A 57671-nucleotide genomic window follows, 5' to 3' on the forward strand; every position below is an offset into this window, starting at 1 on the left:
TGCCGCCGTACTCGCTTACGGGCGCGTGGCGCAGCGTGACGGTTATGTCGTGGCGTGCCTGCGTATCCTGCGGCGCACATGGGTGCTGTACGTCGCGCACATCTTCTTGCTGACGCTGCTGATGGGCATCGTTTTCGTCGCCAACAATCACGTCGAAACCCGGGACATGGTGCGCGAGATGGGCCTGGAGTATTTCGTCGGCAACCCGCAGCAGGCGCTGGCCGATGAGCTGTTGCTGCGCTTTAAACCCAACCTCACCGACCCGCTGCCGCTGTACATCCTGCTGATGGGCACGTTGCCGTTGATCCTGCCTGTCATGCTGCGCAACGCAGCGCTGGCGATCGGCCTGTCGATTGCGCTGTACATGATGGTGCCGCTGCTGGGCTGGAACCTGCGCGCCTACGAAGGCGGCGGTTACTGGTATTTCAATCCCGTCGCCTGGCAGTTGATCTTCGTGCTCGGCGGGGCCTTTGCCCTGCATACCCAACGGGCGCCAATCGTAATCGCCCCTGCTCGGCCGCTTTGGCAACAGCCGCTGTTTCTCATAGCCGCGGCTTACCTGCTGCTGGCCGGCGTCATCACCGTGCTGTGGAAATTTCCTGACGTGCATGACGCGCTACTACCTACCGCGCTCACCGAATTGATCTACCCAATCAGCAAAACCGACCTGTCGCCGGTGCGCCTGCTGCATTTCCTTGCGCTGGTGTCTGTCGTCGCGAAGACGCTGCCGACGTCGATGACCTGGCTCGACAACTGGCCTGTCCAGCAGACCTGCCGGATGGGCCGCTATTCGCTGGAGATCTTCTGCCTGGGCGTCCTCCTCGCCCCGCTGGCCGACATGGCGAACGCGCTGGCTGACGATGCCTGGCAAATGCGCGTGATCACCGCGTTGTTGGGGCTGGGATTGATGCTGCTGTTGTCGAACTGGCTGGAGTTGAACAAGCGATTGGGCAGTCCGAAAGCGGTGCAGGTGGTGAAGGTTTGAGAACCATGTCTCACTTGGATGGAGCTTCGGAAATTTCCTACTGGTTTATCAGGCAAAGCTTTTTCGCAGGATGCCGTTAGCTGAGGAGAGTCGATAAACAGTGGGAGGTAACGACGATGGAAATTTCAACGACAACGCGAGCATTTGCATTTCCAAAAGCACGTGAACCAGCAGACCCGCAGCAGACTAAGGCAGAAAACCCGAAAGCCCTCGAATCAGAAGAGCGCGACCGTAAGGATGCGGCACGCAGGCCATGGCGCAATGAGCCTGGCTTCGAAAAAGTCGGAAACTGGGAACAGTATCTATCGATTAAAGAAAGCTTCGCGATTTTGGAATTGGCTGCTCTTCGGCGCACCTATTACGAGTTCAAGAGCGATCTGGCAACTTTACATCCCGAGCTTGCAGGCAAGGACTTCAGCTTCGCGCTGGATGAAGAAGGCATTAAAATTCTTGACCCAAAAGGCGCGCTATCGCACGGGGAAAAAAATCGTCTGGCCCAGAGCTTGAGCCAGTACCGAGGCTTCGGTGAACAGCTTGCTTCTTTCACCAGAACTCTGGAATTACTGGCAACGCATGATCGCGACGGGCGTCAAGTTGCTCAAACTCAAGTCGCCAACCCTATTGGACAGTTTCCAGACCTCGGCAAGATATTAGACGCAGACACTGCACAGCTAGTTTGGCATCGAGACATAGATCCTCTCATCCAGCGCGCACGCATGTCTATTTCGGAAACGGTATAGGTCATTAATAAGCCTGACGGGCCACAGACCCGCCAGGCATTCACGTAATTGACTTAACTCAGCTTTTTATTTTCCGGTGATGACATACGTGCCCAAAAACCTTATCACCTTCGGAAGCTGCTGCGGTACCAGCCAGCTCAGACACTACATTAGTAAAGCGGTAGCTGCCGACATAATAGTAGCTTCTCCACGTACCCGGACCATATATATAATTAATATCACCTGATTCCCGCCCTCCATAGCATCGCTCGAAACTCACCACTTCCGTGACCCTTCCATTCTCGTCACTGACCACATCCCTGGAGATAGGCTTTATACGGGACTCTGCCAAGCTCATGTCCAGCCTCCCCATCGCGCCTTTTAGAGGTGTATCAAGAGAGTCTACAAAATAGGCTTCAATGTTAGCCTCAGTGTATCCCTGCACCAAGAGAAACGCTGGCTGAGTGTGTCCGCTCGGTATCCGTTTGATCCCATACTGATCCCGCAATTTAAATTCCTTGAGAACGGGATATGAGCCGAAGACGATTCCATATGGCTGCGGAACGAATGCAGCGCCCCTTTTATAGCTAACTCTAATCTGAATTTGACTTCCGGGCTCAAGTCCGGAAAACACCATCGTTTTTTCTGGTAAAAGCTGCCATTTGCCGTCATCGAGTACCTCAATATCCCAGAACACGTCGTCCGAAAAGTCATGAGAGCGTGCCACTACCACTTTCTGTCCTCGGACCGAGGTGAAGCTGTAATAATGAACATCGTCCGGACTGACAAGAACTTCTTTCTTCACATGCAGGGCGTCAGTTAGGGCCACCACTCCCGACATTTTACTTGGCGACTCTATGGGCGCGACCGCCCCCGGACTGCTTCCGGAGGTATCGCTGGGTGTGGTGCCGATCTGGAACGGTAACGCTGACGCCGAGCACATCACTAAGACTGCGCAACTCGCAAACGACCCAGTACAAAAATGTTTAATCTTCAAAGTTTATTCTCCATAGCCTGATGGCCTGTTGTTATTGTCAATCGACAAAATCAACTAATCAGCGATATGAAAAGCAATCAACCTCCTACCTCCATATTCGGAACCTTCCTACAAATTCACAGGTACATCTGGCACAGGAGATAAAACCAGCCTGGTCCCGAGCTATTTCCGACAGAACACAGTCACGCACCCCACAAACTCTTCACCCGCGCCCACCAGCGTCTACGCTTGTAACAAGTGCGATGTGCAGGTTTGACCGGGCTTACGATATGGGCGCTTTTTGGCATTCCGATACGAAGAAGGCTGCGGTCAAGGCTGACAGTCAGGGAAACGGATCAGTGCCAGCCCATGCTCGCCCACGGCGTTACGTCTGGCGGTTTTTGCTGGTGGCGGTGCTGATGGCAGCAGTGATCCTGGGATTTGTGGTCTCGACCGAGGTGCGCAGCTCCCGTTTGCAGGCCCAGGAGTTCAGTCATCTGGCCCAAGGCCTGAGCTACACCGTCGAAGCCGGTCCCAGCGACGCGATTGTGTATCCCGGTGACGGGCCTTTCGACAAGCGTCTGGGCTATTCCGCCCTTGGCGAATTCCTGCCGCGCTTGCTCAAGCGTGACTACCTGATCAGCGCCCAGGCGCGGTTCTCCCCTGATCTTATGTCCTACGCCAGGCGCGGTTTCTTCGTCCCGTATCAGGAGAAGATTCAATCCGGCCTGACCATTTCTGACTGTCGCGCCGCGCCGCTGTATCAGTACACCTACCCGCAGCAGCTGTACCCGACCTTTGCCGCGATCCCACCGGTGCTGGTCAACAGTCTGTTGTTCATCGAGAACCGCGACTTGCTGGATGATCAGCGCCCGCTGGCCAACCCGGCGGTGGATTGGCCAAGGTTCTTCAAGGCGGCGCTCTCTCAGGCGGCGAAAATGGTGGGGTTGCCGGGGCAATCGGCCGGTGGCAGCACGTTGGCGACACAGTTGGAGAAGTACCGGCACTCGCCGGACGGCCTGACGCTGTCGGGCAGCGAGAAGATTCGTCAGATGGTGTCCGCCAGCGTTCGCGCTTATCAGCCGGGGCAGCAGACCCTTGAGGCGCGGCAGCGGGTGGTGCGGGACTATCTCAACAGCGTGCCGCTGTCGGCGGTCCCGGGTCATGGTGAAGTCCACGGCATGGCCGAAGGGTTGCGGGTCTGGTACGGCGCGGACTTCGACCGCACCAACCAGTTGCTGGCGTCGACGGCAAAAGACGATAAAACCCTGACGGCGCAGGGCTTGGCGCTGCGCGAAGTCCTGTCGCTGGTGATCGCGCAGCGCAGGCCCTCGCACTTTCTGGCGAAGGGGCGCAAGGAGCTCGCGGATCTGGCTGACAGCCATCTGCGCGTGCTCGCGCAGAACCATGTCATCGATCAACCGCTGGCCGACGCCGCTCTGGCAGCCAGCGTGACCTATCGCGACTGGGTGCAGCAGCCGACCGTGCAACCGATTGAGAGCAACAAAGGCATCACCGTCGCCCGCACGCGGCTGTCGAACATGCTCAACCGTTCGCTCTACGACCTTGACCGCCTGGACCTTTCGGCCACCAGCACGCTGCAAAACGACCTGCAGGTCAGCGTCGGCCAGTACCTGCGCGACCTCGCCAAGCCCGAATTTGCCGGTCAGATGGGGCTGATCGGTGAGCATCTGCTGACGCCGGCCAGCACCCAGGCGGTGCGTTACAGCTTTACCCTGTTCGAGCGCGACCCCGATGGCTCGCGGGTGCGGGTGCAGACGGACAGCACGGATCAGCCGTTCGACATCAACGAGGGCAGCAAGCTGGAGCTGGGGTCGACGGCCAAGATGCGCGTGCTGACGACGTACTTGCAGATCATCGCTGAGCTGCACGACAAGTACGTCGATCTGCCCGCCAGCGCCCTGAGAACAATCCCGGTCGAAGAGTCCGACCGCCTCAGCCGCTGGGCGGTGGACTACCTGATTCAGAACAACGATCGGGACCTCGCGAAGATGCTCGCTGCGGCCCTCGATCGTCAGTATTCGGCCAGCCCCGGCGAAAGTTTTTTCACCGGCGGCGGCCTGCATCATTTCAATAATTTTCGCCGGGAGGACAACGCGCGCAACCCCACCCTTCGCGAGGCGTTGCGCGAGTCGATCAACTTGCCGTTCATTCGCCTGATGCGCGATCTGGTGCGTTACACCACCTATCAGTGGCACAACAACAGCGCGGTGTTGCTCAAGGACGACAGCGATCCGAGGCGCCAGGAATACCTGGCCGATTTCGCCGATCGCGAGGGCAAGTCGTTCCTGCTGCGCTTCTGGAAACGCTATAAAAACAAATCCACCCAAGACCGGCTCGACACCTTCCTCGACGGGGTACATCCCGCGGCGAGCCGACTTGCCGCCGTGCACCGTTACCTGCTGCCTGACGCTTCGCAAAGCGCGTTCAATGCGTTCGTGCGGGCGCACATGGCCGGGGAAAAGGGTAAAACGGCGCTCACCGAGAAGCGCCTGGACGACCTCTATTTCGCCTACGGCCCTGGAAAGTTTGATCTGCCGGATCAAGGCTACGTTGCCCGCGTTCATCCGCTGGATCTGTGGCTGGTGGGGTATCTGCTGCAGAACCCGGACGCCACGTTCAAGGATGCCGTCGCGGCCAGCCGTTTCGAGCGTCAGGAGGTCTACAGCTGGCTGTTCAAGAGCCAGCACAAGAGCGCGCGCGACAGCCGCATTCGTACGATGCTGGAGATCGAAGCGTTTCTCGACATCCACCAGCGCTGGCAGCGGCTGGGGTATCCGTTCGATCATCTGGTGCCGTCGCTGGCCACCGCCATTGGCAGTTCCGGTGATCGACCCGCCGCGCTTGCCGAACTCATCGGCATCATCCAGAACGATGGCATCCGCCTGCCGGTGTTGCGCATCGACAGCCTGCACTTTGCCGCGCAGACGCCTTATGAAACCCAGCTGGTCAACAACCCCGAGCTGGGCAAACGGGTGCTGCCCTCGGAAGTCGCCGCAGCCATGCGCGAGGCGCTTTCCCAAGTGGTCGATGCCGGCACGGCAAGGCGCGTGTCCGGCAGTTTCAAAACCCGTGACGGCAGCGTGCTGGCCATGGGCGGCAAAACCGGCACGGGCGACAACCGTATCGAAAGCATTGGCGCAGGGGGTCGAGTCCTGGCGTCCAAGGCCATCAACCGCACCGCGACGTTCGTGTTTTTCATCGGCGACAACCACTACGGCACGCTGACGGCCTACGTCCCGGGACGCGCCGCCGAGAGCTTCAAATTCACCTCCGCCCTTCCGGTGCAAGTCCTGAAAGGCATGGCGCCGATTCTCAATCCCTACTTGGAGCCGGGCACTTTCACCCAGTGCAAAGCGCCCGTCCCTACGCAGGTGGCCACGCTTCTGTAACTGGTATCCATCGATCCCATGCCTCTGAAACGGGACGACAACCGTTCGTCTTAACCCATCTTGTGGAAACAATAAGATATATCTTAAGGTATATCTAACTTGTACCAAGAGATGAAAAAAATGAAAGACCACTCACACGATCACCCCCACCACCACCGCCCACACTTCGGCGAACACGGCGACGGCCGCGATGGTTTCGAGAAACGTCCCGGCCGTGAACGCGGTGGCCGTGGGCCTCGGGTATTTGCCCCAGGCGACCTGAAATTGATGCTGCTGGCGCTGATCGCCGATCAGCCGTGCCATGGCTATGACTTGATTCGCCAGATCGAAGCGCTGTTCGACGGCGCCTACAGCCCGAGCCCCGGCGTGATATATCCGACGTTGACCTTTCTGGAAGAAAGCGAGTTGATCCAGGGCGATGCCGAGGGCGGCAAAAAACGCTATCGCATCACCGAGGCCGGCCAGCAGTTCCTGACCGAACAGGCCGTCGCGCTGGATGGCGTGAAAATGCGCATCGAAGTCAGCAAGCGCTCGTTGCGTGGGCATGATCGTCCGCCGGAAATCCACGAGGCCGTGCACAACCTGCGTCATGCGTTGCAGATGCACCACGGCCGCTGGAACCCTGAGGAGATCCTGCGGGTTCGCGACCTGCTGAACGACACCGCGAAAGCCATCGTCGACGGCCAACAACCCGCTGCGGAGAAATCTGAATGAATGCACCCCAGGGAATTCACCGCGTCAGCCACGAGATCAAACGTCGCACGCTGCAGGTGCTGAGGGTGACCGACATCACCCCGCGCATGCGCCGCATCACCTTGCACGGGCCGGAGCTTGAAGGGTTCATCAGTCTGGGCACGGACGACCACGTCAAACTGTTGTTCGCCACTACGCCCGAAGAGCAGGCGGCGCTGGACAGTGATGCACCGCTGCAAAACGCTGAAGGCCCGCGCCCGGCGATGCGCGATTACACCCCGCGTCGCTACGACCCGCAGTCCGGCGAGCTGGACATTGATTTCGTGCTGCATGGGGACGGTCCGGCAGCGACTTGGGCGGCCCAGGCCGAAGCCGGGCAAACGCTGAATATCGCCGGGCCCCGGGGCTCCATGATCGTGCCGGACATGTTCGACAGCTACCTGCTGATCGGCGACGAGACCGCCCTCCCCGCCATCGGTCGTCGGCTGGAAGCGTTGCCGGCGGGTCGGCGTGCGCTGGTGGTGGTTGAAATCGATAACCTGGCGGAGCGACAGGCGCTGACCAGCGATGCACAGACCGAGGTGATCTGGGTGGTGCGTGGCGAGCAGGATCTGCTTGAAGTCACGCGCCAACTGACCCTGCCGAATGGCGATTTATACGTTTGGGTGGCGACCGAATCGTCCTTGTCGCGCAAAGTGCGGCGCGTGCTGCTGGATGAGTTCAAGCTGGACGAGGCGTCGGTCAAAGCCGCGGGCTACTGGCGCGCGGACGGTTCGGACGAGGAGTGAGGCGTACGAGGTCGTCGGAGATGATTGAATATTGCCCGCGCCCGAGATTCAGGGCGCGTCAGCATTGTTGAATGCTTACAACTGCCCTCTGCCGCCCAACACCCGATCAATCAGGAAAACAAATGACCCGATTCCCACGAAACCCGCCAGCACGCCCAGCGCATTGGTCAGCGCCTTGGCCACCCCAAGGGTGCCGATGTCCAGGAATGGATAGAGGTAGTCGCCGAAGGCATTCCCACGCAGCAGCAAATAGCCGAAATACATGACGGGATACAGCGTCCAGATCAACACGTGTCGAGGTTTCAACAGGCCTTTGGGCACGAAGAACAACCAGTAGCCGAGGAACAGCAGCGGCATGACGTCGTGCAGCAATTCATCGGCGATCCACTGCCAGCCCTCGGGCGTCCACAGATGGCGCAGCAGCAGGTTGTAAGCGAGGCTCACCAGAATAATGCTGGTGGTGATGCCGGCGCAGACAGCGGGAGAACGGAAGAATCGGTACCCCGCCGAATGCCGGTCAATGACCGCGCAGCTGAGCGCCACCGCCACCAGCGTGTTGGTCACCACGGTGAAGAAACTGCAGAAGCGCACCAGGCCGCCGAGCAGGCTGGCGTGGTCGATCCATCGCCCCCAGAGAATCAGATAGAGCTGCACCGCAAGCCCGAACCAGCCAAGCATGGCGGCCGTGCTGATGAAGCGGCGCCGGCCTGGCGACAGGTGCAGCAGGGGGTTTTGCATTGCGTTCACATCCTTGGCAGTCAGCGAATCAGCTCGGGCGCTTGGTGCGCGCCAGCTTGATGTACAACCCTTCGACCTTCTCCCGCGCCCAGGGCGTCTTGCGCAAAAACGTCAGGCTGGACTTGATGCTCGGATCGCTCTTGAAGCAGCGAATGTCAATGCGCTCGGCCAGACCCGACCATTCGTAATGCTCGACCAGCGCAATGAGGATCTGCTCCAGCGTCACGCCGTGCAGCGGGTTGTTGTTGGGTGTGGTCATGACGGGCCTATGGACGCTGGTGGGACAAGACAGTTTCGCGAGCTGCGCACCTTAGCGGACGCAGTGATCAGTGTGAAGGCTGCAAGCACCCGAAGCAGCAACCGATATCAAAATGATTGCTTTTTTAGTGTTATGTTATAACACTTACAAATCGTACATTTTGAATCGTTCTGCAAGGAAACGCTGCATGTCCCGTCCCTCAAAACTCCGCCCGTGGCGCCTGACGCCACTCGCTGCCGCTTTGCTGATTGCCTCACCTGCGTACGCCATCGAAGTAGAGCCGCAAATCATCACCGCCAACCCGCTCGGCAGCGATCAACTCGCCTCGCCCAGCACGGTACTGACCGGCGATGAGCTGACCCTGCAACAGAAAGGCAGCCTCGGTGAGACGCTGAATAAACAGCCCGGCGTGTCCTCTTCTTATTTCGGACCGGGCGCGAGCCGGCCGATCATTCGGGGGCTGGACGGCGACCGCATCCGGATCCTGCGCAACGGGGTCGGTGCGCTCGACGCCTCGTCGTTATCCTACGATCACGCGGTGCCGCTGGACCCGGTCAACGTCGACCGCATTGAAATCGTGCGCGGCCCTGCGGCACTGCTTTACGGTGGCAGCGCCATCGGTGGCGTGGTCAACACGTTCGACAACCGCATCCCCACCGAATCCATCGAGGGCATTCAGGGCGCGGGCGAACTGCGTTACGGCGGTGCCGACACGACCCGCAGCAGCGCCGGGAAACTGGAAGCAGGCAATGGCACCTTTGCGTTGCACCTGGACGCCAATGCTCGTGAGTTCAACGACCTGAAAATCCCGGGCTATGCCCGCACCGCCGATCAACGCGCGCGGGATCCGCAAGACAGCGACAAGAAACATCGCCTGGGCAACAGCGATGGTCGGCAGGACGGAGGCGCCATAGGAGGCTCCTACACTTGGGACGACGGTTACGCCGGGGTTTCCTACAGCAACTACGATTCCAATTACGGTTCGCCTGCCGAGCAGGGCGTGCGCATCCGCATGAAGCAGGACCATTACGCGTTTGCCTCCGAGATCCGCAATCTCTCCGGCCCGTTCAGCTCGGTAAAACTCGACGCCGGTTACACCGATTACAAGCACATGGAGATCGAAGACGGCGAAGTCGGCACCACCTTCAAGAACAAGGGTTATGAAGCCCGCGTCGAGGCCCGGCACCAGCCCATCGGCCCGGTCGAGGGCGTCGTCGGCGCGCAAGTGACGCGCAGTGAGTTTTCAGCCCTGGGCGAAGAGGCCTTCGTGCCGCAGACCGATACGGACGCCGGTGCCTTGTTCATTCTGGAAGAACTGCAGGCCACCGACCGCCTCAAGCTCAGCCTGGGCGGGCGCATTGAACACACGACTGTGGACCCGGACAGCGGAGGCAACGCGCGATTCGCAAACGCCAGCCGCTCAAGCAGCTTTACCGCAGGGAGCGTTTCATCCGGGGCCGTTTACACCCTGACGCCGATCTGGTCGCTGGCGGCGACCCTTGGCTACACCGAGCGGGCGCCGACGTTCTATGAGCTCTACGCCGATGGTGCTCACGTCGCCACCGGCACGTACGAGCTCGGTGATGCGGACCTGTCGAAGGAGAAAGCCGTTTCCAGCGATCTGGCGCTGCGCTTCGACAACGGTACCCACAAAGGAAGTGTCGGCGTGTTCTATAGCCACTTCTCCAACTACATCGGACTGCTGGGCAGCGGCCGCACATTGAACGATGAAGGCGCTGACGACCCCGACGGCATTCCCGAATACACCTATTCAGGCGTGCGCGCACGGTTTGCCGGGTTCGAGGCCAAGGATCACTGGAAGCTCGGCGAAACCCGCTATGGCAATTTCGCCTTGGAGCTGTCCGGCGATTACACCCGCGCCAAGAATCTTGATACGGGAGAAGCCCTGCCGCGGATCGCGCCTTTGCGGCTCCAAAGCGGGTTGTTGTGGGAACTGGACAAGTGGCAAGCGAGGATCGACCTCGAACACGCCGCTTCCCAACGGCGCGTACCGGACAACGAAACCGGCACCGACGGCTACACGACGTTGGGGGCGAGCGCCGGCTACACGTTCAAGGTGGGCGGCAGTCAGTGGCTGGCGTTCGTCAGCGGCGAGAACCTGACCAATCAAACCGTGCGTTACGCCAGCTCCATTCTGCGCGACATCGCACCGGCAGAAGGGCGCAGCGTGGAGGTCGGGCTACGGACGACGTTTTAACGCCGTCACCTGAACGGTCACGCCGCAAACCTGAGGGTGACCCCAGGGCCTCTTCCCGGCTAAAGCCGGTCCCACAATTTGGATCGCGTGCATTCAGCGCATTCCTGCTGGCACGACGCAGGATCTTAGTGGGACCGGCTTCAGCCGGGAAGGCGTCAGTCGTCATGCCGCAACGTTCAGGGTGCACACACTGGCCTCTTCCCGGCTAAAGCCGGTCCTACAATTTGAGCGCATCCATTCAGCCGGGAGCGTCAGCCATCACACCGCAGAATCCTACAACCTGAACTCCCCTCTAAACGCACATCCATGCGCCCTCTGTAAGGGTTGGCGGGGCTTCACCCTGCTCTCTTACAAAGCAGACACCCGGGCCAGACCATGGACAGCGCTACCCTGGCCACACGCCACTGTTACGCCAACCGCAACGATCCATGTCGCAATTTCGACTTTTTTAAAAAACGTTAGCGTCCTATCATCGCCGCCCTAAACGCTGAAACGGCTAACTCGTCATTGATTAAGACCTTGCAATGCGCCTCCCAAGCATTGCGAGCGGCGTCGCCCTTTGCTCTCGAATAACTCAAAAAGACCTCACGCCCTATGCCCCGTCATCTGAAACGCCCGACCTGCAAATCGTCCCGAGCCCTTCGTCATGCCAGCGCCCTGAGCCTTGCCGCATTGGAGTTTGCAAGCTGTGCCCATGCTGCACCGGCGTTCGACAGCGCGTCGCCGTGGATGCTGGGTGACTGGGGCGGCAAGCGCAGTGAGCTTTCCGAACAGGGCTACGACTTCAAGCTCGACTCAGTCATCGAAGTGGGCTCCAACCTGCACGGCGGTTACAACCACGACAAGGCGACGCGTTACAGCGACCAGTTCGCCCTCGGTGCGCACATGGATCTGCAGAAGATCCTCGGCTGGCACGACGCTGAATTTCAACTGACCCTCACCAACCGTAACGGCGACAACATCAGCAACGACCGCGTGGGCGATCCGCGCACCGGCACCATTTCGTCGTCCCAGGAAGTCTGGGGCCGCGGCAACGTCACACGCCTGACCGACCTCTGGTACCAGCAGAAATTTCTCGACCAGACGCTCAGCGTCAAGGTCGGCCGGTTCAACGAAGGCGAAGATTTCAACACCTTCCCGTGCGACTTCCAGAACCTGGCACTGTGCGGCTCCCAGGTCGGCAACTGGGACGGCGGGATCTGGTACAACTGGCCGGTCAGCCAGTGGGCAATGCGCGTCAAATATCAGCTGACCCCTGAACTGTTCGTGCAGGTTGGTGCGTTCGAACAGAACCCCTCCAACCTGGAAAACGATAACGCCTTCAAACTCAGCGGCAGCGGTACCCAGGGCGCCGTGTTGCCGGTCGAGGTGGTCTGGTCGCCGAAGGTCAACGGCCTGCCGGGCGAATACCGCGCCGGTTACTACTACAGCACCGCCGACAGCAGCGACGTTTCCAAGGACAGCAACGGTCGATACGCCGCCCGGAGTGGCGATAACTACGCCTCGTCGTCCAGCAAACACGGCATGTGGCTGACCCTGCGCCAGCAAGTGACCAGCGAGTCCAGCGACAACGACCGCGGCTTGAGCCTGTTCGCCAACGGCACGCTGCACGACAAGAAAACCAACATGATCGACAACTTTGTTGCCCTCGGTGCGACGTACAAAGGCCCGTTCGATGCGCGCCCCGAGGATGACATCGGCGTCGGCATCAGCCGCATCCACGTCAACCCGGCGTACCGCAAGAACAGCAACCTGCGCAATCAGGCCGAAGGCGTTGCGGACTACAACGACCCGGCGTTTCTGCCCGTGCAGGACACCGAATACAACGCCGAAATCTACTACGGCGTGCACGTCGCCAACTGGCTGACCGTGCGCCCGAACCTGCAATTCATCCGCCATCCGGGCGGTGTGAATCAGGTTGATGACGCGCTGGTCGCGGGGTTGAAAATCCAGTCCTCGTTCTGATCAGCCCAGCTCGCCCGTCTGCACCCAGGCATCGGCATTGAAGGCATGGCTTATCCGCCGCGCCTTCACGCCAACACGCGTTAACCACCACATCGTTACGGAGTACAACACTTATGAGCACTGAGGGTGCTTTCGGTAAGGGTCGCCTGCTTCCGAGCTTGCTCGGGCTGGTCATTCTGATAATGGGCCTGGCCTTGCTGGTCGGCGGCATCAAACTGCTGACGCTGGGCGGGTCGCTTTACTACCTGCTGGCCGGCATCGGCTTCGCCATCACCGGCGTCCTGCTGATGATGGGTCGCGGCGCGGCATTCAGCCTGTACGCACTGGTGCTGTTCGCCAGTACCGTGTGGGCGCTATGGGAAGTGGGTCTGGATTGGTGGCAGCTGGTGCCGCGTCTGGCACTCTGGTTTGCCCTGGGCATCGTGATGCTGCTGCCATGGTTCCGTCGTCCAGTCCTGCGTGGCCAGGTCGGCGATACGGGTACCCGCGCATTGGGCGCCGCTGTGATCGTGGCGGGCATCGCCGCGCTGGCCAGCCAATTTACTAACCCCGGTGAAATCAAAGGCCAACTGGACCGCGAAACCGCCGGCACCACCAGCGCCGCGCCGGCCATGCCTGACGGCGACTGGCAGTCCTACGGCCGCACGGCCTTCGGCGATCGCTACTCGCCGCTGTCGCAGATCACCCCGGACAACGTCAGCAAGCTGGTCCCGGCGTGGACCTATCGCACGGGCGACATTCCGGGTCCGAACGACCCGGGTGAGACCACGGCCGAAAACACTCCGCTGAAAGTCAACGGCATGCTCTACGTCTGCACGCCGCACAGCCAGGTCATCGCACTGGACCCGGACACCGGCAAGGAAATCTGGCGCTTCGATCCGAAGATCAGCAGCGGCAAGGCGGCCAACTTCAAGGGTTGGGCGCACATGACCTGCCGTGGCGTGTCGTATCACGATGACGCCGCCTACGCTGCCACCGCGCCGACCGACGCTGCCGCACCTGCGCAAAGCCCGGCCGCTCCGGCGGTTGCCGGCGCAGCCAATGCCTGCCCGCGTCGCATCTTCCTGCCGACCGCCGACACCCGTTTGATCGCCCTGAACGCCGACACCGGCAAGATGTGTGAAGACTTCGGCACCAACGGTTCGATCGACCTGAGCGCCAACATCGGCACTTACGCACCGGGCGGTTACTATTCGACGTCGCCACCGGCAGTGACCAAAGACCTCGTGGTCATTGGCGGTCACGTCACCGATAACGTTTCCACCGACGAGCCGTCGGGCGTGATCCGTGCGTTCGACGTGCACACCGGCCGGCTGGTCTGGAACTGGGACAGCGGCAATCCGGACGACACCACGCCGCTTGCCGAGGGCAAGACCTACACCCGCAACTCGCCCAACATGTGGTCGATGTTCAGCGTCGACGAAAAGCTGGGCATGCTCTACCTGCCGATGGGCAACCAGATGCCTGATCAGTGGGGCGGCGACCGCACCGAGGCCTCGGAGAAATTCAGCGCCGGTCTGGTCGCGCTGGACATCGCCACCGGTCACGTGAAATGGAGCTTCCAATTCACTCACCACGACCTGTGGGACATGGACGTCGGCGGTCAGCCAACGCTCATGGACATGAAAACCGCTGACGGCGTGAAGCCTGCTGTTCTGGCCTCGACCAAGCAAGGCAGCATCTATGTGCTGGACCGCAGCAACGGTCAGCCCATCGTACCGATCAACGAAATCCCTGTACCCCAGGGCGCTGTTGCCGGCGATCACACGTCGCCTACCCAGCCGAAGTCCGATCTGAACTTCATGCCGCCGCCGCTGAAAGAGCGCGACATGTGGGGCGTGACGCCGTTTGATCAGATGCTCTGCCGCATCGACTTCAAATCCCTGCGTTATGAAGGTCCGTTCACTCCGCCATCGCTGCAAGGCACGTTGGTGTACCCGGGTAACTTCGGTGTGTTCGACTGGGGCGGCATTTCGGTCGATCCGGTGCGTCAGATTGCTTTCGTGAACCCGAGCTACATGGCGTTCCGTTCCAAACTGGTGCCGGCGGCTGAAGTCGCAGGCGGCCCGGGTCGCAAGAGCGAAACCGAAGGCGTGCAGCCGAACAAGGGCGCGCCTTATGGTGTGATCCTCGAAGCAATGCTGTCGCCAATGGGCCTGCCGTGCCAGGCGCCAGCGTGGGGTTATGTGGCGGCGGTCGATCTGACCAACCACCAGACCATCTGGAAGCACAAGAACGGCACCGTGCGTGACAGCGCGCCGGTTCCGATCCCGCTGACCATGGGCGTTCCAAGCCTGGGCGGCACGTTCATCACTGCCAGTGGTGTGTCGTTCCTCAGTGCCACGCTGGACCAGTACCTGCGCGCCTACGACGTTCGTAACGGCAAGCAGTTGTGGGAAGGCCGCCTGCCAGCAGGCGCCCAAACCACGCCGATGACTTACACCGGCAAGGACGGCAAGCAATACGTGCTGGTCGTTGCAGGCGGTCACGGTTCGCTGGGCACCAAACAGGGCGATTACGTCATCGCCTACAAACTGCCGGATTGATCCGCTTCACTGATTAGCGTCGTGCAGTAACAGAAAAGGCGGTCCCGAACGGTGACCGCCTTTTTTATGCGCGCCGAAACGCGCAAAAGGGGACAGATTTATTTACAACGCTTCACCGTAAATAAATCTGTCCCCTTTTGCGGTCCCCTTTAGCGCCCCTACTTCTCGATCACCTCACCACGCTGGGGCGCCAGCCTGGCGATAAAACGGTTCTGCGTCGTCACCGCAATGTGCTGCTCGTTCATCGCATCGATAAGGTTCTCGACCAACGCATTGAAATCGCTGCGGCTGAGTTTCATGCCCTTGTGCACTTCTTCCAGGGAGTCACCGGTGTACGTGCACGGCCCGCCGGCTTCGACGCAAAACCTTTCCACCAGCTTGTCGCGTACCCGAACGATGTCGACCTTGGCGAAGTATTTATAAATGCGGTCATCCTGAGCAATGTGCAGCAGCATGCCTTCGACGATTTTCTGGATGCCGGCGCGCTGGCCCAAGTCCTGATAGAGGCTGTCGTCCTTGGGCGGCTGTTGGGCGCACCCCGCCAGCAACGACAGACTGAGCCCGAGAATCAGCCACTGAGACCGCCCCATCAGAAACTCCCCTGCACGGAAAGGTAGGTGCCGTTCTGGTTGTCCAGCGTGGCGATTTCACCGAGCCGGGCGTAGGCCAGCACCACGGAAACATGCTTGTTGGGAAACCAGCCGACAAAGAAGTCCGCCCAGTCGCTTTCGCCGGCGAACGACAGATTGTCGGGCTTCTCGCGGTAGTCCATGCCCACTGCCCAATGCGGGTTGAGCAGGATGGCTGCGCCGCCCTCTTTCAGTACGCTGCGGGTATCGCGCCGGTCGCCGCCAAAGCCCATCAACCCGGTTTCGTTGGCACGGCTGTAACGCAGGCCGGCGTTGACCACCACGTTGTAGCCAAAGGCCGCGCCCATGAACAGACGGCTCGCGGTGACATAACCCTCGACGTCCGAATCGCGCTTGGCGCCCACCAGGCTGGGGATGAGGAAATCGTTCTGGTGTTTGTATTCCAGCCCCGCCGACACCTGCGGCAACTGATCGTAGATCAGGTCGCCAAACAGGCGAACCTTCACGCCGAAGATGTCCTGGGTGAGGTTGTCATCCGGGAGGTTGAGCTTGCTGACCAGTGAGCCCAGGTCGAAGCGTTGATGGGCGTAGGAAACCTCAATCCGATTGCCGTAGGACGCTGCAGCGCCGACCACATCGAGGGTGTAGTCCGGCAAGTCGACGTGGGTGGCGAACGCGTTGCCGCCCCACTCGCCCTGCTCGTCATACCCGGCCAGCATGGCCCAGGGGATGATCCCGCCGCCTGCGCCGCCTTCAATGCTGCTGGCGCCGCCGGTGGCGATCAGGCGCCCCTGCTCGGCTTCGGCCGCCGGCGCGAACCATGTCGCGCAGCCTCCGACCACGCTGGCAAGCAGCACGGGATTCAAGTACGTCGAAAGGCGTCGTGCCATAAATCCGTGTTCCATCAATACACCGTCATGCGGGGTGGGAGCTGGGAGCGGGCAATCCAGGCTTCGAAAGCGATCGCATCGAGCGGACGGCTGATCAGGTAACCCTGCGCGGTGTCGCAGTGCCAGCGCTCCAGTAAACGCAGGCTGTGTTCGTACTCGACGCCTTCGGCGACCACCTTCAGGCCCAGGTTGTGGCTCATCTCGATGGTCGACCGCACGATGACGGCGTCTTCGCTGGTTTCATCCAGATCGCGCACGAAGGACTGATCGATCTTCAATTCCTGCACCGGCAGCCGCTTGAGGTGCGCCAGCGAGGAGTAACCGGTGCCGAAATCATCCACCGACAGGCTGATGCCGAATTCGCGCAGGCGATTGAGCACCTTCAGCGACTGCTCGGGCTCGCGCATGATGGCGCTTTCGGTGATCTCGAAAATCAACTGTTCGGCCGGCACGCGGTACAGCTTGAGCAGCGCAGCAACGCGGTCAGCCAGATTGCCGTCCAACAGGTCGTCCGCCGAGATGTTCACCGACACCTGCAGAACCAGACCGCGATATGCCCATTCGGCCAACTGGCGCAGGGCTTCTTCGATCACCCAGTTGGTGAGGATCTGAATACTGCCGGTGCGCTCTGCCAGCACGATGAACTCGGCCGGGGACACCGAGCCGAATTGCGGGTGCTGCCAGCGCAGCAAGGCTTCGGCCTGAGTCACGCGGCCGTTGCGGATGTCCAGTTTGGGCTGGTAATGCAGGGACAGTTCGCCATTGCGTGCGGCCTGACGCAGGTCGCGGATCAGGCTGATCTGGCGCAAGTGGGCGACATCGCGACCGTCCACATAGACCTGCAGACGCCCCGGCAGCTGCGCCGCGTCTTGCCGCGCAATGGAGGCACGTCTGAGCAACTCGGACGCCGAATCGCCATTGGCCGGATAGGCCGCGATGCCGATGCAGGCATCCATCGCGATGTCCTGCTCGCCAATGCGCTGAGGCTTGACCAATAGACGCTGCAGCCGGTCAGCCACCGCGACGGCACTGTCGGTTTCAGCGTTGTGCACCAGCAGCAGAAATTCGTTGTCGGAGAGCCGCGCCACCGTATCACCGGGACGCAGCGGCTCCTGCAGTTGCTCGCTGATGATGCGCAGCAGTTGCTCGACTCCCTCGAGACCGACATTGGTGCTGATCGCGCGGAAGTTATCGATGCCCAGATAAAGCAGGGCCACTGGCCGTTGAGCAATGACCGCGCTGCCGAGGCGTTCCATGACCAGCGCGCGATTGGGCAGCCCGGTGAGTGGATCATGCAGGGCGTTGTGGGCCAGTTGCAGCTCACGCTCGGCGATCCCGCTCTGCATCGAATTGATAGCGCTGGCGAGCAGCCCCAGTTCATCCCGGCGATCCAGCACCACGGGGGTGGCGTAATCACCTTCGCCAATGCGCCGGGCCGCCTGGGCCAGGGCACTCACCGGCCGCGACAGGTTGCGCGCCAGTAACAACGCGCCGACCAGCGAGCACGCCAGCGCCACGACAGTGATCCAGAACAGCGTCTTGTCCAGCGGCGCGAATGCCTGCATGGCCTGATCCAGCGGGCTCTGCAGGAGGGCCACGACCTCGCTGTCGCTGTTGCTCCCCAGGCGCAGGGTTTTGCTCAGAAAACTCTGGTTTTGATGCTCGGTCATCTGCATCTCGTCGCTGGGCGGGTTCATCATCACCCCGCGCAGGCTGTCAAACAGCGGCGCCGGTTGAGTGCTGATCATCTGACCCGGCTGCTTTTGCACGATCGACAGAAACGACACCTGCAAACCGCTCAACGAGCGCAGTTCCTGCGCCAGATCACCGTCCATGCTGAAGCCCATCACCACGCGCGCAATCGGCAGCGGTGCGAGGACCGTGCTCTCCACCAGCAAGTGCGGCTGGCCCTGCAACGGCACGATGAGCATCGACTGATTCTTACCCTTGAGCTCACGCAACGCCTGGGTGTAGGGAAACGGCGAGCCTTCGGGGATCTGCGCGACGGTGCTGGCCATGACCGTGCCGTCCATGCCCAGCAGGAACATGTCATTGGCGTTGATTCTGGCGCCGTGATTGAGCAGCACCGAGCGGATGGTCGCCGAGTCCGCCGATGCCACGGCGTCACGGAAGCCGAAATCGGTGGACAGCAATTGCACGGCGTCGCGCAGCCGCTTGCCGCGCATTTCCAGCAAACCTTCGAACACTCGGGTGCCGACTTCGAGCTGTGCCTGGGCCTGCTTGCGAACCGCGTCCTGGGTCGCCGCTCTCACCGCAATAAACACGGCGAAGACCACGATCAGCAGCAGCATGATCAACACGCCGGCAATCCGCGCCTGAAAGCTGATGCGCACCTTCATTCGTGGGCTGCTTTATGAAAGGCATCGCCGAACGCGCTGGGCGTCGGCGCGGCCGGGGTGTTATCAGCGTTGGGCTGCACAGCGATGGTAAACCGTTGCTTGAGGCCGCCGGCCGGGATGTCGATGTCGCCACCGGACACGGGCAGCATGTCGGCCCCCTGGGGGTGCCAGAGAGTGACGGCGTAGTGACCGGCGGGCACTTGATCCAGGGTCAGCGCGCCCTTGTCGTTGCTGACGCCGAACCAGCCATCGTCGGTGACGTACACATACCCGATCATGTTGTCGTGGACGTTGCAGCCGAGCACGACCACGCCCGGCTTGTCGAACAGCACGGGGGCCGACGGGGTACCACCATACAACCGCAATTCAAAACGCTTGGGCGTCGAGAACGAATACACCTGATGGCGGATTTGATCGCTGTTGGGGAAACTGATTTCCGTCCCACTGCGGACGGCCAGCACGTGGGGGGCAAATTGCACATCGCGCTGGTCCATGTCGGCTTTCATCGGCCCGGCAGGCGGCGCCGTTGCGCCGCGCAGGGTAAGCACCGCGTCGGGAAGCGGCTTGCCCTGGGCATCAACGAATTCGGCGGTCAGGCTGGCCGCACTGGCAAGGGTGCCCTGCAGCGCGGTTACAACCAGCAACAATGAAATAAAAACGTGGCGCATGACAGATGTTCCAGACAGCGAGGCCGGCAGAGCCTCCGTGGCGATGATTTCCAGCGTAGCCCACATCGGCGGTCAGCGATATCAGACGGACTTCCAGCAAAGCACATGGCCTTCATTAGTGGAATGCCAAGGCCTGGCGCAACGCCTTACAGGCTTTAAAACGATCCCCCGTCATTGCTATCGACCGACGCTATTGAAACCTGAGCCAATCTGCCCCATCTAAGGCTCATCTCCATTTATGCAGGTGCCCCATGAGCGACCAGCAATCCGACGCCAACCAGCCGCACCCGGACGACGATCACGAGCACGAAATCCTCGGCTCCGACAGCAAGCGCCTCGCCCTGCCCGGCCAGAACCTGCCGGATCAGGTGTACATCATTCCGATCCACAACCGTCCTTTCTTCCCCGCCCAAGTGCTGCCGGTCATCGTCAACGAAGAGCCCTGGGCCGAAACGCTGGAGCTGGTCAGCAAGTCTGATCACCACTCCCTGGCGCTGTTCTTCATGGACACCCCGCCCGACGATCCCCGTCATTTCGACACCAAGGCGTTGCCGGAGTACGGCACGCTGGTCAAGGTGCACCACGCCAGCCGTGAAAACGGCAAGCTGCAGTTCGTCGCCCAGGGCCTGAGCCGCGTGCGCATCAAGACTTGGCTCAAGCACCACCGCCCGCCGTTTCTGGTGGAGGTCGAATACCCCCATCAGCCCAACGAGCCGACCGACGAGGTCAAGGCCTACGGCATGGCGCTGATCAACGCGATCAAGGAGCTGCTGCCGCTCAACCCGCTGTACAGCGAAGAATTGAAGAACTACCTCAATCGCTTCAGCCCCAACGACCCGTCGCCGCTGACCGACTTCGCCGCCGCCTTGACCTCCGCCACGGGCGTCGAGCTGCAGCAGGTGCTCGATTGCGTGCCCGTGCTCAAGCGCATGGAAAAAGTCCTGCCGATGCTGCGCAAGGAAGTCGAAGTCGCGCGCCTGCAGAAAGAAATCTCCGCCGAAGTGAACCGCAAGATCGGCGAGCACCAGCGTGAGTTCTTCCTCAAGGAACAGCTCAAAGTCATTCAGCAGGAACTGGGGCTGACCAAGGACGACCGCAGCGCAGATATCGAACAGTTCGAAGAGCGCCTGGTGGGCAAGACCCTGCCACCGCAGGCGCGCAAGCGCATCGACGAAGAGATCAACAAGCTGTCGGTGCTGGAAACCGGTTCGCCGGAATACGCCGTCACCCGTAATTACCTGGACTGGGCAAGCTCGGTGCCGTGGGGCGTGTTCGGTGACGACAAGCTCGACCTGAAGCATGCGCGCAAGGTGCTCGATCAACACCACGCTGGCCTTGATGACATCAAGAGCCGCATCCTCGAGTTCTTGGCCGTCGGCGCCTACAAGGGTGAAATCTCCGGCTCCATCGTGCTGCTGGTCGGCCCGCCGGGCGTGGGTAAAACCAGCGTCGGCAAATCCATCGCAGAATCCCTGGGCCGTCCGTTCTACCGTTTCAGCGTTGGCGGCATGCGCGACGAGGCCGAGATCAAGGGCCACCGTCGCACGTACATCGGCGCCCAGCCGGGCAAGCTGGTGCAGGCGCTGAAAGACGTGGAGGTCATGAACCCGGTCATCATGCTCGACGAGATCGACAAGATGGGCCAGAGCTTCCAGGGCGACCCGGCCTCGGCGCTGCTCGAGACCCTGGACCCGGAGCAGAACGTCGAATTCCTCGACCACTATCTGGACCTGCGTCTGGACCTCTCGAAGGTCCTGTTCATCTGCACCGCGAACACCCTGGACTCGATCCCCGGCCCGCTGCTGGACCGGATGGAAGTGATTCGGCTGTCCGGCTATATCACCGAAGAAAAGCTCGCCATTGCCAAGCGCCACCTGTGGCCCAAGCAACTGGCCAAGGCCGGCGTTTCGAAAAACAGCCTGATGATCAGCGACAGTGCATTGCGCGCGGTGATTGACGGGTACGCGCGGGAAGCCGGAGTGCGGCAGCTGGAAAAACAGCTGGGCAAACTGGTGCGCAAAGCGGTGGTCAAGCTGCTGGACAACCCGGACACCGTGGTCAAGATCGGCCCGAAAGAGCTGGAAGCCTCCTTGGGCATGGCCGTGTTCCGCAACGAGCAAGTGCTGTCGGGCACCGGCGTGATCACCGGCCTGGCCTGGACCAGCATGGGCGGCGCGACGCTGCCGATCGAAGCGACACGGATCCATACGCTCAACCGCGGCTTCAAGCTCACCGGACAGCTGGGCGACGTGATGAAGGAATCTGCCGAAATCGCTTACAGCTACGTCAGCTCCAATCTGGCGAAGTTTGGCGGCGATAAGAGCTTCTTCGACGAAGCCTTCGTCCACTTGCACGTGCCGGAAGGTGCGACGCCGAAAGACGGGCCAAGTGCGGGCGTCACCATGGCCAGCGCGCTGCTGTCGCTGGCGCGTAACCAGGCGCCGAAAAAAGGCGTGGCGATGACCGGCGAACTGACCCTGACCGGCCACGTACTGCCGATTGGCGGCGTGCGGGAGAAGGTCATTGCGGCGCGGCGGCAGAAGATCTACGAGCTGATCCTCCCGGAAGCCAACCGAGGCAACTTCGAAGAACTGCCGGATTACCTGAAAGAAGGCATCACCGCACACTTCGCCAAACGCTTTGCGGATGTGGCGAAGATATTGTTCTAAGACGGACCAGCATCACTTCCACAGGGGCGAATCGTGACCTGTGGAAGTGGGCTTCAGACAAGGAGTTCAACATGCTCGACTTCAACAACAAAGGCTTTTTCAAACTCAAGCAGAACAACGAATACGCTGAGCGTGTGGCCGCGCTGCTGCTTGAGGATGAAACCGTCATCGACGCCTACAAGTCGATGCGCGACGGCGTCGTCTTCACGACCAAGCGGATCATTTCCGTCAACGTGCAAGGCATTACCGGCAGCAAGAAGGACTTCACTTCATTGCCGTATAAAAACATCGTGGCTTACTCGGTGGAAACGTCCGGCACCTTCGACCTCGACTCGGAACTCGAGATCTACTTCTCAGCCCTGGGCAAAGTGAAGTTCGAATTCACCGGGAAGACCTCCATCGTCGAAATTTCCAGGTACATTTCCCAATTCGTTCTCTGAACCAACGCATTTGGCCCAGTCACATGCGAACGTGGTTGCGCATCACAGGGGACTGATTTATTTACACGCTTCTCCGTAAATTAATCTGTCCCCGTCCAGGCACGCTTAAAACTACCCGATCTTCCGCATCAAAGGGGACTCGCATCAAAGGGGACTGATTTATTTACACGCTTCTCCGTAAATTAATCTGTCCCCGTCCAGGCACGCTTAAAACCACCCGATCTTCGGTTATCCTCACCCCAAACGTTGCCCACGACCGGAGCCTTCATGACCCCTGCCCGCCTGCTCGTCCCGCTCAGCCTCTCCCTCCTTGCCGCTTGCGCGGCGACACCGAAGCAGATCGTTTCCCTGGACGATCAGCAAGACTGCCCGCTCACCCTCAAAACCGGCCAGACCCTCATGCTGATGCTGCCCAGCAACCCCACCACCGGGCACCGCTGGCTGATGCAAAACCCCGCGCCGTCGATACTCGCCAGCCTCGGGCCGGAGGTGTTCAATGCCTCTAAAGATGTAGGCCTGGTGGGTGAAGGCGGTCAGTCGGTCTGGCGCTACCGAGCCGCCAATGCGGGCACGGGCCATCTGATGATGGTCTACCAGCAGCCGTGGGCGCCGGAAGTGGCGCCAGAACGCACCTTCGATTGCGTGATCACCGTGAACTGATCGAAAGGGGACTGATTTATTTACACGCTTCTCCGTAAATAAATCTGTCCCCGTCCATGTATTTACACGCGTCTCCGTAAATCAATCTGTCCCCGTCCATGCAAGTCGCCAAGCACTGGCGTAAGCCCCGTCATTCGGTCAGTAACTGCGCCGCATCGAAGCCCATGCGCAAGTTGCCCCAATGACGGCCGTCGAAGAAAAACGGCACGTCGATCTCGGTCATGATTTCCCCCGTGTCGCGCAGGTAGGTTTGCAACAGGAAGCGCTGTTGGTTACCCGCTGCACGCAGGCCGATGGGGTCAGCGAACATGCGCTTGTTCCGGCAGACCGGCAGGTCGACAGCCCGGTCACCCGTAGGTTTTTTCGACACCCAGCTGTTATTCACCGGGCAGTAGCCCTTGGCGTCAACGATGAAGGTGACCTTGCCCCCCAGCGTGCCTTTGGTCAGCGCGTCGCACTCCTCCTGACAGATCTGGGCGAAGCGCTCGCTGTAGCTGGTCGTGTATTGCTTGGGGTCAGTCCCGGGGATCAGTTTGTAGTTCTGATCGAACAGGTTGACCCCTTCACGTTGCAGCGCGGCCAGACGCACCTGGAGTCGGTCGCGGCAATGACTGGCGCGGGTAATGCCGGCGTCCAGCGCGCCGTGCCCGAGGACAAAGCGTCCCAGCAGCGCCTGGACCTTTTCCGCCACGCCCGACAGATCGCGGGTGGCGGTAGCGGAATGCTGCATGCGCTGGTCGATGGACTGGCTGTCCGCATGAATCTGGGTGACGCGGTTATTGATGCCGGTGTTGCTGTCGGCGAACTGCAAGATGTGCGAGGCGATGTCTTCCAACTTGATGTGAGTGGATTCGAAATCGCCGATCATGCTCTCGAAATGCCCTGACGCGCGCTCGACCACTTTCTGGGTCTCCCGGGCGCTATGGCTGATCTGGGTGGTCTGCTCGTGGGTCGAGCTCACTTCCAGCAGCATGGCGTCGATGTTCTGGGAAATGTCTTCGGTGGCACGACTGACGTTCTGGGCCAGGGTCCGGACTTCGTCGGCAACCACCGCGAAACCACGGCCGCTCTCCCCCGCACGCGCCGCCTCGATCGCCGCGTTGAGCGCCAGAAGGTTGGTCTGGGAGGAAATCTGTTGAATCAATCCGACGATGGATTTGATGCTCGACGAGCGTTGGTTCAGCGCCGACACCAGCGTACCGAACTCATTCAGGCTGGTGGAAATCTCACTGATGTTGCCGGTCACTTCCAGCAGCTCGGTGTAGGAGTCGCGGGCCATGCTGAGGTTCTGCGCGGTGGTCCCGGAAATGCCCTGGGTCTGCCGGGATACCTCGGCAATCCGCCCGACTGCGTCGTTGCTCTGCTCCATGACTTCCCTGGCGAAGCGCGCCTGATGGGTCGCGCTGTCGCTGGAATCGCTGATGTTTTTCAGCGAGCGCGCGGACTCCACGGCAATGTGCACGGTCAGCGCCTGAACGCTGCTGATGATCTCCCGCTGCTTGGCGAGAAACCGGTTGCAGGTGCTCGCCAGCACGCGAATTTCATCATGGGTCAACAGCGGCAAGTCCTTGGACAGGTCGCCCTCGCCATTGGCAATGCCTTCCAGCGCCAGCGTCATCTGGGTCACCGGCCGCACGATCAGGTGGCGGAAATACCAGACCATGAAACTGACCAGGCACAGGGTGAACAGCGTACTGCCCAGAATGGCGTTGCTCAGCACATCGAGTTTGCCTTCGATCATGCCTAGCGTCCCCGCCGGCAACTGCGCGGCGCGCAACTGAAGCAGAATGTCCGCGCGGATGCTCACGGCCACCCAATACACCACGGCGCTCACCATCACCATCAGGAAAAGGCTCGACAGCTTCTTGGTCAAAGAATCGAAAAACTGCCGCTCGACGGACTCGTACAACGCCTTGAACGCATGCATGCCACGGTTCCCTGTGTCTGGTAATGAAATGGGTTGCAACTACGGTTCTTCGACTGAGGATGGGAAAGCTTTAATGCGGTGGGGTGAACATCGATAAATGACATTGATTCTCAATTATAACTTCCCGATACTTGAGAACCATCATCATTCGTTACATTCGCCGGAGCTTCGCCCGCCATGCGCCACTCGATCCCCTTTTGCCCAAAGGCCCTTTCGTTAATCGCACTGAGCGTGCTTAACACAGCGAATGCCGAAGACACAGCGCTCAGCCTGCCCGCCACCGACGTGACGTCAACGGCCACCTACGGTGACACCGGCGACCCGCTCGGTTATCAAGGCAAACCCGGCAGTACCACTACCCGGCTGGACCTGACCAAACAGCAAACGCCTCAAGGTATTACCAACATCAAGCGCGAGCAAATGGATGACTTCAAGCTCAACAGCATTCGCGACGTATTAACCAGTACCCCCGGCGTCAACGTGCAAAAAGTCGAAACTGACCGCACCTATTTCACCGCGCGCGGTTTCGACATCAACAACTTCCAGTACGACGGCACGGCCATGCCGATGACCAATGGGTTGCTGGTGGGCGACATTGACCTGGCGCCCTATGAACAGGTCGATATCGTTCACGGCGCCAACGGTTTGATGTCCGGATCCGGCAACCCTTCGGCCACGGTCAACTTCATCCGCAAACGCCCGACCTACGATCCCCAGGCGAAGATCGACGTGACTGCCGGTTCCTGGGACAAACGCCGGGTGGACATCGACGTTTCCGGGCCACTGACCGACTCAGGCAACGTGCGCGGACGCGTCATCTACGCCAACGAAAACGGCAACTCATACCTTGATCGTTACTCCCGCGAGAAGAACATCTTCAGCGGTCTGCTGGCATTCGACCTGAGCGACAGCGACACGCTGACCCTTGGTTACGAGGACCAGAAAACCAACGCCAATGGCTCAAGCTGGGGCGCACTGCCGTTGGTCGATGGCAATGGCAACGCCATCCATTACAGCAGCACCCATTCCAATATTTCCCAGCCGTGGGTGCATTGGGACGTTCACACGCAACGTGCGTTTGCCGAGTGGGAGCACACCTTCGCCAATGACTGGAAGTCGAAGCTGACCGTCGCCGGCGCCGAGCACCGCGAAGACACCGAGATGTTCTACATGTACGGCGACAGCACCTCACCCACCGGTTACACCGGGTTGGGCTCCAAGTACAAAGACAAGAACCTCGAACTCAGTGGTGATTACTCCCTGAGCGGGCCCTTCATGCTGGGCGGTCGCGAACATCAACTCACGCTAGGGGCGAACGCTGCACGCCAGCGCAACCGCGAATCGTCGCAGTATGGCGACATACTCAACTACTCGCCTGTCACCCTTGAAGATGCGCTGCATGGCTACCTGCCGCGGCCGAATTACGTCGCTGCGTTACCCGCTGCGACCTCGAACTACACCGATCGCCAGAAGAGCGTTTACGCCGGCGCGCGTTTCAGCCTGACCGACGACCTGCATGTGATCACCGGTGCCCGCATGCTCAGCGCCGACAGCAATGGCGACAACTACGGCTCCGCGCGCAAGGTGCGCATTCACGGCAAAGTCACGCCGTACGCCGGCATCGTCTACGACCTGACCCCCGAATACGCGCTGTACGCCAGTTACACCGAAGTCTTCAATCCGCAGTATTACCTCGACGGCCAAGGCCGGGTGCTCGATCCGCTTGAAGGCAAAAGCTACGAAGCGGGCATCAAGGGACAGTTGATGGACAAGAAGCTCAACGTCAGCGCAGCGGTGTTCCATGCCAAGCAGGACAACGTGCCGGGCAGTTCGGTGTATGACGCCAGCCTTGGCGGCTACGTGTACGAGGCGATGTCCTACGACAGCAGCGGCCTGGAGCTGGAAGCGTCCGGCGAAGTGGCACCCGGCCTGCAAATCAACGGCGGGTACACCTACGTCTATATCACCGACGACAACGACAGCCGTGCGCGCAAATTCATCCCGCGCCACGCCCTGACGTCGTCCATGACCTACCAGTTGCCAATGGCACCGAAGGTCAAGGTCGGCGGCAGCCTGAGCTGGCAGAGCAAGACCCAGAACGACGACGCACCGGCCGCCCGGCAGGACGCCTACGCGCTCATCGGCCTGATGACCCGCTATGACATCGATCAGCACTGGAGCACCCAGTTCAACCTCAACAACCTCACCAACGAGAAATACCAACAGAGCCTGCGCTACAACCAAAGCAACTTCGGTGATCCACGCAACTTAACCGCGTCGGTAAGCTGGACATACTGATAACACGGCTTGCGTCTCAGCCGCCCAAGTGCAACCGGGGCGGCTTTTGCCGTTGAGGGGCAAACGTCTGCACACGAACGATGAGATGAGGTTCCAGCCGAGGGACGGAATTGGCTAAAATGCCGCACTTTTCGCCTTGTCCCCCGGAATCGCCGTGAGCCCAGAACCCGACCGCCTATTCGCCCAGCCGCTGCCCCAGGTGCCCGACTTCGCTTTCAACGAAGACGTCGTGCGGGTGTTCCCGGACATGATCAAGCGCTCGGTACCGGGCTACCCGACCATCGTCGAAAACCTCGGCGTGCTCGCGGCGCAGTTCGCCCAGTCCCACAGCGTGCTCTACGACCTGGGCAGCTCACTGGGCGCCGTCACTCAGGCGTTGCGCCGGCATGTGCGGACCGAGGATTGCCGGGTGATCGCCATCGACAACTCGTCGGCCATGGTCGAGCGCTGCCGCGAATACCTCAACGCCCAGGACTCGATGTACCAGGAGTTGCTGCCGGTGGAGGTCATCGACGGCGATATCCTGGGTCTGGAGTTTCAGCCGGCCTCTGTCGTTGCCCTGAACTTCACCCTGCAGTTCATCGCCCCCGAGCAACGCCTCGCCCTGTTGACTCGCATCCGCCAGTCGCTGCTGCCCGGCGGCGCGCTGATCCTGTCGGAGAAGCTGCGCTTTGATGACACCGAAGAGCACGCGCTGCTCAGCGATCTGCACGTCGCCTTCAAACGCGCCAACGGTTACAGCGAGCTGGAGATCGCGCAGAAACGCAGCGCGATCGAAAATGTGATGAAACCCGACAGTCTTGAACAGCACCGCGAACGCTTGCTGGCCGCCGGTTTCAGTAAAGTCGTGCCCTGGTTCCAGTGCCTTAATTTCGCCTCGTTGATTGCCCTGCCATGATTGATCTCGCTCCCCTGGTCCGCCGTCTGGCGGGCACGCCACTGTATGCCTGGGCCCAAGGCCTGCAGGCGCAACTCGACGCGAAGATGGAAAAGGGTCACGGCGACCTCGAACGCTGGCAAGGCGCCCTGAATGCCTTGCCTGATCTGACGCCAAGCCGCATCGAGCTCAAGGACGATTTTATCCTCGACGCCGACTGCGACGATGCCACCCGCGAGCAGACCCGTGCTGCGCTGATGGGCCTGTCGCCGTGGCGCAAAGGCCCTTTTGATGTGTTCGGCGTGCACGTCGACACCGAATGGCGCTCGGACTGGAAATGGTCGCGGGTGTCGCCGCACCTTGATCTGAGAGGCAAGCGCGTTCTGGATGTGGGCTGCGGCAACGGCTATTATCAGTGGCGCATGCTGGGGGCCGGGGCCGACAGCGTGATCGGCGTTGACCCGAACTGGCTGTTCTTCTGCCAGTTCCAGGCCATGCAGCGCTACCTGCCGAACCTGCCGGCATGGCACCTGCCGTTCACCCTGGAAGATCTACCCGCGCGGCTGGAAGGCTTCGACACGGTGTTCTCCATGGGCGTGCTCTATCACCGCAAATCCCCCATCGATCACCTGCTGGCACTCAAGGATTGCCTGGTCAAAGGCGGCGAGCTGGTGCTGGAAACCATGGTGGTCGAAGGCGACGCGAATCAGGTGCTGGTGCCGGAAGACCGCTACTCGCAGATGCGCAACGTCTGGTTCCTGCCCTCAGTCCCGGCGCTGGAACTGTGGCTGCGCCGCGCGGGTTTTGTGGATGTGCGCTGCGTCGACGTCAGCACCACCACGGTAGAGGAACAGCGCGGCACCGACTGGATGCGCTTTCAATCGTTGAGCGACTTTCTCGATCCCGCTGATCACAGCAAGACCGTGGAAGGACTGCCTGCACCGCGGCGTGCGGTGATCGTTGGGCGCAAGCCGTAAACCCACAACGGCGCCATCGCGCGCGCTCGTGGAGCATGACAACACCGCAGCTGTCATTGCGGACAAATCACCCGTGGGAGCGAGCTTGCTCGCGAAGGCGATGGTGGTCGTCCCTTCAGATCACTGGCGGTGAGAAGAACTCGCCGCTGCCAGAATCAACGCCTTCATCTCCGATACCGCGGACTTGAAGCCGACAAACAGGGCATGGGCCACCAGCGCATGGCCGATGTTCAGTTCGTTGATGCCCTTGATCGCCGCGATCGCTTCAACGTTGTGATAGTGCAAACCATGACCGGCATTGACGATCAGGCCCTGGGCCAGACCAAAAGCAACGCCATCGGCAACGCGCTTGAGCTCTTCGGCGACGGCCGCCGGGGTTTCGGCATCGGCATAACGGCCCGTGTGCAGCTCGATGGCCGGCGCGCCAACCCGGGCCGACGCGGCAATCTGGCGCTCATCGGCGTCGATGAACAGCGACACTTCGCTGCCGATGGCAGACAACCGCTCCACCGCCGCCTTGATGCGCGCTTCCTGACCGGCGACATCCAGCCCGCCCTCCGTGGTCAGTTCCTGACGGGTTTCCGGCACCAGGCAGATGTGCGCCGGCCGAATGCGCTCGGCGAACGCCATCATCGCTTCGGTGACGCCCATCTCGAAATTCATGCGCGTTTGCAGCACGTCTTTGAGCAGCAATACATCGCGTTCCTGAATGTGCCGACGGTCCTCACGCAAATGCACGGTGATGCCGTCGGCACCCGCTTCCTCGGCATCCAGCGCGGCCTTGACCGGATCGGGATAGCGCGTCCCGCGGGCCTGGCGCAGGGTAGCAACGTGGTCGATGTTCACGCCGAGCAGAATGCGAGTGCTGTGGGTCACGGGGTTCTCCTGATTACTGTGGCGGTGCCAGCCAGTAGTGGCTGATTGCGCAAGCGAGGAAGGATTTTCTAGGTTTGCGCCGCTGGACGCTAGAGTTTGCGAAACAATTCACGGCTGACCAGCGGCCGCCCACCCAGATGCACGGCCAGGGCCTGGCGCATCAGACGCTTGGCCGCCGACAGCGCGCCCGGCGAAGTCCAGTCCGCTTCAGACATCGCCTGCAATTCGGCGCCCTGAAACAATCCCGGCTGAAACAGATACACCCGCTCAAGGCCTGCGTCCACCTGAAGCCGGTACAGGCCGTCGCTGGCCAGGGGATCACCGTTGACGTCTGCATCCAGCGCAAAGCCGTAACCGAGATCGTCCAACAGCCGCCATTCGAACGAGCGCAGCAACGGTTCCAGCGCGCGCCCTTCGGCCAGGGCCACAAGGGTCGCAGCGTAATGCTCGAACACGCCCGGGTGCGGGTCTTCGGCGGGCAACAGACGAATCAGCAATTCATTGAGATAGAGACCGCTGAACAGCGCCTCGCCTTCCAGCCACGTAGCGACGCCGACGCCTTCCATGCGCCCCACGTTCTTCAGCTCGCCCCGGCCGCGAAACTCCACTTCGAGCGGCACGAACGGACGCGCCATCGTCCCCGCCTTTCCCCGAGCGCTGCGCAACACCGCACGCAAGCGACCCTTCGGGGTAATGAAATCGACCAGTGCGCTGTTTTCGCGGTACGCACGGCTGTGCAACACATAAGCGAGCTGACCGACGGGAGGGGTTTGTGACATGGCTATCTCGATGAAAGAACGCGGCCGGACGGGCAATCTGAAACGACTGTGGGAGTGAGGTTGCCTGCGAACAGGCGATCCCAGTCAACATCAAATGCTGAATGTCACATCCTCTTCGCGAGCAAGCTCGCTCCCACACGTGTTCGGCACAACCAGACTCTTAGATTACAAGTCGCCGTAACCCAGCGAACGCAACGCGCGCTCGTCATCGGACCAGCCGCCTTTGACCTTGACCCACAGATTGAGCATGACCTTGGAATCGAACAATACTTCCATGTCACGACGCGCATCCGAGCCAATGCGCTTGATGCGCTCGCCCTTGTCGCCAATGATGATTTTCTTCTGCCCGTCGCGCTCGACCAGAATGAGCGCGTGAATATGCAGCGTCTTGCCCTGCTGCTTGAATTGCTCGATCTCGACGGTGATCTGGTACGGCAGCTCGGCGCCAAGCTGACGCATGATCTTCTCGCGCACCAGTTCCGCTGCGAGAAAACGGCTGCTGCGGTCGGTGATCTGATCTTCCGGGAAGAAGTGCTCATTCTCCGGCAACTGATCGGCAATGACCTTCTCCAGCGCTTCCAGGTTATGCCCCTGCTGCGCCGAGATCGGGATGATCTGGGCGTTCGGCAGTTGCTCCTGCAGCCAGGACAAATGCGGCATCAGCGCGCTCTTGTCTTCGATGCGATCGGTCTTGTTCAGCGCCACGATCAACGGGCCGGTCACGTACTGCACGCGCTCGAGAACCATCTGGTCCTCTTCGGTCCACTTGGTGCGGTCGACCACGAAAATCACCACATCGACGTCTTTCAACGCTGCCGAGGCGGTCTTGTTCATGTAGCGGTTAAGCGCTTTGTCGCTGTTTTTGTGCATGCCGGGGGTATCGACATAGACCGCCTGCACGGCGCCTTCAGTCTTGATGCCAAGCATGTTGTGCCGGGTCGTCTGCGGCTTGCGCGACGTGATTGCCAGTTTCTGGCCGAGGATGTGGTTCAGCAGCGTCGACTTGCCCACGTTTGGCCGGCCAACAATGGCAACATAGCCACAGCGTGTTGCAGGTGAATCAGTCATTGCCATTCTCCACACCCAGGGCGATAAGGGCTGCGGCCGCTGCTACCTGTTCGGCAATGCGACGGCTTACGCCTTGTCCCCGGCTTTTTTCATTCAATAAAGAGATCTCGCATTCGACGAAGAAGATTCGGCAATGCGGCTCGCCCTGGATATCCACCACTTCATAGCGTGGCAGATCGCAGGCGCGTGACTGAAGGAATTCCTGCAGCCGTGTTTTCGGGTCTTTGTTGGTGTCGACCAGGGTCAGGGTTTCGAACTCGCTGGCCAGCCAGGCGAGCACGCGCTCCCTTGCCATGTCCATCCCGGCGTCGAGGTAGATCGCACCGATCAGGGCTTCCAGTGCGTCAGCCAGAATCGACTCACGGCGAAAGCCGCCGCTCTTCAACTCACCCGAGCCCAGGCGCAGGTATTCGCCCAGATCGAAACCGCGGGCCAGAAGCGCAAGGGTCTCGCCTTTCACCAGACGGGCGCGCAGACGGGACAACTGACCTTCACGCGCCTGGGGGAAACGCTCGAACAGCGCTTCGCCGGCGACGAAGTTGAGAATGGCATCACCGAGGAATTCCAGACGCTCGTTGTTGCGTCCGGCAAAGCTGCGGTGGGTCAGCGCCAGGATCATCAGCTCCTGATCCTTGAAGGTATAGCCGAGCTGACGCTCCAGGCGACTCAATGAAACGCTCACGGTTTACCCACGCTGAATTCGTGGTCGAACTTGACCACCAGATCGATGTTCTGGATCAGTGACTCACGTTTTTCGTAGTTCAAATGAGCGAGGAACCTGTTGTTCTCCGTCGTCACAGTTAACGCCTTGTTCAAATCCAAATCCCGAATGTTATTAACCTGCATACCTTTGGCCACATAGGCGTAAAGGTCACCGGCGTTGGTGATGTCTGCCGTGCGGTCAGTGCCGGCACTTTCGATGATTTTCTTCATAGACAGGTAGTCCATGTAATGCGGCACGATCTTGGCGGCAGCGCTTCCAAGGAACGCCAGAATCGCCAGCAACACCAGCCAGCCGATGAACGAGAGGCCTTTTTGCGGACCGGCAGACGTCATGATTGTTTTCAAGAGTAGCCCTTCCCTGTCACCTGCGAGATCGGCCACGCAACATGGCCCTGAATGACATACGGCGCTGCCAATGGCAGCGCCGCATCGGTTACTTGATCAGACCGACTCGCGAGAAGTTCGGAAAGTGGCTGAGCTTGGGTTCAGGCCAGCTCATCCAGACCGCGAAGGCCTTGCCGACGATGTTCTTGTCGGGGACCATGCCCAGCTCGTCCTTGGGAATGTTGGGATCATCCCAGTAACGGCTGTCATTCGAATTGTCGCGGTTGTCGCCCATCATGAAGTAGTGCGCGGCCGGAACGGTCCATTCATGATCAGGCGGCGCGCGGTAGCGGCTCATTTCCTGACGGATCTGGTGTTCCACTTCGCCCAGCTTCTCGTTGTAAAGCTCTGCGCTGCCCAGCGTGCCCGGCTCCGAACCGATCAGCTGCTTGGCCACCAACTGACCGTTGATGAACAACTGCTTGTCGTTGGTGTAGCGAATCACGTCACCTGGCAGGCCGATCACCCGCTTGATGTAGTTCACGTTGGGATCGCTTGGGTAACGGAACACCATCACGTCACCACGCTGCGGGTCTCCGACCGGGATGACCTTGAGGTCGATCACCGGCAGGCGGATGCCATACGAGAACTTGTTGACCAGGATGAAATCGCCCACGTCCAGCGTCGGTTTCATCGAGCCCGACGGGATCTGGAACGGCTCAACCAGAAACGAGCGCAGGACCAGAACGATGAACAACACCGGAAAGAACGATTTGCCGTATTCGACCAGAAACGGCTCCTTGTTCAACCGCTCCACGACCGCGACATCAGGCTGGCTCACGCTGCCCTGATAGTTCGCTATCGCGTTACGGCGACGCGGCGCCAATATGACCAGATCGAACAGGGCCAGCAAACCGCAGACAAACACGGCGACGACCAGCAACAGCGGGAAATTTAGTGACATAGGGCCTGACTATTCCAACCTGAGCACTGCAAGAAAGGCTTCTTGTGGAATTTCCACGTTGCCGACCTGCTTCATGCGTTTTTTACCGGCCTTCTGCTTCTCGAGCAGCTTGCGCTTACGGCTGACGTCACCACCGTAACATTTGGCCAGTACGTTCTTTCTGAGCGCCTTGACGGTTGTACGCGCGATAATCTGACCGCCAATGGCGGCCTGGATTGCCACGTCGAACATCTGACGAGGAATCAGTTCTTTCATCTTTTCGGTCAACGCGCGGCCTTTGTAGGCGGCGTTGTCACGGTGCACGATCAGCGCCAGAGCGTCGACCTTGTCGCCGTTGATCATCACGTCCAGGCGAACCAGATTGGCCGACTGATAGCGATCGAAATGGTAGTCCAGCGACGCATAACCGCGGCTGGTCGACTTCAGTCGGTCGAAGAAATCCAGCACCACTTCGTTCATCGGCAAATCGTAGGTCACTTGGACCTGCGTGCCGAGGAACAGCATGTCGTGCTGAATGCCACGCTTCTCGATACACAGCGTAATGACGTTGCCCAGGTGCTCTTGAGGCACAAGAATGTTCGCCCGCACGATCGGCTCGCGCATGTCCTCGATGGTGGACAGGTCTGGCAATTTCGACGGGTTGTCGACGTAAATGGTTTCACCGGTCTTCAGCAGAAGCTCGAAGATGACCGTCGGTGCGGTGGTGATCAGGTCAAGGTCGTACTCGCGCTCAAGGCGCTCCTGGATGATCTCCATGTGCAGCATGCCGAGGAAGCCGCAGCGGAAGCCGAAGCCCAGCGCGTCCGAGCTTTCCGGCAGATACTGCAGGGAAGAGTCATTCAGCGTCAGCTTTTGCAGCGCGTCGCGGAAGTCTTCGAAGTCATCGGAGCTGACCGGGAACAGACCGGCGTAGACCTGCGGCTGGATGCGCTTGAAACCGGGCAGCACCGGAACGTCCGGGGTGGTGCTCAGGGTCAGGGTGTCACCCACTGGCGCGCCGTGAATGTCCTTGATGCCGGCGATGATGAAGCCCACTTCGCCCGCTTTCAGATCAGCGGTGGCGCTGTGCTTGGGGTTGAACACGCCCACGCTATCGACGAGGTGCATCTTGCCGGTCGACTTGACCAGAATCTTGTCGCCCTTCTTGACGCGGCCGTGACGCACACGCACCAGGGAAACAACGCCCAGGTAGTTGTCGAACCACGAATCGATGATCAGCGCTTGCAGGGGATCTTCGATGTTGCCGGTCGGTGCCGGGATGGTGTGAACCAGACGCTCCAGCACTTCGTCGACGCCCAGGCCGGTCTTGGCGCTACAGACCACGGCGTCGGTGGCATCAATGCCGATGATCTTTTCGATTTCTTCCTTGACCCGGTCCGGATCGGCCTGGGGCAGGTCAATCTTGTTCAGGACCGGCATGACTTCCAGGCCCTGTTCGATAGCGGTGTAGCAGTTGGCGACGGATTGGGCTTCTACGCCCTGACCGGCATCGACCACCAGCAACGCGCCCTCACATGCCGCCAGCGAGCGGCTGACTTCGTAGGTGAAGTCAACGTGCCCCGGGGTATCAATAAAGTTGAGCTGGTAGGTGATCCCGTCCTTCGCTTTGTAATAAAGCGTGACGCTGTGGGCTTTGATCGTAATCCCGCGCTCACGCTCCAGGTCCATGGAATCGAGGACCTGAGCTTCCATCTCGCGCTCGGTCAGGCCGCCGCACATCTGGATAAATCGGTCAGCCAGCGTCGACTTGCCATGGTCAATGTGGGCGATGATGGAGAAATTGCGGATATGACTCAAATCACTCACGGATCAACACTCGAAAAAGGTCGCAGGCAGACTGCCCGCCAAAAATAGCCGGGAATTGTACCTGAAGGAACGATCAGGCGTCACGTTCACGCGCAGCGCCTGCTCGCCATGCACCCTGGGGGCACAAAAAAAGGAGCGGTCTGACCGCTCCTTTTTGCTGTTCCCGACGGGTTATTCCGCCAGTTTGAACGTGATGAATGTCGCACGACCCTGACGCAGCACGCGCATGGAGACAGAGCGATTCTTCGGCAAGCCCTTGGCCACTTCAGTGAACTGCTTGGACGAAGTGATCGCCTGGTTGTTCAGGTGAGTGATGACATCACCCGACTGCAGACCGATCAGCGACGCAGGACCGTCCTGGACTTCCTTGATGACGACGCCGCCCTTCAGGTCCAGCGACTTCATCTGTTCAGCGGTCAGATCGACCACGGAAACGCCCAGGCGGTTGCTGCTGCGCTCAACACCGGTGTCAGCCGCGCCCATCTCTTCGCCTTCGGCCGGCAGTGCACCCACAGTCACCGTGAGCTTCTGACGCTTGCCGTCGCGAATCACTTCCAGCTCGGCCTTGCTGCCGTCTTTCAGGTTGCCAATCAGGTGCGGCAAGTCTGCGGACATGACGATAGGCGTGCCATTGGCGCTCAGGATCACGTCGCCGACCTGCAAACCACCTTTTGCGGCCGGTCCGTCTTCAAGCACTTGAGCCACCAGCGCACCGGCCGGCTTGTCCAGACCGAAGGATTCGGCCAGGTCTTTGTTCACTTCCTGGATGACGACGCCCAACCAGCCACGATTGACCTTGCCACTGGCCTTGAGCTGGTTGGCAACATCCATCGCCACGTCGATCGGGATGGCGAACGACAGGCCCATGAAGCCACCGGAACGGGTGAAGATCTGCGAGTTGATACCCACCACTTCGCCCGCCATGTTGAACAGCGGCCCACCCGAGTTACCCGGGTTGATCGCCACATCGGTCTGGATGAATGGCACGTAGGTATCATTCGGCAGACTGCGGCCCTTGGCGCTGACGATGCCTTTGGTCACGGAGTGATCGAAGCCGAACGGCGAGCCGATCGCCAGCACCCATTCACCGACTTTCAGCTTGTCGGAATTACCCAGCTTGACGGTGGGAAGGTCCTTGCCGTCGATCTTCAGCACCGCGACGTCGGTACGAGGATCGGTGCCGATCAGCTTGGCCTTCATTTCGCTGCGATCTGAAAGACGCACGAGAATCTCATCGGCACCATCGATCACGTGATTGTTGGTCAGGATGAACCCGTCGGCGGAGATGATGAAGCCCGAGCCGAGTGACTGCGCCTCACGCTGACGATCCCCCTTGCCGCCCCCTGGCGCACGGGAGCCTGGCGGCGTGCTGCGCTCAAGGAATTCACGAAGCATCGGTGGCAGGCCTTCCAGATCAGGCATCTGACCCTGGGCAACCGCGCGGTCCGGCAGTTTTTGACGCGTACTGATGTTGACGACTGCAGGGGAAGCCTGCTCCACCAGAGAGGTGAAGTCCGGCAGGGCTTCGGCCTGAGCAGTGAAGACCTGTCCAAGCATCAGCACAGCGGCCATCCAGGCCAGGTAAGGTTTCAAGCGTGGTATCGACATATGGCTCCCGTTTACAACGAGCATGGTTAAGCGGTACGAGCCCGCAGGCTCGCGAAGCATCTGTGTGTCGCGGCTTCCCGTGACACCTGTGTCTGCTCCAGTTTCCTGGACCCTGAAACAACAAAGGCCACAGCTGCGAAGCTGTGACCTATAGAAAAAAATACACCCGATTGCAACCGACAAAGCGCACTAAACATTTCAGCAGTACCAGTGAAGCCCATATTTAAAGGCTTGTGAACGTGAAACGACCGAATGAAACCTTTTTCATAGTGGCCATCACCGGCGTGCAGAATCAGTTCTTGCTCGTGGTCGCAGCATCGTCGCGCATCGACAACGCAATGCGCTCGGCGGTCCCGATGGGGATCTCGCCCACCACGGTCACCATCGCATCACCCTTGGGTGTGGTTACGCGACGGGAGACGGCAACGGTTGGCCCTAACTGAGTGCGGATGTCCGTGACCGCGGCGCCAGTGACGGGCTCGACGAACACCGAAAAACGGGCGAGGCCATCGTCATACATCAGGCTCGTCACAAGACTTTTCGAGTCCGGATCCTTGCGTACGGCAGCGCTGCTCAGGTCAAAACCGGGAGGCAACCAGTCCGAGCGCCACACAACATTCTGCTTTGGCGCATCTGCTTTGGACCTGGCCACTTCAACCGGCTTGCAGTCAGCACCGGGCGTCAGCATCTGATCAGTCAGCGACTGCGAGGTGTTGAGGTCGGTGAACTGGAAGCGCTCGAGCAATTGGCCCTTGTCACTGAGCAACAACGACTTCAATGGCAGACCGGTTTCACTGTCGAGGTGCAGTTCGATGCCGTAGCGGTGCTGATCACGGGGGGTAAGCGTCACCACATTGGCCACACGTCCGGCAACACGCGAGGTGCCTGCTGACTTGATGTCATACCAGGATGACAACCTGACAGCATCAAAAGCTCGGGCCGGAGAATCGGGAACGCTGGACACACCCTCTTCGAGGGTACCGCTCACGCACTGGGTAACCCCGTCGACGCGCAGTACTTCCTGAGGAGAGCCATCCAGTTGAAGTAGATGCTCGCGAACCTTGCCGTCGGCGACGCGCTGCCAGATTCGGTGAGTAGAGAAGCTTCCGTTACGCTCATAAACGAATGTGCCGGTGTAGCTTTGCCGTTGCTCGGCCTGCGCAAGACGTTTCAGCTGGTCTTGCGCGTCATCGGCATGAGCTGGAAGGACCAGCCATCCACCCAGCAGAAGCGGCAGTAGAGGGATGGCGCGCATGATCCTCCTTAACGGTTTTCCAGGCTTGCAGCACGAGCGTATGGCAGAGCGCCTTCAGCGCCTTTCATGGCAGCTTGCTGAGCATGCTGACGCAGGTAACCTGGCAGACGTTGGTCATGCCAACCGGCCTGGTTCTGCAGCACACCACTGGCCATCGGACCCGGGGACTGCTCGCCCTCGGTGTAGCCTGCGAGCACCGCCGGACCTTTGGCCTGCGGCATTGCGACGTTGGCCGGCTGGGATTGCTGAGCCAGTTGCGCCCCGGCAATTTCGTCCTGGTTGTACAAGCGTACACCAGCCAGAACGGCAACAGTCACCGAGGCGGCTACGGCCAAGCGACCCAGCGTACGCCAAGGGCCGCGACCGGCCTTCAACGGGCTCACTTCATCAGCGATTCCGGCAGCAACGGCAGCCGAAATATCCAGATGAGGCAGCAACAGTTCTTTATGCATTGCTGCACGGGCAATCTGATAACGGGACCAGGTGGCTCGTGTGTCTGCATCTTCAATGGCGCTAAGCACCCGACGCAGTTCCAATTCGTCCGCTTCGTTATCCATCACCGCGGACAGCGATTCCTGCAGGGCTTCACGACTCATGGCGGTTCCTCTCTTGTGGCTATCGCCGCTGTCTCAGGTTTCCTGCAACAGAGGTTGCAAGGCTTTGTCGATGGCTTCCCGAGCGCGAAAAATGCGAGAGCGCACGGTACCAACCGGACATTGCATGACACTGGCAATGTCTTCGTAACTCAGACCGTCGAACTCACGCAACGTTAAAGCTGTACGCAAATCTTCTGGCAGTAGCTGGATGGTTCTATGGACGGTGCCTTCGATCTCATCCCGCAGCAATGCCCGTTCTGGCGACTCGATGTCCTTGAGGCCGTGGTCGCCATCGTAGAACTCCGCGTCTTCCGATCTGACATCGCTATCCGGCGGACGCCGACCTCGCGACACCAGATAGTTCTTCGCCGTGTTAATGGCGATACGGTACAGCCACGTATAAAACGCACTGTCACCGCGGAAGTTACCAAGTGCGCGATAAGCTTTGATAAAAGCCTCTTGAGCAACATCCTGGGCTTCGTGGGTGTCGTGAACAAATCTCACGATCAACCCAAGAATCTTGTGCTGATATTTCACCACTAGCAGATCAAACGCTCGCTTGTCGCCGCGCTGTACGCGTTCAACCAGCTGCTGATCTTCTTCCTGGGTTAGCATGAACACTCCTCATAAAGCTTAAAGGAGCATCGCATCGGCTCTTTCGCAGGCTTGCAAACATAGACTCGGGCTTTAAGCAAAAGTTCTCCCCCCTTCAAGCAAGTTTCCGGCGGGCGTCTGCTGCCCGCACAGAAAACGCCGCTCGAACCAGGTCGGCTGCGTAAATAATCTTGTCATCAAAAACGTTCGTACTGGCTGGAAACTGCCACTGCGCAACGTCGACGCTGTTCCTTTATGGGCAACCCACTATTGAACGTGCGGGTTCGTGAAAAGTTCCCATCGTTCATTATTGGCCGTAAGACACATCCCCCGTCAGTTGTAGGACTCAATCCATATGAAGCTGTGGGAAAGATCGCATCCATCAAACGGGGTGCGGGAGATTGCGAGTTGGCGCACACTCCGCTCCCACCGTGATTCACCGTTGCCATAAAGCGCGGACATTGTGCCGTTCCACACTTGCTTATACTAGTGGCCATTTAGACGCCGGTACCTGAGATGAGTCAGCATTTCCAGCACGACGTATTGGTAATAGGCTCCGGCGCAGCCGGTTTGAGTCTTGCACTGACACTGCCCGGGCATTTGCGCGTGGCGGTCCTCAGCAAAGGCGATCTGGCGAACGGCTCGACGTTCTGGGCTCAGGGCGGCGTTGCGGCGGTGCTGGATGACGCCGACACCATACAGTCACACGTGGAAGACACCCTCAACGCGGGCGGCGGCCTGTGCCATGAGGACGCAGTCCGGTTTACCGTCGAGCACAGCCGCGAGGCCATCCAATGGCTGATCGACCTTGGCGTGCCCTTTACCCGCGATGACCCCTCGACCGTCGTGGACGGCGGCTTCGAGTTTCACCTCACCCGCGAAGGGGGGCACAGCCATCGCCGGATTATTCATGCCGCCGACGCCACCGGCGCGGCGATCTTCCGCACATTGCTGGCGCAGGCCAGCGCACGCCCCAATATCGAATTGCTGGAACAGCGCGTGGCAGTCGATCTCATCACCGAGTCCCGGCTGGGCCTGCAAGGGCAGCGTTGCCTGGGCGCCTATGTGCTGGATCGTTTGACGGGAGAGGTCGACACCCACAGCGCGCGTTTCACCATTCTGGCGTCCGGCGGCGCGGCGAAAGTCTACCTCTACACCAGCAACCCAGACGGCGCTTGCGGCGACGGCATAGCGATGGCCTGGCGCGCGGGCTGCCGCGTGGGCAATCTGGAGTTCAACCAGTTCCACCCCACCTGCCTGTACCACCCCCAGGCCAAGAGCTTTCTGATTACCGAAGCCCTGCGCGGCGAAGGCGCTTACCTGAAGCTGCCCGATGGCGAACGCTTCATGCAGCGTTTTGACCCAAGGGCCGAACTGGCTCCCCGTGACATCGTTGCCCGGGCGATTGACCACGAGATGAAACGCCTGGGCGCCGACTGCGTGTTTCTGGACATCAGTCACCAGTCCGAAGACTTCATCAAGAGCCACTTCCCGACCGTGTACGAGCGTTGCCTCACGTTCGGTATCGACATCACCCGTCAACCGATTCCGGTGGTGCCGGCGGCGCACTACACCTGTGGCGGCGTTATGGTTGACCAACAGGGCCGCACCGATGTGCCTGGACTGTATGCGATCGGCGAGACCAGCTTCACCGGCCTGCACGGCGCCAACCGCATGGCCAGCAACTCGCTGCTGGAGTGCTTCGTGTACGCCCGCTCGGCTGCGGCAGACATCGTGACTCAGCTTGAGCACGTCCCCCAGCCGCAAAATCTGCCGGCATGGGATTCGAGCCAGGTGACCGATTCCGACGAAGACGTGATCATCGCCCACAACTGGGATGAGCTGCGTCGGTTTATGTGGGACTACGTGGGCATCGTGCGCACCAACAAGCGTCTGCAGCGCGCCCAGCATCGGGTGCGGCTGTTGCTGGACGAAATCGACGAGTTCTACAGCAACTACAAGGTCAGTCGCGATCTGATCGAGCTGCGCAACCTGGCCCAAGTGGCAGAGCTGATGATTGCTTCAGCGATGGCGCGCAAAGAAAGCCGCGGTCTGCACTACACGCTGGATTACCCCGACATGCTGCCCGAAGCGCTGGACACTATTCTGGTGCCGCCCACCTTCGCCGGCTGAACTTCAGGCGCAAACGCAGGCGTCGGTGACTGTCCGGGGCCATGGCGTCTGCCGGGATGCACAGGCTTCGCACCCACATGCGGCTCAGCCAATGGCCCGTCATCCGCCTGAAACGCAGCACAACCAGGTGCGGCAGCGCCAGGCTGTCGGGGCGCAGCTGCACCGGTTGCCAGCCGCCCTCCTCGCTCCACAACGCCCAGCCGCTGCCGTCACGGCGCAGCCCCGTAGATGACTGAGGCCGGTCCAGCAGAATGAACGTCCGGAGACTGCGTGCTGCGTGCAATGCGCACAGCAAGACGCCGATGGCTTTTGCCCACAAGGGAATTGAAAGGAAAACGGTCGACGCCAGCGCAAGGATTTGCGTGACGAGGTACGCCGTCAGCAGCGCCCGGGAAGGCTGCCAACGGCATTCGAAGCGATCACTTCGGCTGGACACGGTCCAGGATCATCCGAACCATGCGTTGCAGCTCCGGATCTTCGGATTCCGCGCGCTGCATGAACCAGCCGAACATGTCCTGATCTTCACAGGTCAGCAGGCGCACGTAGAGGTCGCGATCGACCTGATTGAGCGTCGGGTAGACTTCTTTGACGAACGGCACCAGCAATACGTCCAGCTCGAGCATGCCGCGACGGCTGTGCCAAAAGAGGCGATTGAGTTCAACATCTTCGACCATGGAGGGCTCCTCGAATTTGCCGGCGAGTATACAGGCGCATCGTCCCGGGGCGTACTTGCAGTTAGTCGCAGCTTTTTGCGTATACCCATTAACGACACGCGGCACTATGATGGTGCCCCAGACTTCTACCCTGCGATGACTCATGGCCGTTCCAGCATTTTTCTGCCCCCTGTCCCATGAAGGTGTGCTCGCCGTTCGCGGCGTGGATGCCGGCAAATTCCTGCAAGGCCAACTGACTTGCAACATCGACTACCTGAGCGAAGGCAAAGCCACCCTCGGTGCGCGCTGCACGCAAAAGGGCCGCATGCAGTCGAGCTTCCGCATCCTGCTCGAAGGTGATGGCGTGCTGCTGGCGATGGCCAGCGAGCTGATCGAAGCGCAATTGCTGGACCTGAAGAAATACGCTGTCTTCTCCAAATCCAAACTGACCGACGAAAGCGTGTCCTGGGTGCGATTCGGCTTGCAGGATGGCGACGGGGCACTGGTCAGCCTTGGCCTCGACCTTGCGCAGGAGACCGACTCGGTGGTCCGCGCCAATGACCTCATCGCCATTCGCGTCTCCCCTGCCCGCGCCGAATTGTGGGTACGTGCCGAGCAGGCCGATGACGTGCGCAGCCGGCTGATCTCCCACGTGCCGCAAGAGCCGCTCAACGACTGGTTGCTGGGGCAGATTCGCGCCGGCATCGGCCAGGTGGTCGGGCAGACTCGCGAAGAATTCATTCCACAGATGATCAACCTGCAAGCCGTGGGCGGTGTGAGTTTCAAGAAAGGTTGCTACACCGGCCAGGAGATCGTGGCGCGCATGCAGTACCTCGGCAAGCTGAAACGCCGGCTGTACCGCCTGACCATGGGCAGCACAGAACTGCCTGAACCGGGGGCTGCACTGTTTTCGCCGGTTCATTCAAGCGCAGTAGGCAACGTTGTGATCGCGGCCCGGTCTGATGTCGGGATCGAGGTGCTGGCGGTCTTGCAGGCGGATGCGGCGGAAGATGGCCGGATCCATCTGGGTGCGGCAGATGGCGAGGCCCTGCAAATGAGCGAATTGCCATACACCCTCGACGCGAAGCTCGAAACACAGCGTTGAACCCGGTTGAGGCATGTGCAAGACGTCGGCGTAGTTGCCAGCGCCGTCCCCTCGTGTGGACGGCCGTTGGCCGGAATGCAATGTCCAGAGATCCAATATGAGTAGCATGGCTGACGAAGTGCAGAGGGATCTGATCAAGGCGATCGACAAGGATGCTCTGTTTCTGCCAACTCTCCCCGAAGTTGCACTGAAAATCCGCCTCGCGGCGGAAGACTCGGAAATCTCCATTGCTGCACTGAGCAAGGTCATCGGCAGCGACACCGCGCTTTCCGCACGGCTGATCAAAGTCGTCAACAGCCCCCTGCTGCGGCCCAATTTCGAAGTCAGCGACGTGCTGACGGCGGTCCGACGGCTGGGCGTTAACTACAGCTGTAACCTGGCCATCGGGCTGGTGGTGGAGCAGATGTTTCACGCCAAATCCGACGTCATCGAAACCAAGATGCGCGACATCTGGAAACTCAGCATGCAGGTGGCCGGGGTGTGTAATGTCCTCAGTTACCGCAGTGCGCGCCTCAAGGCTGACAAGGCCACGCTGGCCGGGCTCATCCACCTGATTGGTGTGTTGCCGATCCTGACGTACGCCGAGGACAACTACGAGTTGCTCGCCGACCCGATCAGCCTCAATCATGTTATCGAACGCATCCATCCAATCATCGGCGAGCGGCTGCTGCGCTCATGGGATTTCCCGGACGGCCTGGCGATCGTGCCCCGGGAATTCCAGAATTTCAGCCGTGTCTCGGGTCAGGCTGACTACGTGGATCTGGTCCAGGTCGCGACGATTCACATTCACGAAATGAACGGCACGCCGTACTCGAATCTGCAGTTTCAGGCCGTGCCGGCCGTGGCGCGGTTGGGCCTGAACATGGCCGATGGCGGGCTGATCAATGAGATGAACCAGGCAATGACGCTGTTGTACTGATCCTGTTGACCTAACCGGTCAAACCAGTCCCACCAGCCCCGACTCCGGCACCATAAAGCTCACCCTCACTTTCAAGCCCCGCTGTGCGCCGTCATGCAAGGTGATACGCGCCAGGTGTGCCCTGCAGATCTCCCCCACGATCGCCAACCCCAGACCGGAACCCTTGCTCTGCTGATTACGCCGGTAGAAGCGCTCGAACACTCGCTCGCGCTCGTGGGCGGGGATGCCGGGGCCGTCGTCCTCGACTTCAAGCACACACGGCGCATGAACACGCAAAATCACGTTGCCGCCCGCCGGGGTATGAGCCAGGGCGTTATCCACCAGGTTGCTCAGCAGTTCGTTGAGCAACGTGGGTTCGCCGCGCATCCACACCGGCTCGTCGGCTTCCAGCGCCAATGCCACACCCCGTGCATGGGCCAGCGGCGCCATGGCCATGCCCAGCTCCCGGGCCAGCTGACTGAGGTCGAGCAATTGTGCGCCGCCCTCCGCAATGGCCCGCGCGCCATTTTCGATGCGTGCCAGCGACAGCAACTGGTTGGCCAGGTGGGTCAGTTTGTCGGTGCCGGAGGCGGCGCTCTCCAGCGTGTTACGCCACGCCGCAGGCTCCTGATCACGCAGCCCCAGCTCCAGCCGCGCCTTTAATGCAGCCAGCGGCGTGCGTAATTCATGGGCGGCGTCGGCGATGAATTGCGCCTGACGCTCGAACTGCATGCGCAGCCGTTCGGTGAAGTGATTGAGGGAGCTGACCAGCGGACGCAGCTCGTGCTGCACTTCGACCAGCGGCAACGAGCGCAAATCGTCAGGCTGGCGTTCTTCCACCGCCGTGCGCAAGCGGTCCAGGGGTCGCAACGCGGCGCTGACCGTGAACCAGACCAGCAGCAGAGCGCCGCTGCCGAGCATGCCCAGACGCAGCAGGGTATCGGCCATCAGGGCCTGGGCCATGTCGACCCGCGCCTCTTCGGTTTCCGCCACGCGAATCTCGGCCATGCCGTTCATGTTCGGCTCGCTCACGGCCTTGAGCAGGCTCACCACTCGCACATCCTGCCCCTGATAACGCGCGCTGTAGAACTTGGCGAGCGCCGGATAGGCGTCGGTGCGCGGCGTGCCTTGGGGCGGCGCGGGAATGTTTTCGTAGCCCGAAATGAGCTTCTGATTGATGTCGTTGACCTGGTAGTAGATGCGCCCCGCGCTGTCGTAGGCGAAGGTGTCCAGGGCCACATACGGTACGTCGGCGCTGAGGGTGCCGTCGCGTTCCGACAACCCGGCAGCGATGGTCCGCGCCGAAGCCAGCAAGGTGCGATCGTAAGCAGTGTCTGCCGCTTCGCGTCCGTTCCAGTAGGCGCTCATGCCGCTGGCGATCATCAGCACCACCAGCAGCAGACCGAGGTTCCACAGCAAGCGCCAGCGCAGGCTGTTTTCCGCTGAAGGGAACGGATTAAGCATCCCGGCTTTCCAGCAGATAACCCAGACCCCGAAACGTGACGATCGCAATCGGGTGCCCGTCGAGCTTCTTGCGCAGACGGTGCACGTAGATTTCGATGGCGTCGGCGCTGGCCTCTTCGTCCAGGCCGAATACCTGGGCCGCCAGTTGCTCCTTGCTCATCACCCGACCGGGCCGGGCGATGAGCGATTCAAGCACCGATTGCTCGCGGGAGGTCAGCGTGAGGAGTTCTTCGCCCAAGGTGAAGCGGCGGGTGTCGAGGTCGTAGACCAGCTCCCCGCAGCGTTGCTGGCGTTCGCCACCCAGTACGCTACGGCGCAACAACGCCTTGACCCGCGCTTCCAGCTCGGACAGCTCGAAGGGTTTGGCCAGGTAGTCGTCGGCGCCGAGGTTGAGGCCGTGGACCCTGTCCTTGACGTCGCTGCGGGCCGTCAGCATCAGCACGGGCGTGTTCTTGCCCCGCGCCCGCAGACGCGCCAGCACTTCGAAGCCGTCCATGCGCGGCAGGCCGACGTCGAGCACCACCGCGGCATATTCTTCGCTACTCAGGGCCAGATCAGCTGCGACGCCGTCGTGCAGAACGTCAACGGTCATGCCGCTGCTCTTGAGGGCCAGCGCGACACTTTCAGCCAGTTGCAGATGATCTTCGACGAGCAGGACACGCATCGACTTCTCCAGAGTGGGCATTTTATGGGCCGAGTTTACAGGGGCGCCGTCGTCTGTGAAGGTCCGGCGCGCGGGAACAGCCACCTCCTGCGCTTGAGGCGGATCAGTTGAAAGCTTCCTGAAAGGTAGTTGAAAGGTTCACGAAAGCTTCGCTGATTAGGATCCCGTTACGACTTGTCACGATTGCGTCCCGCGCGACGCTGCTGATGCCAGGGCCGTGACGAAAAACGCCTTGATGCGTTTTCAACAATAAAAACAATATCGGAGTCATCAGTGATGCCCTCACTGCCATCATCGGCCCTCGTGCCGTCAGAATCCCATTGTGTTTACTGTTCACCTCGCAGCCCTGTTGCGCGGTGTTTCGTCACGTCCGCATTGCGTCGGCCCACTCCTTCTCAAGGTTGTGGGACGACTGCCTGACAAACGTACAACCGCCTGCCCCCATTAAAACAACAACTCCTCTGGAGACGGACCATGAACCTATCGTTGCGCCAAATCAGCGTTGCCGCCAGCTGCATGCTGATGGCCACCCAATTGTGGGCCGCCGAGCCCAATCGTCCTGAATGCATCGCGCCGGCTTCCCCCGGCGGTGGCTTCGACCTGACGTGCAAACTGGCGCAGAGCGCGCTGATCAACGAGAAAATCCTCTCCAAACCGATGCGCGTCACCTACATGCCAGGCGGCGTCGGCGCCGTGGCGTACAACGCGGTGGTCGCCCAGCGCCCTGCCGACGCCGGCACGCTGGTGGCCTGGTCCAGCGGCTCGCTGCTGAACCTGGCGCAGGGCAAATTCGGCCGTTACGATGAAAACGCCGTGCGCTGGCTGGCCGCCGTCGGCACCAGCTACGGCGCGATCGCAGTCAAGGCTGACTCGCCTTACAAGAACCTCGACGATCTGGTTAAAGCGCTGAAAGCCGACCCGGGCAAAGTCGTCATCGGCTCAGGCGGCACCGTGGGCAGCCAGGACTGGATGCAGACCGCACTCATCGCCAAAGCGGCCGGCATCAACCCGCGGGAGCTGCGTTATGTCGCCCTCGAAGGCGGCGGTGAAATCGCCACTGCCCTGCTCGGCGGCCACATCCAAGTGGGCTCCACCGACATTTCCGACTCCATGCCGCACATTCTCAGCGGCGACATGCGCCTGCTGGCAGTGTTCTCTGAAGAGCGTCTGGACGAGCCGGAAATGAAGAACATTCCGACCGCCAAGGAACAGGGCTACGACATCGTCTGGCCGGTGGTGCGCGGCTTCTATCTGGGGCCAAAGGTGTCGGACGAGGAATACAACTGGTGGAAAGCGGCATTCGACAAGCTGCTGGCCTCGGAAGACTTCGCCAAGCTGCGCGATCAGCGTGAGCTGTTCCCGTTCGCCATGACCGGTGAAGAGTTGGACAAGTACGTGAAAACCCGCGTCGCCGAGTACAAAACGCTGGCCAAGGAATTCGGCCTGATTCAGTGACTGAACCCATCGAAGCGTACTCGATTGACTGAGGATTGCGCCGCCTGCGCGGTGGCGTGATCCGGGAGCTTTCCATGGTTATACAACGCATTTTCGCCGTCGTGCTGCTGCTGGTCTGTATCGGCCTCGCCATGATGGCATGGCCTTATCAGGCGCCGTTTTCCTACGAACCTGTCGGCCCTCGCGCTTTCCCGCTGCTGATGCTGGCGCTGATGGGCATCTCGCTGCTGTACATGGCGATCCGTCCGACACCGATCGTGCACTCCGAGGAAGAACCGGCGCTGGACCGTCCGACGCTGATCAAAATCGGCATCTGCACCCTGCTGTTGCTGGTATTCGCCGGGTTGTTCGAGCCGCTGGGCTTCGTGCTGAGCAGCATTCTGATCGGCATCCCCATGGCGCGCCTGTACGGTGGCCGCTGGCTGCCAAGCGTCGTGATCATCACCTTCATGAGCATCGCGCTGTACGTGCTGTTCGACAAAGTGATGGATGTGCCCCTGCCCCTCGGCCTGCTCGACGTTCTGGAGAACTGATATGGACACTCTCGGCTATCTCGGCCAGGGCTTCGGCGTCGCGCTGACCCCTTACAACCTGATCACCGCCCTTTCCGGCACGCTGATCGGCACCGTCGTCGGCCTGCTGCCCGGCCTGGGTCCGATCAATGGCGTGGCGCTGTTGATCCCGATCGCATTCGCGTTGGGCCTGCCGCCGGAATCGGCGTTAATCCTGCTGGCAGCGGTGTACCTGGGCTGCGAATACGGCGGCCGCATCAGCTCCATTCTGCTGAACATTCCGGGCGAAGCATCGACCGTGATGACCGCGCTGGACGGCTACCCGATGGCACGTCAGGGCATGGCCGGCGTGGCGTTGTCGCTGTCGGCATGGAGTTCGTTCATCGGCGCGTTCATCGCCACCTGCGGCATGGTCATGTTCGCGCCGCTGCTGGCGAAATGGGCAATTGCCTTCGGGCCGGCGGAGTACTTCGTGCTGATGGTGTTCGCCATCGTCTGCCTGGGCGGCATGGCCGGCGATCGACCGCTGAAAACCTTTGTGGCGGCGTTGATCGGGCTGTTTCTGTCGAGCATCGGTATCGACGCCAACAGCGGCGTGTACCGCTTCACCGGTGACAACATCCATCTGGCGGACGGCATTCAATTCGTCGTGCTGGTGCTGGGCCTGTTCTCGATCAGCGAAATCCTGTTGTTGCTGGAGAAAACCCATCGCGGCCAGGAAGCGGTGAAAGCCACCGGGCGCATGATGTTCAACTTCAAGGAAGCCAGTTCGGTGTTCTGGGTGAACATCCGTTGCGGTCTGATGGGCTTCATCATGGGCGTGCTGCCGGGTGCCGGGGCAACGCTGGCCAGCGCCGTGACCTACATGTCCGAGAAACGCATCGCCGGCGCAAGTGGCAAGTTCGGACAGGGCGACATGCGCGGTCTGGCGGCGCCGGAAACCGCCATTGGCGCAACGGCCTGCGGCGCGCTGGTGCCGATGCTGACGCTGGGCGTTCCGGGTTCGGGCACCACGGCAGTGATGATCGGCGCCCTGTCGCTGTACAACATCACACCGGGGCCACTGCTGTTTCAACAGCAACCGGACATCGTCTGGGGCCTGATCGCGTCGTTGTTCGTCGCCAACATCATGCTGGTGATCCTCAACATCCCGATGATCCGCATCTTCACCCGCATCCTGTCGGTGCCGAACTGGGCACTGGTGCCAGTGATCGCGATCATCACCGGGATCGGCGTCTACGCGGTGCATGCCACCACCTTCGACTTGTTCCTGATGGTCGGCATCGGCATCTTCGGCTACATCCTGCGCAAGCTGGATTTCCCGCTGTCGCCGATTCTGCTGGGGTTCATCCTCGGCGGGCTGATGGAGCAGAACCTGCGTCGCGCGCTGTCGATTTCCAACGGCGGCCTGGAGATTCTGTGGTCGAGCCCGATCACCCTGGGCATGTGGGTAGTGACGGCGTTCATGCTGGTGTTCCCGCTGATCCGCATCTGGCGCAAGCGCTCCAGGCAGCGTCGCGCGCTGGCCGATGTCTGACCGGCCATTCAGCACGTGGTGGGGCACACCGCTGGTCGGCCTGCTGGGGGGATTTCTCGCCAGTCAGGTCGGCTGGCCACTGCCCTGGATGGTCGGCTCGTTACTGGCGATCATTCTGGTCCGCTGCCTCACGCCCTGGCAGCTGGCTGAAATCCCCGGCGGCCGCAAATGCGGCCAATGGGTGGTCGGGATCGGCATCGGCCTGCACTTCACCCCCGTGGTCATCGAACAAGTCCTTTCCCATTTCGGCCTGATTTTTATCGGTGCGCTGGTCACCAGCGTCTCCAGCGTGGTGGGCGTGTGGCTGATGCTGCGCACCGGCGAGGACCGCGCGACGGCGTTCTTTTCCAGCATGCCCGGCGGCTCGGGCGAAATGGTCAACCTTGGCGCACGCAACGGCGCGATTCTCAGCAACGTCGCCGCCGGGCAAAGCCTGCGGGTGCTGGCGGTGGTGCTGTGCGTGCCGGCGATCTTCAAATATCTGATGGGCGACGGCGGCGCGCCGTCCCACGCGACGGTGGTGGACTGGCGGTGGCTGATGCTGCTGTTTCCGCTGGGCGCGCTGGTGGCCTGGGGCTGGCAGCGGTTGAAACAGCCCAATCCGTGGCTGTTCGGGCCTTTACTGATCAGTGCGGTGATCAGCGTCAGTTTCGATCTGCACATCGGCCTGCCTCAGGGCGGCAGTCAGTTGGGGCAATGGCTGATCGGCAGCGGCCTGGGTTGCCACTTCAACCGCGCGTTCTTCCGTCGCGCGCCGTCATTCATCGGCCGCACGTTGCTGGGGACGGCGCTGACGATGAGCATCGCGGCGTTGTGCGCACTGGGGCTGAGCGCGTTGACCCATCTGGACTTGCGCTCGTTGACGCTGGGGATGATGCCCGGCGGGATTGCCGAAATGAGCCTAACGGCGGAGGTGCTGCAACTGTCGGTTCCGCTGGTGACGGCGATGCAGGTGATGCGGTTGTTGTTCGTGTTGTTTCTGGCCGAGCCGTTGTTTCGGTATTGGGATCGCAAGGCCTGCGCAGGCAAAAAATTGTAGGAGCGTGGCTTGTCCCGCGATCTGGCGCGCAGCGGCAGCACACCAGCCATCGATTTCTTCCCTGATCCACCCCATGCGCCCATTCCACGACCGGTTCCCGGCCGATCGCGGGACAAGCCAGGCTCCTACATCGGGATCTGCGGCCGGCGCAGATGTTGGGCGCGCTCCTAGAAACTTCGCGGCGGACGAAGCATTTGCGTCAGACGCTGGCTGGCAATCGCCACTCGATCGGCGCCAGGCCGTTCTGCTCCAGAAACTTGTTTGTCAGACCAAAATGGCCGCAGCCCAGAAACCCTTTGTACGCTGACAGTGGCGATGGGTGCACGGCGGTCAGGATCAGGTGTTTGGATGCATCGATCAGTTTTTTCTTGCTCTGCGCATGGGCGCCCCACAGCAGGAACACCAGGTGCGGCTGCTGGGCGCTGACGGTTTCGATGATCTTGTCGGTGAAATGCTGCCAGCCTTTGCCTGCATGGGAGGCGGCGTTGGCGCGTTCGACGGTGAGCGTGGTGTTGAGCATCAGCACGCCCTGCTCGGCCCACGACTGCAGATAACCGTGGTTGGGGATGTCGATGTTCAAGTCGCGCTTGAGCTCTTTGTAGATGTTGACCAGCGAAGGCGGCGCCGGCACGCCCGGCTGCACCGAGAAGCACAGGCCGTGGGCCTGATTGGGGCCGTGATACGGGTCCTGACCGAGGATGACCACCTTCACGTTATCCAGCGGCGTCGAGTTCAGCGCATTGAAGATCAACGGTCCCGGCGGATAGATTTCCTTGCCCGCCGCATGCTCCTGACGCAGAAATTCGCGCAGCTCGCCCATGTAAGGCTTCTCGAATTCGTCGCGCAGGGCCTGCTTCCAGCTGGCCTCCAGTTTGATGCGGTCGTCGTTTGTCATGGTGTAATCCGGCAGAAACAATGCGCAACTTTAGGGACTGTGGCTGATTATTTCCAGCGCAGCGCACCGTGGGCTTTCCTACACTCGTTCACAGCCGCCGGTTTGCAACTTCCGGGCGTCGAGAGGACTCACAAGCCTCGAGAGATCCCCGTACCACTGATAAGAGGTCACGATGAATCTGCAATTTGAAGAGCTCACCGCCACGGACGGTGCCCGCCTGGGCATCGCCACGCTGGATGCGGAAAAATCCCTGAATGCCCTGTCGCTGCCGATGATTCTTGCGCTGCAGGACCGACTGAACGACTGGGCGAGCGACCCGCAAATTGTCTGCGTGTTGCTGCGCGGCAATGGCGAGAAAGCCTTCTGCGCCGGCGGTGACGTGCGCGCGCTGGTCGAGGCCGGGAGCGGTCAGCCCGGTACGGTTCCGCCGCTGGCTGCGCAGTTTTTCGCGGCGGAGTATCGACTGGATTACACGCTGCACACCTACCCCAAACCGCTGATCTGCTGGGGCCACGGTTATGTATTGGGCGGCGGGATGGGCTTGCTGCAAGGGGCGAACATTCGTGTCGTCACACCAAGCAGCCGGCTGGCGATGCCGGAAGTCAGCATCGGCCTGTTTCCTGACGTCGGCGCCAGTTGGTTCCTGTCGCGACTGCCGGGGAAACTGGGGCTGTTCCTTGGATTGACCGGCGCGCACATCAACGGCCGTGACGCGTTGGATCTAGGGCTCGCCGATCGCTTTCTGCTGGACGATCAGCAGGAGGAGATGATCGACCGGCTGTTGCAGCTCAATTGGCAGGAGCAGAAGAAGGTGCAACTGACCAGCCTGTTCAGGGCCCTGCAGCTGGAGGCCGTGGATCAGATGCCTGCCGCGCAATGGCTGCCTCGTCGCGAGACCGTAGATGAGCTGCTGGATGTGGCCGACGCGCCGAGCGCCTGGCATGCGTTGAAGCATCATTTGAATGCCGATGACCTTTTACTGGCCAAGGCGGCGAAGACCCTGACGGATGGCTGCCCGATGACGGCGCACCTGGTGTGGGAGCAGATCGAACGGGCGCGGCATCTGTCGTTGGCCGAGGTGTTTCAGATGGAATACACCATGGCCCTGAATTGCTGTCGACATCCTGAGTTCGCCGAGGGGGTGCGCGCGCGGCTGATCGACAAGGATCAAACGCCCCACTGGCACTGGCAGGACATTTCTAACATTCCTCTGGCGGTGGTGGACGCGCATTTCGAAAAAGCCTGGGAAGGCCGACACCCGCTGGCGGATTTGTCGGAGTATTGAGGCGTTGGTTCATGCCTGCATGGAGGGTGTTCTAACGGGCCTCTTCCCGGCTGAAGCCGGTCCTACTACTGGAATGCGTACCCCCTGTATATTAAAAGGGGTCTGATTTATTTGATTTTCAGAAAACGGGGACAGATTAATTTACGGTGAAGCGTTGTAAATAAATCAGTCCCCTTTAACACCCTTTAACAGGACTGGCTTTAGCCGGGGAAGCGTCAGGTGGTACACCTCAACCGTGAGATTCATCCCATAAAAAACGGCGCTCCTCGGAGCGCCGTTTTGTTGTGACTCAGCGATTGCCGCCACCCGGTCCGCCGTGGCCGCCACGGCCGAAACCGCCGTCTCCTCGGTGGCCGCCTCCCCCGGGGCCAAAGCCGGGACGCGGGCCGCCGCCACCACCGCCGCCGCCAGGATTGCCATGCCAACCGCCGCCTGGGCCGGGGCCATTGCCGCCGCCGGGTCTCGGACCTGGGGGCGGTGGACGATAGCCGTTGCCGCCACCGTTATAGCCACCCCCGCCATGGTACCCACCCCCTCCACCGTTCCAATTGCCACCGCCATAACCGGGACGCCCCCCGTATCCGGGACGGCCACCTCCGTATCCAGGCCCGTAATAACGGGGTGGAGGCGCGTAATAACGCGGTGGCGGCGCATAGTAGCGGGGCGCCGAGTAGTAACGCGGCGAGGAGTAATACACCGCTCCGCCTGAATACACCGGAGCGACCGGGCGATAACTGTCGTACACGTAACCGCTGCTGTAGCCACTGCTATAGATGGGCTGCGTGTAGCTCTCTGATTCGTAATAACCTCCGTAACAACCTGCAAGGGACAGCGTCATCAAAGCGGTAAGCAATCGTCGATACATGGCGGCCTCCCGGACCGCGGTAGAGCTCGAACCAGCGGCGCTGGTCGGCGTTCCCGAAACTGCCGAGAACGTTAACTGAGACTGCGAATTGCGGACCTAGTGCCCCAACGCGGCACCCAGGCGCCAGACGGCGCCCTGCTTCAGTGCACGTCTCGACCGTCCTGAAACGACCTGCGCCTGCCCGACTCAGGCGCCACAAGGGTTTGCGGGACTTGGCACAACTCTCGCTTTAATGATCGGGTGCAGGAGTCATCTCAGGTTCACGGCACCACAATTTGCAATAGCCGACTAGGGTTCCGGCTCGCCTTCCAGCGAGTGGCTGGTCCGAGAGTTGGCGACCTCCAGTAGAGGTTACACGGCGGGATAAAAGCCCGGGAGACAGGACACCAGTGGTGTCGCCGTGCTCCTGACCGTCCCTTTTCGCTACTGGAGACACCCATGCAAAAGTCCCGTCTGTTCAGTCTGCTCACCGCAGGCGTCTTCGCAGCATTGAGCCTCTCGGCCACCGCCGCCCCGAAAAAAGATTTCGACGTCTGCTGGACCATTTACGCCGGCTGGATGCCATGGGAATACGCAGGGACTCAAGGCATCGTCGACAAGTGGGCCAAGAAGTACGGCATCCACATCAAAGTCACCCAGCTCAACGACTACGTCGAATCCATCAACCAGTACACCGCCGGCCAGTTCGATGGCTGCACCATGACCAACATGGACGCCCTCACCATTCCCGCCGCCGGTGGCGTTGAAAGCACGGCGCTGGTGGTCAGCGACTTCTCCAACGGCAACGACGGCATCGTCATCAAGGGCGACGGCAAGAAAGTCACCGACCTCAAGGGCATGGACGTCAATCTGGTCGAGCTGTCGGTGTCCCACTACCTCCTCGCCCGCGCGCTGGATTCGGTGGACCTGACCGAGAAAGACCTCAAAGTCGTCAACACCTCCGACGCCGACATCGCCGCCGCTTTCAATACCAGCGAGGTCAAGGCCGTCACCACCTGGAACCCGATGCTTTCGGAGATCAAGGCCAAGCCCGGCGTCACCGAAGTGTTCGACTCCAGCAAGATCCCTGGCGAGATCATGGACATGATGGTGGTCAACACCCAGACCCTGAAAGACAACCCGGCACTGGGCAAAGCCCTGACCGGCGCGTGGTTTGAAGTGGTGGCGCTGATGAACGCCAAATCCGCCGAATCGAAAGCCGCACTGGAGCACATGGCCCAGGCGTCGGGCACCGATCTGGCCGGGTTCCAGTCGCAACTGGACACCACCAAGCTGTTCGCCACGCCCAAGGAAGCGCTGGAATTCGCCACCAGCAAGCAACTGCCGGCGACCATGCGCAGGGTCGCTGACTTCTCCTTCGAACACGGTTTGCTTGGCGAAGGCGCCAGAGACGCCAGCGCGGTCGGCATGACCTTCGCAGGCGGCGTGACCGAAGGCGACAAGGCCAACCTCAAGCTGCACTTCGACCCGAGCTACGTGCAGATGGCTGCCGACGGCACGTTGTAAAAACCAAGGGTCTTTGCCATGCGTTTGATAAACCGCCGCCCGGATCGCGCCAGTCGATTGATCCTGGTGCTCCTGCCGTTCGCCCTGTTGCTGTTCGCCTATTTCACGGGCTCGGCGACGCGGCTGACGGAAAACCCCAACGACAAGCTGCTGCCCAGCGCCGTGCAGATGACCGATGCGATCAAACGGGTGGCGTTCGTGCCCGATCAACGCACCGGCGAATACATCCTCTGGCAGGACACCGGCGCCAGTCTGCAGCGCCTCGCGATCGGCCTGGCGATCAGCGCCATTGTCGGGTTGTGCCTGGGCATTGCGTCGGGCGTGCTGCCGTTATTCAGCGCGCCGCTGTCGCCGTTACTGACCGTGCTCTCGATGGTGCCGCCGCTGGCGATTCTGCCGATCCTGTTCATCGTCTTCGGTCTGGGCGAGCTGTCGAAGGTGATGCTCATCGTCATCGGCATCACGCCGGTGCTGGCCCGTGATCTGGAGCAGCGCGCCCGGGAGATTCCGGTCGAACTGCTGATCAAGGCGCAGACCCTGGGAGCCTCGACCTGGACGCTGATCCTGCGGGTGGTACTGCCGCAGTTGCTGCCGCGCCTGTTGATCTCGCTGCGGCTGGTGCTGGGGTCGGCGTGGCTGTTTCTGATCGCGGCCGAAGCCATCGCCTCCACGGACGGTCTGGGTTACCGGATCTTTCTGGTGCGGCGCTATCTGGCGATGGACATGATTCTGCCCTACGTGGTGTGGATCACCCTCCTCGCCTGGCTGATGGACTGGGGCCTGAAAGCGCTCACACGCAAGGCATTCCCGTGGTACGAGGGCGCGCGCCCATGAGCTTCATTTCGGTCAAAAACGTCTGGCAGCAATACGGCGATCAGGTGGTGCTCGAAGGCCTGAACCTGAGCATCGCCGAAGGCGAGTTCTGCACGCTGGTGGGCGCGTCGGGCTGCGGTAAATCGACGTTCCTGCGCCTGCTGCTGGGCCAGGAAGTCGCCAGCAAAGGCACGATCCTGCTGGATGGCCAACCGCTGGCGAAGGAACCGGATTCGACCCGTGGCGTGGTGTTTCAGCGCTATTCGGTGTTCCCGCACTTGTCGGTGCTGGACAACGTCGCGCTGGGCCTTGAATTGCCGCGCTCGGCGTTGCTCGGGCGGCTGTTCGGTACCGCCAAGCGCGACGCCCGCGACCAGGCGGCGGCGCTGTTGCACAAGGTCGGCCTCGATCACGCGCTGGACAAGTACCCGACGCAATTGTCGGGCGGCATGCAGCAGCGTCTGGCCATCGCCCAGGCGCTGATCATGAAGCCTCGGGTGCTGCTGCTCGACGAGCCTTTCGGCGCCCTCGATCCCGGCATCCGCAAGGACATGCACGCGCTGCTGCTGGAGCTGTGGCGCGTGACCAAGCTGACGGT

General features: G+C 60.8%; 50 protein-coding genes and 1 riboswitch (2 of these 51 cut by a window edge). Of the genes, 25 read left to right on the forward strand and 25 right to left on the reverse strand.

What is annotated here, in order from left to right; genetic code table 11:
- Together QWI18_RS05625 and QWI18_RS05630 are read left to right on the forward strand one after the other, a co-directional pair.
- Window positions 1–985 carry the 3' portion of an OpgC domain-containing protein gene (locus QWI18_RS05625; RefSeq protein WP_369318383.1) on the forward strand. 158 nt of this gene lie to the left of the window's left edge, so only the last 985 of its 1143 coding nucleotides appear in the window; its start codon lies beyond the left edge, outside the window; it ends in the stop codon at window positions 983–985.
- A gap of 116 nt (window positions 986–1101) precedes the next feature.
- A complete protein-coding gene (locus tag QWI18_RS05630) occupies window positions 1102–1725 on the forward strand; it encodes a hypothetical protein (protein WP_369318384.1) in 624 nt (207 codons plus the stop codon).
- A 58-nt stretch (window positions 1726–1783) separates the two neighbouring features.
- Here the strand turns inward: QWI18_RS05630 and QWI18_RS05635 are convergent, their stop codons facing one another.
- Window positions 1784–2701, reverse strand: a complete 918-nt coding sequence (locus QWI18_RS05635) for a hypothetical protein (RefSeq protein WP_369318385.1) — start codon at window positions 2699–2701, stop codon at window positions 1784–1786.
- A gap of 269 nt (window positions 2702–2970) precedes the next feature.
- On the opposite strand from QWI18_RS05635, the gene QWI18_RS05640 reads away from it, so the two are divergent.
- From QWI18_RS05640 to QWI18_RS05650, 3 genes are all read left to right on the forward strand, one after another.
- On the forward strand, window positions 2971–6093 hold the full coding sequence (locus QWI18_RS05640; protein ID WP_369318386.1) for a transglycosylase domain-containing protein: 3123 nt from the start codon (window positions 2971–2973) through the stop codon (window positions 6091–6093).
- A 120-nt stretch (window positions 6094–6213) separates the two neighbouring features.
- Entirely contained in the window at window positions 6214–6807 is a 594-nt protein-coding gene (locus tag QWI18_RS05645; protein WP_369318387.1) for a PadR family transcriptional regulator, read from the forward strand.
- Entirely contained in the window at window positions 6804–7574 is a 771-nt protein-coding gene (locus QWI18_RS05650; protein ID WP_192135188.1) for a siderophore-interacting protein, read from the forward strand. The genes QWI18_RS05645 and QWI18_RS05650 overlap by 4 nt, the downstream gene beginning before the upstream one ends.
- Before the next feature lie 75 nt (window positions 7575–7649).
- On the opposite strand, the gene QWI18_RS05655 is transcribed toward QWI18_RS05650, so the two are convergent.
- Both QWI18_RS05655 and QWI18_RS05660 read right to left on the reverse strand, forming a co-directional pair.
- Window positions 7650–8312, reverse strand: a complete 663-nt coding sequence (locus QWI18_RS05655) for a Pr6Pr family membrane protein (RefSeq protein ID WP_369318388.1) — start codon at window positions 8310–8312, stop codon at window positions 7650–7652.
- Window positions 8313–8340: 28 nt separating this feature from the next.
- Window positions 8341–8571: a VF530 family DNA-binding protein gene (locus QWI18_RS05660; protein ID WP_192135192.1), complete on the reverse strand. Its 231-nt coding sequence runs from the start codon at window positions 8569–8571 to the stop codon at window positions 8341–8343.
- 187 nt (window positions 8572–8758) lie between these two features.
- Between QWI18_RS05660 and QWI18_RS05665 the strand changes: the two genes are divergently transcribed.
- The 3 genes from QWI18_RS05665 (at window position 8759) to QWI18_RS05675 (ending at window position 15300) form a co-directional block, all read left to right on the forward strand.
- On the forward strand, window positions 8759–10789 hold the full coding sequence (locus QWI18_RS05665) for a TonB-dependent receptor (RefSeq protein ID WP_192135194.1): 2031 nt from the start codon (window positions 8759–8761) through the stop codon (window positions 10787–10789).
- A gap of 594 nt (window positions 10790–11383) precedes the next feature.
- A complete protein-coding gene (locus QWI18_RS05670) occupies window positions 11384–12754 on the forward strand; it encodes a carbohydrate porin (protein ID WP_369318389.1) in 1371 nt (456 codons plus the stop codon).
- Window positions 12755–12867: 113 nt separating this feature from the next.
- A complete protein-coding gene (locus QWI18_RS05675) occupies window positions 12868–15300 on the forward strand; it encodes a glucose/quinate/shikimate family membrane-bound PQQ-dependent dehydrogenase (protein WP_369318390.1) in 2433 nt (810 codons plus the stop codon).
- A 158-nt stretch (window positions 15301–15458) separates the two neighbouring features.
- Here QWI18_RS05675 and QWI18_RS05680 read toward each other — a convergent pair whose 3' ends face one another.
- The 4 genes from QWI18_RS05680 to QWI18_RS05695 are packed head-to-tail and all read right to left on the reverse strand — an operon-like array spanning window position 15459 to window position 19808.
- A complete protein-coding gene (locus QWI18_RS05680) occupies window positions 15459–15890 on the reverse strand; it encodes a group 1 truncated hemoglobin (protein ID WP_192135198.1) in 432 nt (143 codons plus the stop codon).
- On the reverse strand, window positions 15890–16780 hold the full coding sequence (locus QWI18_RS05685; protein ID WP_192135200.1) for a DUF3034 family protein: 891 nt from the start codon (window positions 16778–16780) through the stop codon (window positions 15890–15892). Before QWI18_RS05685 ends, QWI18_RS05680 begins: the two co-directional genes overlap by 1 nt.
- A gap of 14 nt (window positions 16781–16794) precedes the next feature.
- Window positions 16795–19140, reverse strand: a complete 2346-nt coding sequence (locus QWI18_RS05690) for a bifunctional diguanylate cyclase/phosphodiesterase (RefSeq protein WP_065992482.1) — start codon at window positions 19138–19140, stop codon at window positions 16795–16797.
- On the reverse strand, window positions 19137–19808 hold the full coding sequence (locus QWI18_RS05695; protein WP_065992481.1) for a methylamine utilization protein: 672 nt from the start codon (window positions 19806–19808) through the stop codon (window positions 19137–19139). Before QWI18_RS05695 ends, QWI18_RS05690 begins: the two co-directional genes overlap by 4 nt.
- A 251-nt stretch (window positions 19809–20059) precedes the next feature.
- On the opposite strand from QWI18_RS05695, the gene lon reads away from it, so the two are divergent.
- From lon to QWI18_RS05710, 3 genes are all read left to right on the forward strand, one after another.
- Window positions 20060–22477, forward strand: coding sequence for an endopeptidase La (gene lon / locus QWI18_RS05700; RefSeq protein WP_065992480.1), 2418 nt, complete (start codon window positions 20060–20062; stop codon window positions 22475–22477).
- Between the two features lie 71 nt (window positions 22478–22548).
- Complete coding sequence (locus QWI18_RS05705; RefSeq protein ID WP_065992476.1) at window positions 22549–22917, forward strand: PH domain-containing protein; 369 nt, start codon at window positions 22549–22551, stop codon at window positions 22915–22917.
- Window positions 22918–23184: 267 nt separating this feature from the next.
- Window positions 23185–23577 carry a protease inhibitor I42 family protein gene (locus QWI18_RS05710; protein ID WP_192135206.1) on the forward strand — a complete coding sequence of 131 codons (393 nt, stop codon included), beginning with the start codon at window positions 23185–23187 and terminating at the stop codon, window positions 23575–23577.
- Window positions 23578–23707: 130 nt separating this feature from the next.
- On the opposite strand, the gene QWI18_RS05715 is transcribed toward QWI18_RS05710, so the two are convergent.
- Window positions 23708–25504, reverse strand: a complete 1797-nt coding sequence (locus tag QWI18_RS05715) for a methyl-accepting chemotaxis protein (protein WP_369318391.1) — start codon at window positions 25502–25504, stop codon at window positions 23708–23710.
- Window positions 25505–25735: 231 nt separating this feature from the next.
- Here QWI18_RS05715 and QWI18_RS05720 point away from each other — a divergent pair, with 231 nt between their 5' ends.
- The 3 genes from QWI18_RS05720 (at window position 25736) to cmoB (ending at window position 29656) form a co-directional block, all read left to right on the forward strand.
- The gene (locus tag QWI18_RS05720; protein WP_369318392.1) at window positions 25736–27802 is read left to right on the forward strand and encodes a TonB-dependent siderophore receptor; all 2067 of its coding nucleotides are present in this window, start codon (window positions 25736–25738) and stop codon (window positions 27800–27802) included.
- A gap of 154 nt (window positions 27803–27956) precedes the next feature.
- Window positions 27957–28700: a carboxy-S-adenosyl-L-methionine synthase CmoA gene (gene cmoA, locus QWI18_RS05725; RefSeq protein ID WP_369318393.1), complete on the forward strand. Its 744-nt coding sequence runs from the start codon at window positions 27957–27959 to the stop codon at window positions 28698–28700.
- A complete protein-coding gene (gene cmoB / locus QWI18_RS05730) occupies window positions 28697–29656 on the forward strand; it encodes a tRNA 5-methoxyuridine(34)/uridine 5-oxyacetic acid(34) synthase CmoB (protein ID WP_369318394.1) in 960 nt (319 codons plus the stop codon). The genes cmoA and cmoB overlap by 4 nt, the downstream gene beginning before the upstream one ends.
- 120 nt (window positions 29657–29776) lie before the next feature.
- Here the strand turns inward: cmoB and pdxJ are convergent, their stop codons facing one another.
- From pdxJ to rpoE, 11 genes are all read right to left on the reverse strand, one after another.
- Entirely contained in the window at window positions 29777–30532 is a 756-nt protein-coding gene (gene pdxJ / locus QWI18_RS05735) for a pyridoxine 5'-phosphate synthase (RefSeq protein ID WP_192135214.1), read from the reverse strand.
- Window positions 30533–30621: 89 nt separating this feature from the next.
- Window positions 30622–31311 carry a DNA repair protein RecO gene (gene recO / locus QWI18_RS05740; RefSeq protein WP_192135216.1) on the reverse strand — a complete coding sequence of 230 codons (690 nt, stop codon included), beginning with the start codon at window positions 31309–31311 and terminating at the stop codon, window positions 30622–30624.
- A 165-nt stretch (window positions 31312–31476) separates the two neighbouring features.
- Window positions 31477–32379 (reverse strand): GTPase Era, encoded by a 903-nt coding sequence (gene era, locus QWI18_RS05745; RefSeq protein WP_065992456.1) that lies wholly within the window; start codon window positions 32377–32379, stop codon window positions 31477–31479.
- Window positions 32372–33061: a ribonuclease III gene (gene rnc / locus QWI18_RS05750; protein ID WP_065992454.1), complete on the reverse strand. Its 690-nt coding sequence runs from the start codon at window positions 33059–33061 to the stop codon at window positions 32372–32374. Before rnc ends, era begins: the two co-directional genes overlap by 8 nt.
- A complete protein-coding gene (locus QWI18_RS05755) occupies window positions 33058–33435 on the reverse strand; it encodes a DUF4845 domain-containing protein (RefSeq protein WP_065992452.1) in 378 nt (125 codons plus the stop codon). Before QWI18_RS05755 ends, rnc begins: the two co-directional genes overlap by 4 nt.
- Window positions 33436–33535: 100 nt before the next feature.
- A complete protein-coding gene (gene lepB / locus QWI18_RS05760) occupies window positions 33536–34390 on the reverse strand; it encodes a signal peptidase I (protein WP_065992450.1) in 855 nt (284 codons plus the stop codon).
- Window positions 34391–34399: 9 nt separating this feature from the next.
- Window positions 34400–36196, reverse strand: coding sequence for a translation elongation factor 4 (gene lepA, locus QWI18_RS05765; RefSeq protein WP_065992448.1), 1797 nt, complete (start codon window positions 36194–36196; stop codon window positions 34400–34402).
- 171 nt (window positions 36197–36367) lie between these two features.
- Complete coding sequence (locus tag QWI18_RS05770; RefSeq protein ID WP_208600777.1) at window positions 36368–37798, reverse strand: DegQ family serine endoprotease; 1431 nt, start codon at window positions 37796–37798, stop codon at window positions 36368–36370.
- Between the two features lie 298 nt (window positions 37799–38096).
- The gene (locus QWI18_RS05775) at window positions 38097–39059 is read right to left on the reverse strand and encodes a MucB/RseB C-terminal domain-containing protein (protein WP_369318395.1); all 963 of its coding nucleotides are present in this window, start codon (window positions 39057–39059) and stop codon (window positions 38097–38099) included.
- A gap of 8 nt (window positions 39060–39067) precedes the next feature.
- Entirely contained in the window at window positions 39068–39655 is a 588-nt protein-coding gene (locus tag QWI18_RS05780; protein WP_065992442.1) for a sigma-E factor negative regulatory protein, read from the reverse strand.
- A 33-nt stretch (window positions 39656–39688) separates the two neighbouring features.
- Window positions 39689–40270, reverse strand: coding sequence for an RNA polymerase sigma factor RpoE (rpoE, locus tag QWI18_RS05785; RefSeq protein WP_037014368.1), 582 nt, complete (start codon window positions 40268–40270; stop codon window positions 39689–39691).
- 495 nt (window positions 40271–40765) lie between these two features.
- On the opposite strand from rpoE, the gene nadB reads away from it, so the two are divergent.
- Complete coding sequence (gene nadB / locus QWI18_RS05790; protein WP_296306371.1) at window positions 40766–42382, forward strand: L-aspartate oxidase; 1617 nt, start codon at window positions 40766–40768, stop codon at window positions 42380–42382.
- Here the strand turns inward: nadB and QWI18_RS05795 are convergent.
- Together QWI18_RS05795 and QWI18_RS05800 are read right to left on the reverse strand one after the other, a co-directional pair.
- Window positions 42351–42818 carry a protein YgfX gene (locus tag QWI18_RS05795; protein ID WP_065992438.1) on the reverse strand — a complete coding sequence of 156 codons (468 nt, stop codon included), beginning with the start codon at window positions 42816–42818 and terminating at the stop codon, window positions 42351–42353. The genes nadB and QWI18_RS05795 overlap by 32 nt on opposite strands.
- Window positions 42802–43056 (reverse strand): succinate dehydrogenase assembly factor 2, encoded by a 255-nt coding sequence (locus tag QWI18_RS05800; protein WP_065992433.1) that lies wholly within the window; start codon window positions 43054–43056, stop codon window positions 42802–42804. Before QWI18_RS05800 ends, QWI18_RS05795 begins: the two co-directional genes overlap by 17 nt.
- Window positions 43057–43198: 142 nt before the next feature.
- On the opposite strand from QWI18_RS05800, the gene QWI18_RS05805 reads away from it, so the two are divergent.
- Both QWI18_RS05805 and QWI18_RS05810 read left to right on the forward strand, forming a co-directional pair.
- Window positions 43199–44140, forward strand: a complete 942-nt coding sequence (locus QWI18_RS05805) for a folate-binding protein YgfZ (protein ID WP_369318396.1) — start codon at window positions 43199–43201, stop codon at window positions 44138–44140.
- A gap of 97 nt (window positions 44141–44237) precedes the next feature.
- A complete protein-coding gene (locus QWI18_RS05810; protein WP_065992430.1) occupies window positions 44238–45059 on the forward strand; it encodes an HDOD domain-containing protein in 822 nt (273 codons plus the stop codon).
- Window positions 45060–45077: 18 nt separating this feature from the next.
- On the opposite strand, the gene QWI18_RS05815 is transcribed toward QWI18_RS05810, so the two are convergent.
- Together QWI18_RS05815 and QWI18_RS05820 are read right to left on the reverse strand one after the other, a co-directional pair.
- On the reverse strand, window positions 45078–46502 hold the full coding sequence (locus QWI18_RS05815; protein WP_065992428.1) for a sensor histidine kinase: 1425 nt from the start codon (window positions 46500–46502) through the stop codon (window positions 45078–45080).
- On the reverse strand, window positions 46495–47166 hold the full coding sequence (locus QWI18_RS05820; protein WP_065992426.1) for a response regulator: 672 nt from the start codon (window positions 47164–47166) through the stop codon (window positions 46495–46497). Before QWI18_RS05820 ends, QWI18_RS05815 begins: the two co-directional genes overlap by 8 nt.
- A gap of 474 nt (window positions 47167–47640) precedes the next feature.
- On the opposite strand from QWI18_RS05820, the gene QWI18_RS05825 reads away from it, so the two are divergent.
- The 4 genes from QWI18_RS05825 to QWI18_RS05840 all read left to right on the forward strand — a co-directional run bounded on the left by QWI18_RS05825 (window position 47641) and on the right by QWI18_RS05840 (window position 51709).
- Window positions 47641–48621, forward strand: coding sequence for a tripartite tricarboxylate transporter substrate binding protein (locus QWI18_RS05825; protein WP_065992422.1), 981 nt, complete (start codon window positions 47641–47643; stop codon window positions 48619–48621).
- 74 nt (window positions 48622–48695) lie between these two features.
- Window positions 48696–49154 (forward strand): tripartite tricarboxylate transporter TctB family protein, encoded by a 459-nt coding sequence (locus QWI18_RS05830; protein WP_108122261.1) that lies wholly within the window; start codon window positions 48696–48698, stop codon window positions 49152–49154.
- 1 nt (window position 49155) lies between these two features.
- The gene (locus QWI18_RS05835) at window positions 49156–50670 is read left to right on the forward strand and encodes a tripartite tricarboxylate transporter permease (protein WP_065992418.1); all 1515 of its coding nucleotides are present in this window, start codon (window positions 49156–49158) and stop codon (window positions 50668–50670) included.
- Entirely contained in the window at window positions 50663–51709 is a 1047-nt protein-coding gene (locus tag QWI18_RS05840) for an AbrB family transcriptional regulator (RefSeq protein WP_192135232.1), read from the forward strand. Before QWI18_RS05835 ends, QWI18_RS05840 begins: the two co-directional genes overlap by 8 nt.
- 199 nt (window positions 51710–51908) lie before the next feature.
- On the opposite strand, the gene ung is transcribed toward QWI18_RS05840, so the two are convergent.
- Complete coding sequence (ung, locus tag QWI18_RS05845) at window positions 51909–52604, reverse strand: uracil-DNA glycosylase (protein WP_065993194.1); 696 nt, start codon at window positions 52602–52604, stop codon at window positions 51909–51911.
- A gap of 172 nt (window positions 52605–52776) precedes the next feature.
- Here ung and QWI18_RS05850 point away from each other — a divergent pair, with 172 nt between their 5' ends.
- The gene (locus QWI18_RS05850; RefSeq protein ID WP_369318397.1) at window positions 52777–53889 is read left to right on the forward strand and encodes an enoyl-CoA hydratase/isomerase family protein; all 1113 of its coding nucleotides are present in this window, start codon (window positions 52777–52779) and stop codon (window positions 53887–53889) included.
- A gap of 165 nt (window positions 53890–54054) precedes the next feature.
- On the opposite strand, the gene QWI18_RS05855 is transcribed toward QWI18_RS05850, so the two are convergent.
- Window positions 54055–54309: a hypothetical protein gene (locus tag QWI18_RS05855; protein WP_369318398.1), complete on the reverse strand. Its 255-nt coding sequence runs from the start codon at window positions 54307–54309 to the stop codon at window positions 54055–54057.
- A gap of 722 nt (window positions 54310–55031) precedes the next feature.
- Window positions 55032–55134: riboswitch (guanidine-I (ykkC/yxkD leader) on the forward strand.
- 58 nt (window positions 55135–55192) lie between these two features.
- On the opposite strand from QWI18_RS05855, the gene QWI18_RS05860 reads away from it, so the two are divergent.
- The 3 genes in view from QWI18_RS05860 to QWI18_RS05870 are tightly spaced (at most 18 nt apart) and all read left to right on the forward strand, a layout consistent with a single transcriptional unit that may run on beyond the window.
- Window positions 55193–56260 (forward strand): putative urea ABC transporter substrate-binding protein, encoded by a 1068-nt coding sequence (locus QWI18_RS05860; protein ID WP_192135238.1) that lies wholly within the window; start codon window positions 55193–55195, stop codon window positions 56258–56260.
- An 18-nt stretch (window positions 56261–56278) separates the two neighbouring features.
- Window positions 56279–57094, forward strand: coding sequence for an ABC transporter permease (locus tag QWI18_RS05865; protein ID WP_065992408.1), 816 nt, complete (start codon window positions 56279–56281; stop codon window positions 57092–57094).
- Window positions 57091–57671, forward strand: the 5' portion of a protein-coding gene (locus tag QWI18_RS05870; RefSeq protein WP_296313878.1) for an ABC transporter ATP-binding protein. Its footprint extends 184 nt past the window's final position; 581 of the gene's 765 nt are visible here — the first part of the coding sequence; the start codon lies at window positions 57091–57093; its stop codon lies beyond the right edge, outside the window. Before QWI18_RS05865 ends, QWI18_RS05870 begins: the two co-directional genes overlap by 4 nt.

Source organism: Pseudomonas sp. W2Oct36, assembly GCF_041060465.1.
Classification (GTDB): Bacteria; Pseudomonadota; Gammaproteobacteria; order Pseudomonadales; family Pseudomonadaceae; genus Aquipseudomonas; species Aquipseudomonas graminis_B.

Bases quoted from the DNA above. Each gene is read 5' to 3' on its own strand.
- QWI18_RS05630 (WP_369318384.1), top strand. From the start codon at position 1,102: ATGGAAATTTCAACGACAACGCGAGCATTTGCATTTCCAAAAGCACGT.
- QWI18_RS05640 (WP_369318386.1), top strand. From the start codon at position 2,971: ATGGGCGCTTTTTGGCATTCCGATACGAAGAAGGCTGCGGTCAAGGCT.
- QWI18_RS05645 (WP_369318387.1), top strand. From the start codon at position 6,214: ATGAAAGACCACTCACACGATCACCCCCACCACCACCGCCCACACTTC.
- QWI18_RS05650 (WP_192135188.1), top strand. From the start codon at position 6,804: ATGAATGCACCCCAGGGAATTCACCGCGTCAGCCACGAGATCAAACGT.
- QWI18_RS05655 (WP_369318388.1), bottom strand. From the start codon at position 8,312: ATGCAAAACCCCCTGCTGCACCTGTCGCCAGGCCGGCGCCGCTTCATC.
- QWI18_RS05660 (WP_192135192.1), bottom strand. From the start codon at position 8,571: ATGACCACACCCAACAACAACCCGCTGCACGGCGTGACGCTGGAGCAG.
- QWI18_RS05665 (WP_192135194.1), top strand. From the start codon at position 8,759: ATGTCCCGTCCCTCAAAACTCCGCCCGTGGCGCCTGACGCCACTCGCT.
- QWI18_RS05670 (WP_369318389.1), top strand. From the start codon at position 11,384: ATGCCCCGTCATCTGAAACGCCCGACCTGCAAATCGTCCCGAGCCCTT.
- QWI18_RS05675 (WP_369318390.1), top strand. From the start codon at position 12,868: ATGAGCACTGAGGGTGCTTTCGGTAAGGGTCGCCTGCTTCCGAGCTTG.
- QWI18_RS05680 (WP_192135198.1), bottom strand. From the start codon at position 15,890: ATGGGGCGGTCTCAGTGGCTGATTCTCGGGCTCAGTCTGTCGTTGCTG.
- QWI18_RS05685 (WP_192135200.1), bottom strand. From the start codon at position 16,780: ATGGCACGACGCCTTTCGACGTACTTGAATCCCGTGCTGCTTGCCAGC.
- QWI18_RS05690 (WP_065992482.1), bottom strand. From the start codon at position 19,140: ATGAAGGTGCGCATCAGCTTTCAGGCGCGGATTGCCGGCGTGTTGATC.
- QWI18_RS05695 (WP_065992481.1), bottom strand. From the start codon at position 19,808: ATGCGCCACGTTTTTATTTCATTGTTGCTGGTTGTAACCGCGCTGCAG.
- lon (WP_065992480.1), top strand. From the start codon at position 20,060: ATGAGCGACCAGCAATCCGACGCCAACCAGCCGCACCCGGACGACGAT.
- QWI18_RS05705 (WP_065992476.1), top strand. From the start codon at position 22,549: ATGCTCGACTTCAACAACAAAGGCTTTTTCAAACTCAAGCAGAACAAC.
- QWI18_RS05710 (WP_192135206.1), top strand. From the start codon at position 23,185: ATGACCCCTGCCCGCCTGCTCGTCCCGCTCAGCCTCTCCCTCCTTGCC.
- QWI18_RS05715 (WP_369318391.1), bottom strand. From the start codon at position 25,504: ATGCATGCGTTCAAGGCGTTGTACGAGTCCGTCGAGCGGCAGTTTTTC.
- cmoB (WP_369318394.1), top strand. From the start codon at position 28,697: ATGATTGATCTCGCTCCCCTGGTCCGCCGTCTGGCGGGCACGCCACTG.
- recO (WP_192135216.1), bottom strand. From the start codon at position 31,311: ATGTCACAAACCCCTCCCGTCGGTCAGCTCGCTTATGTGTTGCACAGC.
- era (WP_065992456.1), bottom strand. From the start codon at position 32,379: ATGACTGATTCACCTGCAACACGCTGTGGCTATGTTGCCATTGTTGGC.
- QWI18_RS05755 (WP_065992452.1), bottom strand. From the start codon at position 33,435: ATGACGTCTGCCGGTCCGCAAAAAGGCCTCTCGTTCATCGGCTGGCTG.
- lepB (WP_065992450.1), bottom strand. From the start codon at position 34,390: ATGTCACTAAATTTCCCGCTGTTGCTGGTCGTCGCCGTGTTTGTCTGC.
- QWI18_RS05775 (WP_369318395.1), bottom strand. From the start codon at position 39,059: ATGCGCGCCATCCCTCTACTGCCGCTTCTGCTGGGTGGATGGCTGGTC.
- QWI18_RS05780 (WP_065992442.1), bottom strand. From the start codon at position 39,655: ATGAGTCGTGAAGCCCTGCAGGAATCGCTGTCCGCGGTGATGGATAAC.
- rpoE (WP_037014368.1), bottom strand. From the start codon at position 40,270: ATGCTAACCCAGGAAGAAGATCAGCAGCTGGTTGAACGCGTACAGCGC.
- nadB (WP_296306371.1), top strand. From the start codon at position 40,766: ATGAGTCAGCATTTCCAGCACGACGTATTGGTAATAGGCTCCGGCGCA.
- QWI18_RS05800 (WP_065992433.1), bottom strand. From the start codon at position 43,056: ATGGTCGAAGATGTTGAACTCAATCGCCTCTTTTGGCACAGCCGTCGC.
- QWI18_RS05805 (WP_369318396.1), top strand. From the start codon at position 43,199: ATGGCCGTTCCAGCATTTTTCTGCCCCCTGTCCCATGAAGGTGTGCTC.
- QWI18_RS05810 (WP_065992430.1), top strand. From the start codon at position 44,238: ATGAGTAGCATGGCTGACGAAGTGCAGAGGGATCTGATCAAGGCGATC.
- QWI18_RS05815 (WP_065992428.1), bottom strand. From the start codon at position 46,502: ATGCTTAATCCGTTCCCTTCAGCGGAAAACAGCCTGCGCTGGCGCTTG.
- QWI18_RS05820 (WP_065992426.1), bottom strand. From the start codon at position 47,166: ATGCGTGTCCTGCTCGTCGAAGATCATCTGCAACTGGCTGAAAGTGTC.
- QWI18_RS05825 (WP_065992422.1), top strand. From the start codon at position 47,641: ATGAACCTATCGTTGCGCCAAATCAGCGTTGCCGCCAGCTGCATGCTG.
- QWI18_RS05830 (WP_108122261.1), top strand. From the start codon at position 48,696: ATGGTTATACAACGCATTTTCGCCGTCGTGCTGCTGCTGGTCTGTATC.
- QWI18_RS05835 (WP_065992418.1), top strand. From the start codon at position 49,156: ATGGACACTCTCGGCTATCTCGGCCAGGGCTTCGGCGTCGCGCTGACC.
- QWI18_RS05840 (WP_192135232.1), top strand. From the start codon at position 50,663: ATGTCTGACCGGCCATTCAGCACGTGGTGGGGCACACCGCTGGTCGGC.
- ung (WP_065993194.1), bottom strand. From the start codon at position 52,604: ATGACAAACGACGACCGCATCAAACTGGAGGCCAGCTGGAAGCAGGCC.
- QWI18_RS05850 (WP_369318397.1), top strand. From the start codon at position 52,777: ATGAATCTGCAATTTGAAGAGCTCACCGCCACGGACGGTGCCCGCCTG.
- QWI18_RS05855 (WP_369318398.1), bottom strand. From the start codon at position 54,309: ATGGCAATCCTGGCGGCGGCGGTGGTGGCGGCGGCCCGCGTCCCGGCT.
- QWI18_RS05860 (WP_192135238.1), top strand. From the start codon at position 55,193: ATGCAAAAGTCCCGTCTGTTCAGTCTGCTCACCGCAGGCGTCTTCGCA.
- QWI18_RS05865 (WP_065992408.1), top strand. From the start codon at position 56,279: ATGCGTTTGATAAACCGCCGCCCGGATCGCGCCAGTCGATTGATCCTG.